55 protein-coding genes and 1 pseudogene (2 of these 56 only partly in view) are annotated in these 55,190 nt (G+C 72.9%); 25 read left to right on the top strand and 31 right to left on the bottom strand.

Features of this window, described 5'->3' with window-relative positions; translation table 11 throughout:
* From AB0C25_RS19360 to AB0C25_RS19340, 5 genes are all read left to right on the top strand, one after another.
* Positions 1-245, top strand: the 3' portion of a protein-coding gene (locus AB0C25_RS19360) for a hypothetical protein (RefSeq protein ID WP_357374904.1). The gene continues 136 nt to the left of window position 1, outside the view; 245 of the gene's 381 nt are visible here — the last part of the coding sequence; its start codon lies beyond the left edge, outside the window; the stop codon is at positions 243-245.
* A gap of 152 nt (positions 246-397) precedes the next feature.
* A complete protein-coding gene (locus AB0C25_RS19355) occupies positions 398-658 on the top strand; it encodes a hypothetical protein (protein WP_030504016.1) in 261 nt (86 codons plus the stop codon).
* Positions 659-664: 6 nt separating this feature from the next.
* Positions 665-1,774 (top strand): hypothetical protein, encoded by a 1,110-nt coding sequence (locus AB0C25_RS19350; protein ID WP_357374902.1) that lies wholly within the window; start codon positions 665-667, stop codon positions 1,772-1,774.
* On the top strand, positions 1,767-4,442 hold the full coding sequence (locus AB0C25_RS19345) for an FtsK/SpoIIIE domain-containing protein (protein ID WP_357374899.1): 2,676 nt from the start codon (positions 1,767-1,769) through the stop codon (positions 4,440-4,442). The genes AB0C25_RS19350 and AB0C25_RS19345 overlap by 8 nt, the downstream gene beginning before the upstream one ends.
* Positions 4,439-5,101 (top strand): hypothetical protein, encoded by a 663-nt coding sequence (locus tag AB0C25_RS19340; protein ID WP_357374897.1) that lies wholly within the window; start codon positions 4,439-4,441, stop codon positions 5,099-5,101. The genes AB0C25_RS19345 and AB0C25_RS19340 overlap by 4 nt, the downstream gene beginning before the upstream one ends.
* A gap of 426 nt (positions 5,102-5,527) precedes the next feature.
* On the opposite strand, the gene AB0C25_RS19335 is transcribed toward AB0C25_RS19340, so the two are convergent.
* Positions 5,528-6,802 (bottom strand): cupin domain-containing protein, encoded by a 1,275-nt coding sequence (locus tag AB0C25_RS19335; RefSeq protein WP_357374895.1) that lies wholly within the window; start codon positions 6,800-6,802, stop codon positions 5,528-5,530.
* 9 nt (positions 6,803-6,811) lie between these two features.
* Positions 6,812-7,117 (bottom strand): hypothetical protein, encoded by a 306-nt coding sequence (locus AB0C25_RS19330; RefSeq protein ID WP_334629546.1) that lies wholly within the window; start codon positions 7,115-7,117, stop codon positions 6,812-6,814.
* A 157-nt stretch (positions 7,118-7,274) separates the two neighbouring features.
* Between AB0C25_RS19330 and AB0C25_RS19325 the strand changes: the two genes are divergently transcribed.
* Entirely contained in the window at positions 7,275-8,054 is a 780-nt protein-coding gene (locus tag AB0C25_RS19325; RefSeq protein WP_357374893.1) for a DUF72 domain-containing protein, read from the top strand.
* Between the two features lie 44 nt (positions 8,055-8,098).
* On the opposite strand, the gene AB0C25_RS19320 is transcribed toward AB0C25_RS19325, so the two are convergent.
* The 9 genes and pseudogenes from AB0C25_RS19320 to AB0C25_RS19280 form a co-directional block, all read right to left on the bottom strand.
* Positions 8,099-8,527: a DUF2267 domain-containing protein gene (locus AB0C25_RS19320; RefSeq protein WP_357254119.1), complete on the bottom strand. Its 429-nt coding sequence runs from the start codon at positions 8,525-8,527 to the stop codon at positions 8,099-8,101.
* A complete protein-coding gene (locus AB0C25_RS19315; protein WP_357374891.1) occupies positions 8,520-8,705 on the bottom strand; it encodes a hypothetical protein in 186 nt (61 codons plus the stop codon). Before AB0C25_RS19315 ends, AB0C25_RS19320 begins: the two co-directional genes overlap by 8 nt.
* A 131-nt stretch (positions 8,706-8,836) precedes the next feature.
* Positions 8,837-9,709 (bottom strand): DUF72 domain-containing protein, encoded by an 873-nt coding sequence (locus AB0C25_RS19310; RefSeq protein WP_357374889.1) that lies wholly within the window; start codon positions 9,707-9,709, stop codon positions 8,837-8,839.
* Positions 9,710-9,757: 48 nt separating this feature from the next.
* A complete protein-coding gene (locus tag AB0C25_RS19305) occupies positions 9,758-10,156 on the bottom strand; it encodes a TraR/DksA C4-type zinc finger protein (RefSeq protein WP_357374887.1) in 399 nt (132 codons plus the stop codon).
* 169 nt (positions 10,157-10,325) lie between these two features.
* Positions 10,326-10,973: pseudogene (locus tag AB0C25_RS19300) on the bottom strand (uridine kinase); the annotation flags it as partial.
* Positions 10,974-11,014: 41 nt separating this feature from the next.
* On the bottom strand, positions 11,015-11,620 hold the full coding sequence (locus AB0C25_RS19295) for a winged helix-turn-helix domain-containing protein (RefSeq protein WP_357374885.1): 606 nt from the start codon (positions 11,618-11,620) through the stop codon (positions 11,015-11,017).
* 248 nt (positions 11,621-11,868) lie between these two features.
* Positions 11,869-12,417 carry a winged helix-turn-helix domain-containing protein gene (locus AB0C25_RS19290; RefSeq protein WP_357374883.1) on the bottom strand — a complete coding sequence of 183 codons (549 nt, stop codon included), beginning with the start codon at positions 12,415-12,417 and terminating at the stop codon, positions 11,869-11,871.
* Positions 12,418-12,467: 50 nt separating this feature from the next.
* Positions 12,468-12,956 carry a rhodanese-like domain-containing protein gene (locus tag AB0C25_RS19285; RefSeq protein WP_357374881.1) on the bottom strand — a complete coding sequence of 163 codons (489 nt, stop codon included), beginning with the start codon at positions 12,954-12,956 and terminating at the stop codon, positions 12,468-12,470.
* Between the two features lie 46 nt (positions 12,957-13,002).
* Positions 13,003-13,458, bottom strand: a complete 456-nt coding sequence (locus tag AB0C25_RS19280) for a cysteine dioxygenase family protein (protein ID WP_357374879.1) — start codon at positions 13,456-13,458, stop codon at positions 13,003-13,005.
* Between the two features lie 296 nt (positions 13,459-13,754).
* On the opposite strand from AB0C25_RS19280, the gene AB0C25_RS19275 reads away from it, so the two are divergent.
* Together AB0C25_RS19275 and AB0C25_RS19270 are read left to right on the top strand one after the other, a co-directional pair.
* Complete coding sequence (locus AB0C25_RS19275; protein ID WP_357374877.1) at positions 13,755-14,921, top strand: histidine kinase; 1,167 nt, start codon at positions 13,755-13,757, stop codon at positions 14,919-14,921.
* Positions 14,912-15,556, top strand: a complete 645-nt coding sequence (locus tag AB0C25_RS19270; RefSeq protein ID WP_357374875.1) for a response regulator transcription factor — start codon at positions 14,912-14,914, stop codon at positions 15,554-15,556. Before AB0C25_RS19275 ends, AB0C25_RS19270 begins: the two co-directional genes overlap by 10 nt.
* A 54-nt stretch (positions 15,557-15,610) precedes the next feature.
* On the opposite strand, the gene AB0C25_RS19265 is transcribed toward AB0C25_RS19270, so the two are convergent.
* A complete protein-coding gene (locus AB0C25_RS19265) occupies positions 15,611-15,988 on the bottom strand; it encodes a signal peptidase I (protein WP_357254095.1) in 378 nt (125 codons plus the stop codon).
* A gap of 63 nt (positions 15,989-16,051) precedes the next feature.
* Between AB0C25_RS19265 and AB0C25_RS19260 the strand changes: the two genes are divergently transcribed.
* Together AB0C25_RS19260 and AB0C25_RS19255 are read left to right on the top strand one after the other, a co-directional pair.
* A complete protein-coding gene (locus AB0C25_RS19260; protein WP_357374873.1) occupies positions 16,052-16,444 on the top strand; it encodes an ankyrin repeat domain-containing protein in 393 nt (130 codons plus the stop codon).
* 32 nt (positions 16,445-16,476) lie between these two features.
* The gene (locus tag AB0C25_RS19255) at positions 16,477-17,427 is read left to right on the top strand and encodes a DUF3500 domain-containing protein (RefSeq protein ID WP_357374871.1); all 951 of its coding nucleotides are present in this window, start codon (positions 16,477-16,479) and stop codon (positions 17,425-17,427) included.
* Between the two features lie 125 nt (positions 17,428-17,552).
* On the opposite strand, the gene AB0C25_RS19250 is transcribed toward AB0C25_RS19255, so the two are convergent.
* Positions 17,553-18,311 (bottom strand): class I SAM-dependent methyltransferase, encoded by a 759-nt coding sequence (locus AB0C25_RS19250; RefSeq protein ID WP_357374869.1) that lies wholly within the window; start codon positions 18,309-18,311, stop codon positions 17,553-17,555.
* A gap of 187 nt (positions 18,312-18,498) precedes the next feature.
* Here AB0C25_RS19250 and AB0C25_RS19245 point away from each other — a divergent pair, with 187 nt between their 5' ends.
* Positions 18,499-18,960, top strand: coding sequence for an SgcJ/EcaC family oxidoreductase (locus AB0C25_RS19245; protein WP_357374867.1), 462 nt, complete (start codon positions 18,499-18,501; stop codon positions 18,958-18,960).
* Between the two features lie 165 nt (positions 18,961-19,125).
* Here the strand turns inward: AB0C25_RS19245 and AB0C25_RS19240 are convergent, their stop codons facing one another.
* From AB0C25_RS19240 to AB0C25_RS19210, 7 genes are all read right to left on the bottom strand, one after another.
* A complete protein-coding gene (locus AB0C25_RS19240; protein ID WP_357374865.1) occupies positions 19,126-19,320 on the bottom strand; it encodes a helix-hairpin-helix domain-containing protein in 195 nt (64 codons plus the stop codon).
* A gap of 49 nt (positions 19,321-19,369) precedes the next feature.
* A complete protein-coding gene (locus AB0C25_RS19235; RefSeq protein WP_357374863.1) occupies positions 19,370-19,861 on the bottom strand; it encodes a DUF2231 domain-containing protein in 492 nt (163 codons plus the stop codon).
* 225 nt (positions 19,862-20,086) lie between these two features.
* On the bottom strand, positions 20,087-20,827 hold the full coding sequence (locus AB0C25_RS19230; protein ID WP_357374860.1) for a GAF and ANTAR domain-containing protein: 741 nt from the start codon (positions 20,825-20,827) through the stop codon (positions 20,087-20,089).
* Between the two features lie 178 nt (positions 20,828-21,005).
* Positions 21,006-23,297 carry an accessory Sec system translocase SecA2 gene (secA2, locus tag AB0C25_RS19225; protein WP_357374858.1) on the bottom strand — a complete coding sequence of 764 codons (2,292 nt, stop codon included), beginning with the start codon at positions 23,295-23,297 and terminating at the stop codon, positions 21,006-21,008.
* 74 nt (positions 23,298-23,371) lie between these two features.
* Entirely contained in the window at positions 23,372-25,150 is a 1,779-nt protein-coding gene (locus AB0C25_RS19220) for an ABC transporter ATP-binding protein (RefSeq protein ID WP_357374856.1), read from the bottom strand.
* A gap of 49 nt (positions 25,151-25,199) precedes the next feature.
* Positions 25,200-26,288: a zinc-binding alcohol dehydrogenase gene (locus AB0C25_RS19215; RefSeq protein WP_357374854.1), complete on the bottom strand. Its 1,089-nt coding sequence runs from the start codon at positions 26,286-26,288 to the stop codon at positions 25,200-25,202.
* On the bottom strand, positions 26,281-27,291 hold the full coding sequence (locus tag AB0C25_RS19210; RefSeq protein ID WP_357374852.1) for a Gfo/Idh/MocA family oxidoreductase: 1,011 nt from the start codon (positions 27,289-27,291) through the stop codon (positions 26,281-26,283). Before AB0C25_RS19210 ends, AB0C25_RS19215 begins: the two co-directional genes overlap by 8 nt.
* Before the next feature lie 226 nt (positions 27,292-27,517).
* On the opposite strand from AB0C25_RS19210, the gene AB0C25_RS19205 reads away from it, so the two are divergent.
* The 5 genes from AB0C25_RS19205 (at position 27,518) to ctaD (ending at position 33,323) form a co-directional block, all read left to right on the top strand.
* Positions 27,518-28,501 carry a glucosyl-3-phosphoglycerate synthase gene (locus tag AB0C25_RS19205; RefSeq protein WP_357254272.1) on the top strand — a complete coding sequence of 328 codons (984 nt, stop codon included), beginning with the start codon at positions 27,518-27,520 and terminating at the stop codon, positions 28,499-28,501.
* Between the two features lie 103 nt (positions 28,502-28,604).
* Positions 28,605-29,762 (top strand): glycosyltransferase, encoded by a 1,158-nt coding sequence (locus tag AB0C25_RS19200; protein ID WP_357374850.1) that lies wholly within the window; start codon positions 28,605-28,607, stop codon positions 29,760-29,762.
* A 159-nt stretch (positions 29,763-29,921) separates the two neighbouring features.
* Positions 29,922-30,368 carry a DUF4383 domain-containing protein gene (locus AB0C25_RS19195; RefSeq protein ID WP_357375045.1) on the top strand — a complete coding sequence of 149 codons (447 nt, stop codon included), beginning with the start codon at positions 29,922-29,924 and terminating at the stop codon, positions 30,366-30,368.
* Positions 30,369-30,478: 110 nt separating this feature from the next.
* A complete protein-coding gene (locus AB0C25_RS19190; protein ID WP_357374848.1) occupies positions 30,479-31,207 on the top strand; it encodes an STAS domain-containing protein in 729 nt (242 codons plus the stop codon).
* Positions 31,208-31,331: 124 nt separating this feature from the next.
* The gene (gene ctaD / locus AB0C25_RS19185) at positions 31,332-33,323 is read left to right on the top strand and encodes a cytochrome c oxidase subunit I (protein WP_357374846.1); all 1,992 of its coding nucleotides are present in this window, start codon (positions 31,332-31,334) and stop codon (positions 33,321-33,323) included.
* Positions 33,324-33,433: 110 nt separating this feature from the next.
* Here the strand turns inward: ctaD and AB0C25_RS19180 are convergent, their stop codons facing one another.
* Positions 33,434-34,576: a SigB/SigF/SigG family RNA polymerase sigma factor gene (locus AB0C25_RS19180; RefSeq protein WP_357374843.1), complete on the bottom strand. Its 1,143-nt coding sequence runs from the start codon at positions 34,574-34,576 to the stop codon at positions 33,434-33,436.
* Between the two features lie 222 nt (positions 34,577-34,798).
* Positions 34,799-36,241, bottom strand: coding sequence for a hypothetical protein (locus AB0C25_RS19175; RefSeq protein ID WP_357374841.1), 1,443 nt, complete (start codon positions 36,239-36,241; stop codon positions 34,799-34,801).
* 180 nt (positions 36,242-36,421) lie between these two features.
* Between AB0C25_RS19175 and AB0C25_RS19170 the strand changes: the two genes are divergently transcribed.
* Positions 36,422-36,652: a CDGSH iron-sulfur domain-containing protein gene (locus tag AB0C25_RS19170; RefSeq protein ID WP_357374839.1), complete on the top strand. Its 231-nt coding sequence runs from the start codon at positions 36,422-36,424 to the stop codon at positions 36,650-36,652.
* A 238-nt stretch (positions 36,653-36,890) separates the two neighbouring features.
* On the opposite strand, the gene AB0C25_RS19165 is transcribed toward AB0C25_RS19170, so the two are convergent.
* From AB0C25_RS19165 to AB0C25_RS19155, 3 genes are read right to left on the bottom strand one after another with little or no spacing between them, the layout of a single operon-like run.
* The gene (locus AB0C25_RS19165; protein ID WP_357374837.1) at positions 36,891-37,994 is read right to left on the bottom strand and encodes an iron-containing redox enzyme family protein; all 1,104 of its coding nucleotides are present in this window, start codon (positions 37,992-37,994) and stop codon (positions 36,891-36,893) included.
* Positions 37,995-38,043: 49 nt separating this feature from the next.
* A complete protein-coding gene (locus AB0C25_RS19160) occupies positions 38,044-39,798 on the bottom strand; it encodes a thiamine pyrophosphate-binding protein (protein ID WP_357374835.1) in 1,755 nt (584 codons plus the stop codon).
* Positions 39,791-40,915, bottom strand: coding sequence for a Vms1/Ankzf1 family peptidyl-tRNA hydrolase (locus AB0C25_RS19155; RefSeq protein ID WP_357374833.1), 1,125 nt, complete (start codon positions 40,913-40,915; stop codon positions 39,791-39,793). The genes AB0C25_RS19160 and AB0C25_RS19155 overlap by 8 nt, the downstream gene beginning before the upstream one ends.
* 142 nt (positions 40,916-41,057) lie before the next feature.
* Here AB0C25_RS19155 and AB0C25_RS19150 point away from each other — a divergent pair, with 142 nt between their 5' ends.
* A complete protein-coding gene (locus AB0C25_RS19150; RefSeq protein ID WP_357374831.1) occupies positions 41,058-41,606 on the top strand; it encodes a hypothetical protein in 549 nt (182 codons plus the stop codon).
* 44 nt (positions 41,607-41,650) lie between these two features.
* Here AB0C25_RS19150 and AB0C25_RS19145 read toward each other — a convergent pair whose 3' ends face one another.
* Positions 41,651-41,992: a DUF3817 domain-containing protein gene (locus AB0C25_RS19145; RefSeq protein WP_357375043.1), complete on the bottom strand. Its 342-nt coding sequence runs from the start codon at positions 41,990-41,992 to the stop codon at positions 41,651-41,653.
* Positions 41,993-42,175: 183 nt separating this feature from the next.
* Between AB0C25_RS19145 and AB0C25_RS19140 the strand changes: the two genes are divergently transcribed.
* Positions 42,176-43,654 (top strand): glutamate--cysteine ligase, encoded by a 1,479-nt coding sequence (locus tag AB0C25_RS19140; RefSeq protein ID WP_357374829.1) that lies wholly within the window; start codon positions 42,176-42,178, stop codon positions 43,652-43,654.
* A gap of 12 nt (positions 43,655-43,666) precedes the next feature.
* Here AB0C25_RS19140 and AB0C25_RS19135 read toward each other — a convergent pair whose 3' ends face one another.
* A complete protein-coding gene (locus AB0C25_RS19135) occupies positions 43,667-44,053 on the bottom strand; it encodes a DUF2267 domain-containing protein (protein ID WP_357254044.1) in 387 nt (128 codons plus the stop codon).
* Positions 44,054-44,431: 378 nt separating this feature from the next.
* Here AB0C25_RS19135 and AB0C25_RS19130 point away from each other — a divergent pair, with 378 nt between their 5' ends.
* Positions 44,432-45,448 (top strand): LD-carboxypeptidase, encoded by a 1,017-nt coding sequence (locus tag AB0C25_RS19130; protein WP_357374827.1) that lies wholly within the window; start codon positions 44,432-44,434, stop codon positions 45,446-45,448.
* On the opposite strand, the gene AB0C25_RS19125 is transcribed toward AB0C25_RS19130, so the two are convergent.
* The 3 genes from AB0C25_RS19125 to AB0C25_RS19115 all read right to left on the bottom strand — a co-directional run bounded on the left by AB0C25_RS19125 (position 45,445) and on the right by AB0C25_RS19115 (position 48,420).
* Positions 45,445-46,020: a GNAT family protein gene (locus AB0C25_RS19125; protein WP_357374825.1), complete on the bottom strand. Its 576-nt coding sequence runs from the start codon at positions 46,018-46,020 to the stop codon at positions 45,445-45,447. The genes AB0C25_RS19130 and AB0C25_RS19125 overlap by 4 nt on opposite strands.
* A gap of 251 nt (positions 46,021-46,271) precedes the next feature.
* Complete coding sequence (locus AB0C25_RS19120; RefSeq protein WP_357374823.1) at positions 46,272-47,444, bottom strand: zinc-dependent alcohol dehydrogenase; 1,173 nt, start codon at positions 47,442-47,444, stop codon at positions 46,272-46,274.
* A 25-nt stretch (positions 47,445-47,469) separates the two neighbouring features.
* Complete coding sequence (locus AB0C25_RS19115) at positions 47,470-48,420, bottom strand: SRPBCC family protein (protein WP_357374821.1); 951 nt, start codon at positions 48,418-48,420, stop codon at positions 47,470-47,472.
* A gap of 230 nt (positions 48,421-48,650) precedes the next feature.
* On the opposite strand from AB0C25_RS19115, the gene AB0C25_RS19110 reads away from it, so the two are divergent.
* The 3 genes from AB0C25_RS19110 to AB0C25_RS19100 all read left to right on the top strand — a co-directional run bounded on the left by AB0C25_RS19110 (position 48,651) and on the right by AB0C25_RS19100 (position 52,170).
* Complete coding sequence (locus tag AB0C25_RS19110) at positions 48,651-49,667, top strand: carboxypeptidase-like regulatory domain-containing protein (protein WP_357374819.1); 1,017 nt, start codon at positions 48,651-48,653, stop codon at positions 49,665-49,667.
* An 85-nt stretch (positions 49,668-49,752) separates the two neighbouring features.
* On the top strand, positions 49,753-50,115 hold the full coding sequence (locus AB0C25_RS19105) for an SCP2 sterol-binding domain-containing protein (protein WP_357374818.1): 363 nt from the start codon (positions 49,753-49,755) through the stop codon (positions 50,113-50,115).
* A 12-nt stretch (positions 50,116-50,127) separates the two neighbouring features.
* Positions 50,128-52,170 (top strand): glycogen debranching N-terminal domain-containing protein, encoded by a 2,043-nt coding sequence (locus AB0C25_RS19100; RefSeq protein WP_357375041.1) that lies wholly within the window; start codon positions 50,128-50,130, stop codon positions 52,168-52,170.
* Here the strand turns inward: AB0C25_RS19100 and AB0C25_RS19095 are convergent.
* Positions 52,167-53,108: a helix-turn-helix domain-containing protein gene (locus AB0C25_RS19095; protein ID WP_357374815.1), complete on the bottom strand. Its 942-nt coding sequence runs from the start codon at positions 53,106-53,108 to the stop codon at positions 52,167-52,169. The genes AB0C25_RS19100 and AB0C25_RS19095 overlap by 4 nt on opposite strands.
* A gap of 94 nt (positions 53,109-53,202) precedes the next feature.
* Here AB0C25_RS19095 and AB0C25_RS19090 point away from each other — a divergent pair, with 94 nt between their 5' ends.
* Positions 53,203-54,216 (top strand): saccharopine dehydrogenase NADP-binding domain-containing protein, encoded by a 1,014-nt coding sequence (locus AB0C25_RS19090; RefSeq protein ID WP_357374813.1) that lies wholly within the window; start codon positions 53,203-53,205, stop codon positions 54,214-54,216.
* Between the two features lie 290 nt (positions 54,217-54,506).
* Positions 54,507-55,190, top strand: partial view of a DUF1996 domain-containing protein gene (locus AB0C25_RS19085; RefSeq protein WP_357374811.1) — the 5' end (the start) only. Its footprint extends 825 nt past the window's final position; only the first 684 of its 1,509 coding nucleotides appear in the window; it begins with the start codon at positions 54,507-54,509; the stop codon falls past the right edge of the window.

Raw genomic sequence — 55,190 nt, 5'->3', positions numbered from 1 at the left:
CGGCCCGACTGCCGGCCCCGGTGGAGGTGGTGCTGGTGGTCGAGGGGGCCGCGCGGGACGTACCCGGGACCGACGGCGTCCGGGTGGTCTCCGCACCCGGTTCCGGCGACGACAGCGTCGTCGACCTGGTCGCGGGCGCACCGCTTCGACGTCGGTTGGTGGTCACCGCGGACCGGGAGCTGCGCGAGCGGGTCACGGCCCTGGGCGCGGAGGTGTACGGACCGCGCTGGCTCCGGGAGAACTGAGAAGTTCTCGCACTGGGACTCCCACAGAACGGACTCCCGGCACGTCCAGGTGCCTTCCGGACAGGTGGGCAGGAACACCGACAGGGCGGATGTTCTTTCGCGGCGGCCGATAGGCTCTAATGGAGATCTCCCCGCCCCCAGGAGGTTCCGCCGTGGCGAGCGTCGCCGAGCTGAAGGCTGCCATCGATGTCGCCCTCCAACAGATCGGTGACGGGCAGACAGCCGTGCAGGCGGCCGGCGAGAAACTGGCCGAGGCGCAGCAGACCCTGGCCGGCGCGCTGGAGGGCAGCGGGCACGAGACAGTGGAGGCGGCCCAGGCCTCGCTGACACAGGCCAGCCAGGAGCTGGAAGAGTGTCTCGCCGCGACACTTGTCGCGGTCGAGCAGGCGCAGCTCTACGTCGCGACCCTGTAGGCCGCCATGTCCATCATCGAGGACGTCGGTGGGCAGGTCCGCGCCGCCAGCGAGGAGTTCCCGCTGGCCCTGCTCGGGCAGGCGCTGGATAAGTTCGGTCTGGCCGCGGAGCGGCTGCGCTGGGTCCGCCAGGAGTCGGCCAACCCGATGGGGGTGCCGGAGTTGTCCGCCGCTACCGAGCACGCCGAGAGCGCCGGCTACGCGTTGCGGGTGGCGCAGGAGCAGCTCTCGGCGTATCTGGCGGCGATCGGGTTGGGTGCGGACGGCGCTCCGGCGCCCCGCCCTGAGCAACGCGCTCCCCGACACGACACGCCGCCGTCGGCCGGTCCCAGCGCGGTCGCGCCGGAGCCGACCGAGCAGGTCCGGATGCGCCGCTGGTGGTCGGTGCGGGTGGCCGAGCTGACCGGCGGGCGCGAGGGCGCCGACGACGAGCCCGACGAGCGGGTGGACGACTCCCGGGAACTGCTGCGCCGAGTGGTGGGTGGTGTCCGCTCCGGCGACCGGGACCGGCTCCGCACGGAGCTGCGGCGGGCACCGGCCGACGTGGGGCTCGGGATGGCGGCGCTGGCGCCACCGCTGCTGCGCGAGCTGGCCGGTGAGCTGCTGGGGCACCCGCCGCGCGCCGCCGACCTCGGCCGATTGCGCGGGGAGTTGGACGGGCGGGTCCGCGACCTGCTGCCCGGGCTGCCGCCGCCGGTGCTGGAGACGCTGCTGACCCGGGTGTGCCGAATGCCGCCGCCGCGCGCCTCCGGGGAGCCGCCGCACGCCGCCGACTCCGCGGTGACCGCCGGTGTGGCGACCGGGCTGCTGCTCGCCCGCCTCGGCCGGGACCTGCCCACCGGCGCGGGCCAACCAGCCGGCGCGGGCGACCAACGCGGCGCGGGCCCACCGGGCGGCGCGGGCCACCAACGCGGAGCGGGTCAGCCAGGCGGAGCGGGTCAGCCAGGCGGAGCGGGTCAGCCAGGCGGCGTGGGTCAACACGGCGGCGTGGGTGCGCGTCCCGGTGGTGCGGTCCGGCGGCCGGGGGACGCGGGTGGACAGCGTTCCGGTGGGCTGCCGCCACGTGCGGGCAGCCCGTGGCGGGACGCGCCGACTCGTCGGGGCTCCGATGGCTGACCGACGTGGCCAGCTTGCCGGGCGAATCCGGGACAACCTGGCCGAGGCGCTGGGAGCCACCCGTACCCGGCTGTCCGCCGCCCAGGCGGAACTGACCGCCGGGCGGGAACGGCTGGCCCGGGTCCAGCGGGCGGCAGCCGCCGTACCGGAGCGGGTGGGCGCCCAGCGGGACCGCCGCATCGCCGAGATCGACGCCCGCTACTCCGCCCGGATCGCCGAGCTGGCCCGACGCGCCGCCGACGCGGCCCGCCAGGAGGCGCCCGGCTGCGCGGGGGCCGACTGGGCGGGATGGGTGCCGACGCCGACCCGGCGCGCGGAGCCACCCGGCGCGCTGCGGGTCGGCACGGTCCGGATCGACGGCGTCGATCCGGTGCCCGCGCTGGTGCCGCTGCTCGACGCCGGCCACGTCCACCTCTCCGGAGACGATCGGGCCGGCTGCGACGCGGTGGTGTCCGCGTTGCTGCTGCGGGCCGCCGGCCGCGCCGACCCCGGGGCGGTACGGCTGGTCGGGTACGACCCTGAGCAGCTCGGCGGCGGCCTGGCCGGGTTCGCGCCGCTGGGCACGGCGGGCCTGCTCACCTTTGTCGGCCCCGGCGGGTTGGGCCCCCTGCTCGACGACCTGGTGGAGCAGATCCGCCGGATCAACGAGACGGTGCTCGCCGGCGAGTACGCCTCGCTGCGGGAACTGGCCGCGGCGACCGGCCGGCGACCCGAACCGTGGCGGGTGGCGGTGCTGCTCGGCGGCGACGAGCTCAACCGGCACGAGCGCGGCCAACTGGACCGGGTGGTCCGTGCCGGCGCGGCCTGCGGGGTGCACCTGGTGGTACACGGGGTGCCGGTGCCGGAGGACCCGACGGTGACCCGGGTGATCGCCGGGGTCTCCGGTGCGCGCATCGGCGGGTCGGCCGGGCTGCCGGTCCGGCTGGATCCGCCGCCACCGGCGACGCTCGTCACCGAGACGTGCCGGGAGATCGCCGTCCAGGTGAACGCCGGCCCGCCGCCGACCCCGTTCGCGGATCTCCTGCCCCCACCCGAGCTGATGTGGCGGGAGGATTCCGCCGACGGGTTGACCGCCCCGATCGGTGAGGGGCCGCAGGGTCGACCGGTACGGCTGTCGCTGGGCGACTACCCGCCGCACGCGCTGATCGGTGGGCCGTCCGGCACCGGCAAGACCAACCTGATCTTCGCCTGGATCGGCGCGCTCGCCGCCCGCTACTCCCCCGCCGAGCTGGAGTTCTATCTGCTGGACTTCAAGGAGGGGGTGTCCTTCGCGCGGTTCGCGCAGGGCCGCCGTGACCCGAGCTGGTTGCCGCACATGCGCCTGGTCGGCATCAACGTGAACACCGACCGGGAGTTCGGCCTGGCGCTGCTGCGGTTCCTCGCCGAGGAGCTGCGCCGACGCGCCGACGCGGCCAAGAAGCACGAGGTCACCAAGCTGGCCGAGCTGCGGGCGGTCGACCCGACCGGGCACTGGCCGCGGATCGTCGCGGTGGTCGACGAGTTCCAGATGCTGCTGGCCGGTCGGGACGTGGTCGCCCGGGAGGCGGCCGACCTGCTGGAGGACCTGGCCCGGCGCGGCCGGTCGCAGGGCATCCATCTGGTGCTCGCCTCGCAGGACGTGCGGGGCATCGAGGCGCTGTGGGGCCGCCCCGCACTTGTCGCCCAGTTCACCCTGCGTATCGCGCTGCCAAAGGCGCTGCGGATCCTCGCCGAACGCAACGACGCGGCGCAGTCGCTGCCCCGCTGGCACGCGGTGGTGAACGCCGAGTCGGGGATGGTGGAGGGCAACGAGGTCGCCCGGATCCCATCGGCCAGCGACTGGGAGACGTGGAGCGGATTGCAGCACCGGCTGTGGCGGATGCGCCCACCCGACGCGGCGCCGGCCCGACTCTTCGACGGCGACGCGATCCCCCGGCTGGCGGACGCCCCGGACTTCCGGGCGCTCGCCGCACCCCCGGACGGGAGCGTGCCGCGCAGCCCGGTGGCCCTGCTCGGCGAGATCATCGACGTGCAGTCCCGCTCGGCGGCGCTGCGCCTGCCGCGCGCCCCGGGGCGCAACCTCGCCGTGCTGGGCACCCGGGTGGACGAGGCGTGCGCGGTGCTGGACGCGGCGGCGCGATCACTGGCCCGCCAACATCCACCCGGCACCGCCCGGTTCTCCATCGCCTGCCTCGACGCGGACGCCGACCCGATGGCCCGCGCCCTCTACGACGACCTGGCCGACGACGCCGCCTGGTACGACGAGGAGACCGTGGGCGAGCTGATGGCCGAGACGGCCGACGGACTGACCGGGCCGGGCAGCCCGCACTACCTGCTGCTGTTCGCGGTCGACGCGGCGGCCGGCGCGCTGGCCGCCCGGGCGGGGCGGCGCACCGGCCTGGAGCAGCTACGCCGGATCCTGCACGACGGGCCGGAACGACGGACACACGTGCTGGCCTGGTGGCGGGGTGTGGCCCGGATGCGCGCCGACCTCGGTGGGCCGGCCGCCCGCACCGACCAGATCGGTGCCTGGGTGGCGCTGGACGCGCACGGTGGCGAGCTGGGTTCGTCGCTCTACCCGGGCACCGGCGGCCCGGACTGGTATCCCCGCCCGTGGCGCGGGCTCTTCTTCGACCGGGCGGTCCACCGCACCGGACAGGTGATCATCCCTTACGGACCGTCGCGGTGAACGAACCAGTGGCCAGCGAGACGTACGCGGCGCAGTTGCGGCGACTGGCCGAGCTGACCGCACGGGTGGGTGAGCAGCGCGCCGAGGCGCACACCTGGTACGAGCGGCAGTGCGCGGCTGCCGAGCGGGCCGTCGCCGACGCCGCCGAGCAGGTCCAGCACGCCGAGGTGGAACTCGTCGAGGCGCGCGAGCAGCAGGAACGGGTCGACGCCGAGGTGGCGCACCTGTGGCAGCAGGTGCGTACCCGCCTCGGTGCCCGTCGTCTCGGCGGCCCGCCCGCTCCGGCGAACAGCGGCGGGGCCACCGACGCGGTGGCGCTCCTCACCCGGGCCCGGGACCTGCTCGACCGGGCCGGACAGCCGGGTGAACTGCCGGGTTCGGTCAACCCCCTGCTGGCGCTCTGCGGGGTGGGCGGCGCGGTGTTCGCGTACGCGCTGGGGGTCGGGGCGCGGGCGTTGGGCGTCGGGTACGGCGGCGACCTGGCGGTCGGGATGCCGGTGCTGGCGCTGGTGGTGACCCTGTTCGGGCCGTTGGTCGGCCTGGCGCCGGCGCGGGTGCTGGCCGACCGGCGGCACGCGGTGCTCGGACCGCGGCCGATCATCGTGGTGCTCGGCGCGGGGTTGGTCACGACCGCTTTGCTGCTGGCGCTCGGCCGCTGAGCGCGGTCGTCCAGCGGGGGTCCGCCGTCCCAGCGGGGTCCGCCGTCCCAGCGGGGTCCGCCGTCCAGCGGGGATCCGCCGTCCAGCGGGGATCCGCCGTCCAGCGGGGGTGCGCGGCCGTCGCCGCGGTCTTCCACCGGGGCGCCGCGGCCGGCGATGATCGACTCGGCTCCTGAAAACCGGGCCATCCCCGCCCAAGATCCACTCGCCTTCCTGAAAACCGCGCCATCCCCGCCGCCCGGATCCCGCGACTTCAAGAAAGCCGAGTCGATCACCCGCCGCGCGACACCGGACCAGGCCGCGCCACACCAGGCCGCACCGGACCAGGCCGCGCCACACCAGGCCGCGCCACACCAGGCCACGCCACACCAGGCCGCACCGGACCAGGCCACGCCGCACCGGTCCGGCTACAGCGGGCCGGGCTCGTCAGGCCGGGACCAGGACGGCCTCGCGGAGCAGGCGGCGGGTCAGGGTGACCCGGTCGGCGTCGTCGGGCAGACCGGGCAGGTCACCGACGCGGGTGACCGCGCCGCTGAGCAGGACACGAGCCGCCGCCTCGCACTCGGCGGGCAGGGTGATGGTGCGGTCGAACAGCCGCAACGCCACCGTGTCCGACCCGTGCGGCACCAACTGCCAGCGCAGGCCGGGTCGCAGGGTGACCCGAGCGTCGGCGTCCAGCGCGGCCACCGCGTCGGCCTGGGCGAGCGGTCGGATCGGTGCCGGGCGGGCAGCAGGCCAGGCCCGCTGGCGCAGCCGCGCGGCGACCGCGCCCGGGTCGGCGCGCAGCAGCCAGTCCCGCAGCGCCTCCACCGTCTCGGTCAGCTCCGGCTCGATGGCGTCCGGGTCGGCGACGTCGGTGCCGAACGGCAGGGTGGCCCGCAGCCGCTGGTCCTCGGCGGCCAGCGCGAGCAACTCCTCGACCAGGGCGTACCGGGTGAGCGCCCGAATGCCCACGGTCAGGTGCAGCGAGCTGGCGTCCTGCGCCTGCGCGCTGTGCAGCCAACCCCGGGGCAGGTAGAGGGCGTCGCCGGGGGCGAGCACCACGTCCAGCGCGGCGGGGCCCTGCGCGGTCGCGCCGACCTCGTCGGCCCGGCCACCCCACGGCTGCTTCTCCAGCGGGTCGGGCAGCACCGGCGGGTGGATCCGCCAGTGCTTGCGGCCGTCGACCTGGAGGACGAACACGTCGTGCGTGTCGTAGTGGGTGGCGAATCCCTGACTGCCGGCCGGCGTCAGGTAGGCGTTGATCTGCAACGGCTGGTTGAGCGCGAGGCCCAGGTCGCGGGCGAAGTCGACGAGCGGCGGCCAGATCCGGTGCAGACCCTGCAACACCAGCGTGGCGCCGGCGGCGTACTGCTCCAGGACCCGCTCGTCGAGCACCTGGTCGCCGATCTCGGCGCCGGCACCGCCGCCGCCGGTCCAGCGCGCCGCCGACACCAACTGGCCGTCCCTGGCGACCCGCAGAAACGGGGTACGCAGACCGCGCCGGCTCAGCAGCTCGTCGGCGTCGGCGGGGCTGAGCAGGTCGGTGAAGCCGGCCGGGTCGGGCAGCTCGGCGGCGCGGGACAGCAGCGGGGTGTGTCCCCAGTGCGCGGCGGCGAACTTGGCCGGTTCGACCGAGACGCAACGAGCCAGCGCCGCGGCGGCGGATGCGGACGGAACCGCCGGGCGGCCGTGGCCGCCCGGCGGGTCGAGATGCGTCATGGTGTGCCGCTACCGCGCGCTGCCGTCGGCGCCGCCGTCCTGGTGACCCGGCGTCGCACCGCCGTCGGCGGGACCCTCCGCGCCACCATCGGCGCCGCCGTCCTGGTGACCGGGGGTCGCGCCACCGTCGGCCGGGCCCTCCGCGCCACCGTCCGCGCCGCCGTCCTGGTGACCGGGGGTCGCGCCACCGTCGGCCGGGCCCTCCGCGCCACCGTCCGCGCCACCGTCCTGGTGACCGGGGGTCGCGCCACCGTCGGCCGGGCCTTCCAGGCCGCCGCCGCCCGTGGTCTGCATGTCGTCGTCGTTGAGTGCCATCGGTACTCCCTCGGGTGTGCCGCCCCGCCGTACGCCGGGGTCCGTCGTGCTGCGGGTGGTACCCCACGCGCGATCTTCTCTAACCCTCACCGTAGACGTCGAAGCGGGACGACACGGGCGGTTCGCGAGCCGTGGCGGAGAGTGTCACGATGGGACGGTGATCCTGGTGGGTACGTCCGGCTGGCAGTATCGGGACTGGCGGGGCCGTTTCTATCCGCAGCAGTTGCCGCAGCGGCTCTGGCTGGAGCACTTCGCCGGGGGTTTCGCCACGGTGGAGGTCAACAACGCCTTCTACCGGCTGCCGGAGCGGGACACCTTCGCCGCCTGGCGGGCACGGACCCCGGCGGACTTCTGCGTGGCGGTGAAGATGAGCCGCTATCTCACCCACATCAAGCGGCTGCGTGACCCGGCCGAGCCGGTGGCCCGGTTCCTCGGCCGCGCCACCGCCCTCGGCGACCGGCTCGGCCCGGTGCTGCTGCAACTACCACCGAACCTGCGGGTGGACGTGGCCGCGCTCGACGCCACCCTGCGGCTGTTCCCCGCGGACGTGCGGGTCGCGGTGGAGCCCCGGCACCCCTCCTGGTGGACCGACGCCACCCGGGCGGTGCTGGAACGGCATCGGGCGGCCCTGGTCTGGGCGGACCGGCTCGGACGACCGGTCGCCCCGCTCTGGCGCACCACCGACTTCGGCTACCTTCGGCTGCACGAGGGCCGGGCCCGGCCCTGGCCCCGGTACGGTCGCGCGGCGCTGCGGTCCTGGGCGCTCCGGCTGGCCGACACGTTCGACGCGGACGAGCCGGCGTACGTGTACTTCAACAACGACCCGGGCGGCGCCGCGATCGTGGACGCCGTCGCGTTCGCGGCGTTGGCCCGTCGGGCCGGACATCCGGTGTCCCGGGTGCCGACCGCCGCCGAGGCGGACCCCTCCGGCGACTGAGCCCGCCCGACAGGTCGTCGGGCGGGCTCTGGCACGTCAGGTCGTCACGGCATCATCACGGCCAGGTCGGCCGGCATGGTGTCCTTCACGTCCTGCCACTCGCCCTGGGTGACGTGTCGGCGCAGGGTGTCCAGCACCACCTGCGTCACCCGCTCCGCGCCGCCCTCCGCGTCGTACGGGAAGCCCTGGCGGACCTCGTAGAGGAAGTCGTCCCGGTTGAGCTTGATCGGCACGTCCGACGGGACCCACCCGTCGAAGTAGATGCCCCGCACCAGCACCGGCAACTGCTGGGCGAACTCCACGCTCTCGTCCACCGGCAGCCGGTCGCGCAACAGGTGCAACACCGTGCGCAGCGCCGCGTACGACTGGTTGCGCCGATCCTTCGGCCAGCCGTAGGCGTTCTCGATGTCCTTCAGGATCAGGTTCGTCTTGTCCAGCGAGGATTCGAACGCTGAGATCATCGCGTCAGCCATTGGTGGCCCCCCGTTCCGTGTTGTCCCACCGTCGGTCGTCGGTACGACGTGGCGGCCCCGCCGGGCCGCGTCGGGCCCGCACCGGGCTGCCCTGCGGGGCGCTCCGGGCGTTGTCGGGCGTGCCGACCACGTGCAGGACGGCTCCCCGCCGTCGATCCGTCACCACTCGAACCGTCATCCCCCGTCACCTCCGTGTCGTCTCCGGCGTCGGCCACCCTGCGGGCGCCCGGCACCACCGTGTCCACCCTGCCGGCGGTGCGGGTGAGCCGGCACCACCCCGATCGGGTGAACCGCGACGCGGCGCACCTGTCAGTCGGTGCCGAGGAGCCCGGCCAGGGTCGTGGCGTTGGTCTGCGCGTAGTCGCGGTAGCAGTTGTTCATCAAAACGTGGGTCTGCCCGGCCTGGTCGGCCAACTCGCGCAGCTTCGGCGCCCAGTCGGCCAGCTCCCGCTTGGAGTAGTGGTAGCCGAACTTCTCGTGGATGTCCTTGCTCGTCCACTTGTCGCTGTGCCCGTGGAAGCGCACGACCGCGAGGTCCGCGGTGGCGGCCAGCACCGGGGGCAGCGACGAGCGGTGGCCCTGCGGCATGTCCACGCAGACGTACGGCAGGTCGTGCTCGCGCAGGAAGGAGAGGGTCTCGTCGGCGTTGTCGCCGTCGAACCAGGAGGCGTGCCGGAACTCGTACGCCGGACGCAGCGGCGCGCACCGCTTCGCCACCTCCAGCAGGTACTCCTTGTTGGCCCGCTTGATGGTGAACCAGGGCGGGAACTGGAACAGCAGCGCGCCCAGTTTGCCCGCCTCGACGAGCGGGTCCAGCGCGGACAGGAACCGCGTCCAGACCTCCTCGTACGCCTGCGCGGGCAGGTCGTCGGGGTAGACGTTCTTCTTCTCGGTCTCCGGCCGCAGGTCCTTGTAGAGCGCGCTGACCCGGGTGGGATGCCCGGTCAGCAGGCTGAACGCCTTGATGTTGAAGGTGAAGCCGTCCGGGGTGCGTTCGGCCCACAGCCTCGCGGTCGCCTCGGCGGGCGGGGAGTAGTAGGTGGCGTCCACTTCGACGAGCGGAAACTTCCGGGCGTAGTAGGCCAGCCGCTTCTCCGGGGTGTCCGCGGTCTGCGGATACCAGCCCGAGTCCAGCAAGGTGCGGTCGGTCCAGGACGCGGTGCCCACCAGGATGTCACCCATGGCTCAAGTCCATCGCGTCGTGGGCCGACCGGCAACCGCTGGCGTCGCTCAGGCCGCCCGCCGTTCACGGGTCTGCTTACAGGTCACACAGGTGGTGGCGGCCGGGAAGATCTCCAGCCGCTCCACCGGGATCGCCGCCGCGCACCCCTCGCACCAGCCGTAGGTGCCCTCCTCGAGCCGGCCGAGGGCGTGCTCGTACTGGGCGCGGCGGTCGAGGATGGTGCGCAACAGCGACTGCGCGGTGTCCCGCTCGGCCGTCTTGGTCCCGCTGTCGGCCTGGTCGTCGCCCGCGGTGTCGCCGACCTCCACCAGGCGCAGCACCTGGCTCTGGAGCACGGCCTGGTCGTACTCGGCGGTCAGCTCGTCGTAGCGCGCCTGGAGGGAGAGCCGGATCTGGTCGATCTCCGCCTGGGGGCGGCTCGTACCGACCGTGTCGTCGACGAGCATCGCTGCCTGCCTTTCCTGGGCCTGAGGCTCACGGTGAACCGGATGCCGGCGGCATCGCGCCCCGGGTCACGGTCGCATTCGGTACGCGGGCGGTCACCCGCGCTCTGTGAGCCGGGCGAGTACCCGCCGTACACGCCAAGCAAACCGACGATTTTCCGGTGTCGCCGTCGGCCTCCACGAGCGCCGGGTGGCGGGGGTCGTCGGCGCGCACCACGACGTCGGCGAAGCTCGCCGGGGCGACCTCCTCGGCGTACCTGTCGAAGGCCGGCAGCGCCCACACCTGTCCGGCTTCGGTACGTCGGCGCAGCGCCGCCGAGGACACCTGAAGGTGGACGGTGACGTCGAAGGGCAGGCCACCGCCGAGCAGCAGCGGGCCGCTGACCAGGACAACGCCTCCGGGTGGCAGGTGCACGTAACGGGCGCGGCTGGCCCGGTCGGCGTCGGCGTCCCAGAGCGACGGGAGCAGCCGCCCGGTGCCGCCCGGACCGGCCGGGTCGAGCACCTCGCGACGCAGCCCGGCCTCGTCGACCCAGTTCTCGTAGAAGGAGTCCGGGTTGGTGCGGCCCAGCTCGAAGCGCAGGGAGGCGGGGCGGAGGAAGTCGGAGGCGCGGACGTGCAGCACCGGACGACCCCGGGCGCGCAGCGGGTCGACGAGTGCGGCGGCCAGGTCGTCGACGCCCGCGGCGGGAGCGCCGTCCACGGCCACGCGCAACCGCCCGGGTCCGGCGCCGTCGGCCGCGGCGCGTGTCGCGGCGTCGGACAGCCGGCCGGTCAGCTCGTCGACGAGCAGGTCGGGCGAGATGGGGCGGATGCGCACCGGACCATCCTGCCCCGCCGCGGACGGGCTGGTGACGCCGGTCAGCCGGAGCGGTCGATGGTGACCCGGGCGTCGTCGGCCAACCGGTAACCCACGCCGTAGACGGTGGTGACCAGGGGTACGTCCACACCGACCTTGCCGCGCAGCCGACGCACGTGCACGTCGACGGTGCGGACGCCGGCGTGCTCGTAGCCCCAGACGGCGTTGAGCAGTTGCAGCCTGGTGAACACCCGGCGCGGGTGGGCGACCAGGTGCAGCAGCAGGTCGAACTCCAGCCGGGTCAGCGGCAGCGGCTCGTCGTCGCGCAGCACCGAGCGGGACGACGCGAGGATGTGCAGGGCCGGGATGGTCGGGCTGAGCGCCCGCGTCGGCGACCGGTTGGTGGAGGCCTGGTCGGGGCGGCGCTCGGCCGGCACGGTCCCGATGATCACGCCCTCGCCCCGCTCCAGCATCTCGCGGGCGGCGTCGAGCAGCCGACATGCCGCCGGGGTCAGCGACTCCTCAGAGGCCAGCGGGATGGACAGCGTCACGGTGAGCACGGGCGCGGCGGTGTTGGCCGGGCGACGCTGGCCACCGGGCGGTCGACCGGGCACCGGAGGTTGGGACGTATGCCAACCGGCGCGCGACGAGGCAGGGCTGACCGACATGGTCCTCCTTGGGCTGATCCGGGTATCTCCCCACGGCCCGGGACGCCGCTTCATCGATGTTTCCCGGCGCTTGGGCGAGGGTCAAGAGGCGGCCGCGTTGCATGACTGTGACAATTGACTTACACATCGGAGCCAGGCGCTCGCTCTGCGTGTGAAGTCAGATGATTACAGCAGAGCCCACGCGATGCCCCGATACGGGGGTCCCCGTCCTGTTCAGCGGGACGATCGCCGGGTCGCCGCAGCGGGGCTCAGCGGCTGTGGTCCACGCTGATCCCCGCCTCGTCGGCCAGCCGGTAGCCGACCCCGTAGACGGTGGTGATCAGCTCCGCTCCGGGCAGCTTGGCGCGCAGCCGGCGGACGTGCACGTCCACGGTCCGGGCCACCGCGTGCTCGTAACCCCAGACGCTCGACAACAGTTGCAGGCGGGTGAAGACCCGGCGCGGCCGCTCGGCCAGGAACAGCAGCAGCTCGTACTCGATGCGGGTCAGCGGGACGACCCGGCCGCCGCGGCGGACCAGGCGCGAGCCGGCCAGGATGTCCACGTGGTCCGCGTCGGCGGGCGGCTCGGCGATGGCCGGGCTCGGGGCCGATCGCGGCACCGCCGCGACATTTTCGACGGTACGCAGCTGACCCTCACCCGACTCGGCCAGCTCACCGAGCAACTGCACCAGCCGGGCCAGCCGCGGGCTCAGTGGCCCGGGGACGAGGTCGAGGGTGATGGTCAGGGTCGGTGCGGTGCGCGGCCGCGCGGGGCGCAGCCCGGGGTGACGGCGCGTGGGGATGGCGACGACGGACATGGTGCCTCCTGAGTGGCGGTACGCCCGCCACGCCGGGTACGGCGTGACGGTCAGTGGCGCGCTCGCCCGGTGTTGACCGGGGACGCGTGCGGGGTGGTGCGATGCAGCGGGGTCGGGCCGAGGGCCGGCAGACCGGCGATCCGCCAGGCGGCGAACCCACCCGCCACGTCGGTGGCCCGGTGCAGGCCGATGTCCTGTAGGGCGGCGGCGGCCAGCGACGAGGTGTAGCCCTCCTGGCAGAGGATCACCACCGGCACGTCGTAGTCGACCGCCTGCGGCAGGCGTGCCGGACAGCGCGGATCGAAGCGCCACTCCAGCACGTTGCGCTCGACCACGAGCGAGCCCGGCACCATGCCGTGCGCGGCCCGCTGCGCCGCCGGCCGGATGTCGACAAGCAGCGCTCCGGTCCGGTACGCCAGGTGCGCCCGTTCCGGGTCCAGCCGGTCGAGGCGGGCGCGCGCGGCGCCGAGGATCTCGTCGATGCCCCGAGAGCCCGGCGGCGGCACGGGGGCCGGGCGGTGCTCGGCGGTCAGCTGCATTATGGGTTCCTTCCGGTGACGGGTATGAATCGTTGCTGGCCGGCGCTCACCAGGACCGGCCAGCCTCGGCGACCTCGGCGGCCCGCAGCCGTCCGTCGACGAGGTGATAGCGGGTCATCCGCAGCAGCGCCGGCCGGTAGACGTGCACGCTGACCGCCGGCACCGAGCCCTGGTTGGTCACCTGGTGCACGTGTCGGGGGCCGAAGCGACGACCGGCGCCGGCGGGCAGCAGCCGTGGACGTAGCCGACCGAGACTGACCGTCTCCTCGGTGAGCGCCCCGTCGACGACCCGGAACGCTCCGGCGGAGCCGCCGTGGTCGTGCAGGTCGGTGCCCTGCCCGGGCAGCCAGCTCAGGGCCCACACCTCGTGGTCGTCGCCGACGTCGAGGCGCGCGTACCAGCGCTCGGCAGGGTCGAAGCGCAACGCGACCGGCCAGCCGGCCGGGTCGGCCCACCGGGCGGCGACGGTGAGCAGGTCGGGCTCCGGGCGGCGGTGCGTCATGGCGGTTCCTCGCGGGTCGTTCGGCGGGGTGCCCTCGTACTCTAGACGGTAAAGCCTATAGGTTTAGTAGGTAATACCGCCTGGTGGGACGGCGGCGAACTGGTGGGCCACACGATTCCTGACCCGCCGCCGTGGGATCGCTGGCACACCCCGCGACGGTGCCGTCGACACACAGGTCATCATGGCGAGCATGGACCGGTAGCCCGGTTGGGTGGCGGCCGGGGCTCGTGACCGGCCGCCACCAACCCCGGACGACCTGGACCCGAGACGACCTGAGCCATGGGGGGGACAGCCGGATGGCAGAGCGCGCGGCGCACGGTCGGCGATCGTGGATAGCCGCCGTGGCCCGCCCGATCACGGGCGTGGTGCTCGGCGTCCTCACCGCGGTGGCCGAGGTCCTGTTCCTGCTCCTCGCCGGGCTGGCCGTGGTCGCGGTCTCGCCGGCGCCGACGGTCCGCCGCCGCACGGGCACCAGCACCATCCGGTACGCCAGACGTATCGCCGAGTGGGAGCGGCACCGGTTGGCCGTCAGCGCCTCGCAGCCACCCCCGCCACCGATCCAGGCGAGCGGACCGCGCGTGCTCGGCTACCTCGCCGCCCGCCTCCTGCCTGCGGCGCTCGGCCTGCTCACCGCCGGCCTGCTCGTGGTCGGCGCCGCACTCGCCGCCATCGTGGTGCGCTCCTTCGTCGCGGGCAGCATGTCCGCGGCCGCCTTCCTGCTACAGGGGCTCGTCGGGGCGGCTCTGCTACTGGTGAACCTGCAGGCGATCGCCAGCGTCGCCAGGCTGGACCGGTGGCTGGCCCACGGCCTGCTCGAATCCCACACCCGAGCGGCGTTGCACCAGCGGATCAGCGACCTGACCGTCAGCCGAGCCCGCGTCCTCAGCGCGGTCGACGCGGAACGCCAGCGCATCGAACGCGATCTCCACGACGGGTTGCAGCAACACCTCGTCGCGCTCGGCATGCTGCTGGGGCGGGCGCGACGCAGCCGCGACCCGGACAAGGCGAGCGCACTTCTCGGACAGGCGCACGAGGACGTGCAACGCGCCATCGACGAGCTGCGGGACGTGGCCTGGCGGGTCTACCCTTCCGCACTCGACCACACCACCCTGGACGAGGTGCTGACCATGGTGGCGCAACGATCCGCCACCCCTGTCAGGATCAGCTACGACGTGCCCGTCCGGCCCACCCGACCGATCGAGACCGTGCTCTACTTCGTCGCCTGCGAAGCGATCACCAACACCACCAAACACGCCCGAGCCACCCTGATCACCATCGAGATCGAGAAACGGGACGCGAGAATCGAGATGCGCGTACGCGACGACGGCGCCGGCGGCGCCGACCCGCACGGCAACGGCCTACAGGGGCTCGCCCGCCGGGTCACCGCTCTGGACGGGCAGTTCGACCTGCACAGCCCACCCGGCGGCCCGACGACGATCCGGGCGGTGCTGCCGTGCGCATAGTTCTCGCCGAAGATTCCACCCTGCTCCGCGAAGGGCTGGCCCGCCTCCTCGCCGACGAGGAACACCAGGTGGTCGCCGCCGTCGCGGACGCCGACCAGCTCGTCACCGCCGTCGAGCAGCACCGCCCCGACGTCGTCGTCACCGACGTCCGCATGCCACCCACCAACACCGACGACGGGCTACGGGCCGCGCTGGAGATCCGCCGCCGCTGGCCCGACATCGCCGTACTCGTCCTCTCCCAGTACGTCGAGAAGCGCTACGCCGCGAAGCTCCTCGCCGACCGGTCCGAAGGCGTCGGCTACGTCCTGAAGGACCGGGTCGCCCAGGTCGAGGACTTCCTCGACGCGCTCGACCGCGTCGCCGCCGGCTCCACCGCCCTCGACCCCGAGGTGGTCCGGCAGCTCATCTCCGCGACCCGACACACCGACCCGCTCAACCGTCTCACCCCGCGCGAGCGCGACGTGCTGCACCACATGGCTCAGGGGCACACCAACGCCGCCGTCGCCGCGCGCCTGCACGTCTCACAGAGCGCCGTCGAGAAACACGTCAACGCCATCTTCGACAAGCTCGACCTCACCCACGCCACCGGATACAGCCGCCGCATCCTCGCAATCCTGCGGTACCTCGGCTCCTAGCTGTTCGCCCCACCTGGCGGCACCGTGGGCGCAGCGGGGCAGTCGATGAGCCGATCAGCGCAGCACCGGCGGATCCACCCGGTAGCCGGGCAGGGAGGGCCACCGCACGGTCAGCACCACCGACGCGCGCTCGGCGAACCAGGAGTGGTCCACCCCCCGGCCCCACACCACGTAGTCGCCCGGCGCGGCCAGCCGTACCGTCCGGTCCGGCAACTCCACCCGGAAACACCCCTCGACGAGGACCAGCAGGGTGGTACGCCGCTCTCCGGTGGCCCACCGCGACCGGGCCTGCCCGGGCGGATGCACGCCCCACTTCACCTCGACCTCGGTGCTGTGCCGGACCTCCCCCGGCGGCACGAAATGCCCCAGCAGCCAACCGGCGTCGGCGGCACCGTCGACACCCGCGTTACCCACGTACACCGTCTCCGCCATCGGCCCCTCCCCCAGCGTGCCGGCCGAGCAACCTATCAGGACCGGGGCGACTAACCTGGACCGGTGACCGACCACCTCGACGCCGAGACGCTGGCGTTCGCGCACCGGATGTTCGACCTGGCCCGGGCCGGCTCCACCGAGGAACTGGCCGCGCAACTCGACGCCGGCCTGCCCGTCAACCTCACCAACGACAAGGGCGACACGCTGTTGATCCTGGCCGCGTACCACGCCCACCCGGACACGGTGGCCGCCCTGCTCGATCGCGGCGCCGACCACTGCCGGGCCAACGACCGCGGTCAGACCGCGTTGGCCGCCGCGGTCTTCCGCAGCAGCACCGAGGCGGTCCGCGCGCTCCTCGCCGCCGGCGCCGATCCGGCCCACGGTAACCCGTCGGCCCTGGACACCGCGGCGTTCTTCGACCTGCCGGAGATGACGCAGTTGCTGCGCGCCAGCTGACAGCGACGCCGACCGGCCGGTATACAGGGTCGGTGGAAGATCCTCTAGCCGAGCAGATGCGCGCGGCCGGCACCGCGCTGCTGGCCGCGCTCGACCCCGCCGCCCAGGACAGCGCCGTGCACCCGTTCGACGACGAGTCGGCCCGACGGTGGCTGGAATACCGGCCGCGACCCCGACCCGGCGTCTGCCTCGCCGCGCTCGACGTCGCCGGCCGCAAGGCCGCGCACCGGCTGCTGGCCACCGCGCTCAGCCCCTCGGCGTACGCGCAGGCGATGGCGATCTTCTCGCTGGAGGAGGTGCTGGACCGGGCCGAGGACTGGCAGCGCGGGCGGCACAGCGCTGACTACTGGGTGGCCGTCTTCGGCGATCCGGCGCGCGACGACCGGTGGGCGTGGCGGCTGGAAGGACACCACCTGTCGGTCACCATGACAGTGGTGGACGACCAGGTCTCCCCCGCGCCGATCTTCTTCGGCGCCAACCCGGCCACGGTCCGGTACGCCGGCCGCCCGGTCTCCCGGCCACTGGGCGTCGAGGAGGACCTGGCCCGCGCCCTGCTCGACGCCCTGGGGCCGGCCGAGCGGGGCGCCGCGATCATCGCCGACGAGGCGCCGGCGGACATCATCAGCGCCACCCGCGGACGGGTCGACGGACCCCTCGAACCGCTCGGTGTGCCGGCGGACCGGCTGGGGCCGACCGGCCGCGCGTTGCTCGACCAGATCGTCGCGCTCTACCTGGATCGGCTGCCACCCGAGCTGGCCGTCCGGGAGGCGGCGCGCGTGCACGGCGGTCAGCTGCACTTCGCCTGGGCCGGCCCGACGAGGCCCGGCCAGCGGCACTACTACCGGGTGCAGGGCGACGACCTGCTGATCGAGTACGACAACACGAGCGCCGACGGCAACCACGCGCACACCGTGCTCCGCCGCCCCGCCAGTGACTTCGGCGCCGACATCCTGGCCACCCACCACGGGTCCCACCCGCACTGACACCCACCGCGACGCATCGGCGCCCGCCCTGCCCTCCGTCGATCGCGCAGTTTCGGTGGATGACGTGCCGTGGTACGTGGCGTTTGCGAGCACCGAAACTGCACGATCGCCGCGTGCGGGGTGGGTCAGGGACGGGTGGCTTCGATGAGGAAGCGCTGGGAGTGGGCCAGGAAGGGGCCCTCCTGGGCGATGCGGTGATGTAGGGCGCGCAGTTGGTCGCGGTAGCGGTCGACGGTAAACCCGGGCACCGTCCAGATCACCTTACGCAGAAACCACACCACCGCCCCGATGTCGGAGAACGCTGCGCGCAGCGTGGCCCGACGCAGGTCGGCCACCCGCAGGCCAGCGGCCTCGGCAGCGGCAATCGCCTGTTCGGGGTGCCGCTGGCTCGGCGGCGGCAGCGGGCCGAGGATCGCCTCGCTCAACTCCCGCATGGTGCCCGGCCCGATCTGCTGCGACAGGTACGTCCCACCCGGGCGCAGCACCCGGGCGGTCTCGGCCCAGTCGGTGCGTACCGGGTGGCGACTGACCACCAGGTCGAAGGCGTTGTCGCGGAACGGCAACGCCGAGTCGGGGGCGACCGCCACCACCGTCGCGCCGAGCGGGCGCAGGGTCCGCCGGGCGACCTCGACGTTCGGCGGCCAGCCCTCGGTGGCCGTCAGCACCTTCGGCGGGTGCGGGACCTCGGCGAGCACCTCGCCGCCCCCGGTGTCCACGTCCAGCGCCGCGTCGGCGCGCGCCATCCGGTCTGCGACCAGCTTGGCGTACCCCCAGGGTGGGCGTTCCTCGGTGGCCCGGCCGGCCAACCAATCGAAGCCCCAGCCGTCGACCGGCGCGGCGGCCGCCTCCGCGATCAGTTCCTCGACGTCACGTTCGGCGCTCATGACGGCCAGCCTTGCCGTCCAGCCACGAGGCCGGCAACCCATTTGCCGCGGGGTCCGCAGGCCGCGTCGCCCGCCTCCGTCGACCGGCACTGATGGAATCGCCGGACACCGCTTCGCCGGCGCTCGCCAGGCGTGCGGCGTGGCGCTGGCCAGTGCGCCGTCACTCCCGCGTGGCAGGATGCGAGGCATGGCTGAGGAAGATGCCGCGATACGGCGGCTTTACGAGGAGTTGCTGAGCGCGTGGAACGACCGCGACGCGCGCCGGTACGCCTCCTTGTTCACCGACGACGCCTCGCTCATCGGCTTCGACGGCAGCCAAGTCGACGCGTCGGAGCTGGAGAAACACCTGGCCCCGATCTTCACGGACCACCCGACCGCCTCCTACGTGTGGAGAGTGCAGGAGGTACGTCCACTCGGTCCGGCGGTCGCGCTGCTGCGAGCGCGGGTCGGGATGGTCCCGCCGGGCCACACCGACGTGAACCCGGCGGTGAACGCGGTGCAGTCGCTGATCGCGGTGCAGCACAACGGCACGTGGCGTGTCGCGTTGTTCCACAACACCCCGGCGCAGTACCACGGCCGGTCGGACCTCGCCGAGCAACACACGGCCGACATGCGTGCCGCCATGGTCGAGGCCAGCAGTCGCTCCTGAGCGCAACCACACCGACGATGGCAGCTGTCCGCCTGTCCGGCCCGACGCAGGCGAACGCATCCGCTCCCACGTCGGCAATCCCAGGACGACCGCAGGGGGGCCGGAGGAAGCGCCGCTCGGTCGTGGAGTGCGGGCGGTACGGGTGGTGGCTCCCAGCGACGGGCCTCAGCCGAGCTCCAGGTTGTGCTCTTCGAGGGCGGCCTGGAGGATGCCGAGCGCCTTCGGCCCCATGCCGTGCAGCTTGGCCAGGTCCGACCGGGGGACGCCGGCGAGTTGACGCAGGGTGGTGTAGCCGGCGTTGTGCAGGGCACGCGTCGCGGGCGCACCGATCTTCGGGAGTGTGTCCAGCGGCGAGGTCATGCGGGGATGATAGGGAGCTGCTCCGACACGGCCGGTTCGGCGCGGCCGATCAGGGGCGCGGGCGGGACATCTCGACCGGGGAGCCGGCGAGCGTTTCCAGGCCGCCGGCCTCGGCGCGGCCGGTGTCGAACTGGCGCATCAGCCGGGCGCCCAGGTGCACGCCGACCCCACCGACAGCCAGCGCGACCAGCTCGGTGACCAGGATCGCGGCGGAGGCGCCACGTTCTGGGGAGTGCGACCGGATCAGGCAGGTGAGGAGGAACATGGCGGCCATCACGGTGTTCACCAGGTTGAAGGCGACAGCCGTGCGGCGGGTGCGGTCACCCGGCACGTCCCACAGGTCGACCATGCCGGCCACCGCGGTCAGCGCGGCGGCGACGAGGGCGGCGACGGTCGTCCAGTAGCCGACCTCACCCAGGAACGCCGGCCCGCCGAGGATATCGGTGAGGTCGAAGACGGCGGCGCTCACGAAGAGCCCGAGCGGGAACGTCACGAGCATCGGTTGGATCGGGTGGCCCTGCACCCGCAGCCGGCTCTGCATGGATCCTCCCCCGGGTCGGCGCAGCGCACCTGACCCAGGGTGCTACCCGAGACCACTCACCGTGAAACGATGCCGCCCGACTCCCCGCCAGCAGGGAGAACGGGCACCATCGGCGCCAGGCCAGGTGATCGACTCGGCTTCCAGGAAACCGGGCCATCCACGAATCCCGGACACCCCGACTTCAGGAAACCCGAGTCGATCAGCCGAAAGGCGGGCGGCAGGTGCTCAGGTGTCGCGCTGACGGGAGACCGTCCGGACCAGTCGCTCGGCCACCTCGCGGAGCGGGATGTCCAACGACGACGCGGCGGTGCGCAGCACCTCCAGGGCCTCGACCGGTGGGCACCCGCGCTGAGTCATGATCACGCCGATGGCCTGGCCCACGACCCCGTCCTGCAGCAGCGCGGCGTCCCGTTCCCCGGCGAGGGCGGACTGTCGGCTGCGGTCGCGGACGGCGGCCAGCAGCAGGCCGGCATGTTCGGCGAGCAGCATCGCGGTCAACTGGTGTGGTGGAGTGAGCACGTCGGGTGAACCGGCGTAGAGATTGATCGCCCCGATCACCTGGTCGTCGATGTCGACCGGAGCCGAGATCACCCCGTGTACGCCGAGGTCGCGGGCGCGCGCCGTCCAGACCGGCCAGCGCGGCTCACCGGCCAGGTCGGCGGCGAGGATCATCTCCCGGCGGCGGATCGCGCTCATCGCCGGCGAGTCCGGCCCGTGCCGCAGGTCGTCCAGGCCGGCCAGCCGCTCGTCGGAGGCGGCCACGCCTGCCGGTTCGCCGGCGCGCAGGGCGGTGAACCCGCACCAGCGCACCCCGGCCACCGCGTCGCGGGTGACCCGGACCAGCGCCAGCAACGCCTCATCGAAATCGGTCAGCGCGATCAGGCCGGCGGTCAGTTCCCGCAACAGTGCGGCGGTTTCCAGGACGCCGAGACTCTGCACCACCGGTTCCCGCGTGTCGAGGTTCACCGGTTCGCAGCCTCCGTACACCCTCGCGCCTGCCCAGCGGGCATCGTCACCTGTGTCATCGTCTGCTCTCTCCCGACTCAACCGAACAGTGCTACTACCCGCGATACCAGGGCCGAAACGGCGCAAATCGGAGCCCCTGCCACCCGGACGCGCGGTGACAGGGGCCCGACTGCGTGTATCAGCGCGAGGCGCCGCTGAGTCGTCGACCGATGGAGGCGATGAGCCGGTCGAGTTCCGAACCGAACGGGTTGTCGTGCACCAGGTACGTCCAGGTGGCGGTGGGCCGGACCAGGGTGCCGTCGTCGGGCTGCCAGTCCTCATCGAATTCGGTCTCGTCGAAGGTGGCGATGGTGCGGGCCTCGATCTCCGGGACGAGGTCGTTGAACGCCGGCACGGCGGCCCGGTGGAACTCGTCCAGCGGGTCGAGCCGACCCAGCGCGCGCAGGTGCACGCCCTCACGGACCTCCGACAACTCGGCCAGGTGCTCGGCCCAGAGCCGGTCCAGGTGGAAGAGCGCGATCGACCGGGCCACCCGGGCGAGCAGGTCCTCGTCCATCTCGCTGGCCTTCTCCGGCGCCTTCTCCAGCAGCATCACCGCGGCCACGTCGCTGGTCAGCAGCCGCTCCCGGCGCGCGGCGAGAGCCTTGCGCTGCTGCTCGATCACCACGCTGTAGCGCCAGGTGTTGCGGTGGATCTCGTGGTTGACGCCCTCGGCGACCCGCTGGGCGTGCTCCACCGCGTAGTCCACCTGCTCGTCGGTGACCAGGCCGTCGGCGTTCATCCGGGGCGACGGCGGCACCGCGTCGGCGGCGTGCCGGACGACCAGGTCGTCCTCCAGGCTGACGAGGAAGACGGACCCTCCCGGGTCGCCCTGCCGGCCCGCCCGACCGCGCAGCTGGTCGTCCACCCGGCGGCTGTCGTGCCGGCCGCTGCCGATCACGTAGAGCCCGCCCAGCTCGGTGACCCGCTCCTGGTCGCTCTGGTCGCTGCCGCCGAGCCGGATGTCGACGCCCCGGCCGGCCATCTGGGTGGAGACCGTCACCGCGCCGTACGCGCCGGCCTCGGCGATGATCGCCGCTTCCTCGTCGTCGTTCTTGGCGTTCAGCACCACGCAGGGCACCCCGGCCGCGTTGAGCCCGGCGGCGAGCCCCTCGGACTCCTTGACGTCGAGCGTGCCGATCAGCATCGGCCGCCCCTTGGCGTGCCAGCGCTGGATCTCGTCGATCAGAGCCTCGTCCCGCTCGGCCCGGGTGGCGTAGATGCGGTCCGGCTCGTCCTCCCGGATGCACGGGGTGTTCGGCGGGATCACCGCGACCTCGAGGTCGAAGAACTCCCGCAACTGGTCGCCGACCAGCACCGCCGTGGCGGTCATCCCGCAGACCTTGGGATAGAGCGCGATGTACGCCTGCATGGCGATGGTGCCGAGCACCTCGCCCTCGGCGGTGGCGTCCAGGCCCTCCTTGGCCTCGACCGCCGCCTGGAGCCCGTCCGGCCAGCGGCGGCGCTGGGCCACCCGGCCGCGCATCTCGTCGACCAGCTCGACCGAACCGTCCCGGACGATGTAATCCACGTCACGGTTGAGCAGGGCGTGCGCGTGCAGCGCCACGTGGACCGCGGAGAGCTGGGTGACGTGCTCCTCGTCGTACAGGTCGATGCCGAGCTTGGCCTCGACGGCGGCCAGGCCGGCGGCGGTGAACGCCACGCTGCGCCCGTCCTCGGCGACGGTGTAGTGCTTGCCCTTGCGCAGCCCCCGGACCAGCGCCGCGGCGGCGTGCACCGGGTCCTGCTCGCCCGGCACCGCGCCGGCGAGGACCATCGGCACCCGGGCCTCGTCGATCATGATCGAGTCGGCCTCGTCGACGATCGCGGTGCTCAGCGGCGGCTGCACCCGGTCGTCGACGTCGGTGACGAGCTGGTCGCGCAGATAGTCGAAGCCAGCCTCGCTGACCGAGACGTAGGTGACGTCGCAGGCGTACGCGTCGCGCCGCTCCTGCGGGGTGGAAGCCTCGTTGACCCAGCCCACGGTGAGGCCGAGCAGGGTGTAGACGGGCTCCATCCACTGGGCGTCGCGACGGGCCAGGTAGTCGTTGATGGTGAGCACGTGCACCGGCCCGTTGCCGAGCCGGACGTGCCCGTACGCGGCGATCGTGGCGGTCAGCGTCTTGCCCTCACCGGTGGCCATCTCGGCGACCTTGCCGGAGAGCAGCGACATCGCGCCGAGCAGCTGCACGTCGTACGGCCGCTGGTCGAGGCCCCGGCGGGCGGCCTCGCGGCCGACCGCGCAGATCTCCTCGTAGCCGACGGCGGCACCCGCGGCCTCGGTCAACTCGGCGTCGTCGAGCGCGGCCAGCTCGTCCGCACGCGCCTCGATCGCCGGCAGCAGCTTCTCCAGCGGAGCGAGATCCACGGTCGAACCGGGTCGCTGGAGGAACCGCCGGAACTTGCTCTTGAACCGTTGCGACACACCCATGAGCGGCAACGGTACGCGATTCGAAGCGGCTTGCGCGGCCCGGCCGCCGGCAAGTTGAACCCGATCCGCCGGACTCAGCCGACCAGCAGCTGATGGGCGGCGAGTTCCCGGTAGAGCGGGTCGGTGGCGGTCAGCTCGGCGTGGGTGCCGACGGCCACCACCCGACCGCCGTCGAGGACGACGATCTGGTCGGCGTCGACGACGGTGGCGAGCCGGTGCGCCACGATCAACAGGGTGCGGCGGACGGCCACCGCGTCGATGGCACGGCGCAGCGCGACCTCGTTGCGCGAGTCGAGGTTGCTCGTCGGCTCGTCGAGCAGCAGCACCGGCGGGCTGGCGAGCAACGCGCGGGCGATGGCCAGCCGCTGCCGCTCACCCCCGGAGAGCAGCACCCCACCCTCGCCCACCTGGACGTTCAGCCCCTGGGCGGTGCGGTCGGCCAGGTGGCTCAGGTTGACCTCGTCGAGGACGCCGCGCAACCGGTCGTCGGTGGCGTTCGGGGTGGTGATCAGGAGGTTCTCCCGCAGGGTGCCGGCCAGCACGGGGGCCTCCTGCTCCACGTAGCCGAGCCGGGCGCGCAGCGCGTCGCGGGGCAGGTCCCGCACGTCGCTGCCGTCGATCCGGACCGCCCCGGCGCTCACCTCGTAGAAGCGCTCGACGAGCGCGAGCAGCGTCGATTTCCCGGCGCCCGAGGGTCCGACCAGCGCGGTACGGGTGCCGGCGGGCACCGCGAAGCTGACCTCGCGCAGCACCGGCTCGCCGCCCGGGTAGCCGAACCCCACCCGGTCGAACTCGATCATCGGGGCGGGGTCGCGCGGGGTCGCCGTCGCGCCGGCCGGCGCCGGCCGGTCCGCCGCGCCCTCCGCCGGCACGGCCAGGATCTCCTCGATCCGCTGCAGGGCGCCCAGGCCGGACTGCAACTGGGTGTACGCCCGCAGCACCTGGGCCAGCGGCAGGGCCAGGAAGAACAGGTACATGACGAAGGCGACCAGGTCGCCCACGGTGATCGCCCCGGCGGCCACCCGGGCGCCGCCGATGGCGAGGACCAGCAGGAAGGCGCCCTGCACGGTGAGCGAGCCGATCGGCCCGACCACCGCCTGCACCCGGGCCACCCGCAGCCCCGCCGCGTACGCCTCCCGGGCGCTGCCGGTGACGGTCTCCGTCTCCCGGGCCTCGGCCCGGCTGGCCCGGATGGTGCGGGCCGCCGAGATGGCCCGCTCCACCGCCGAGGTCATCTCGCCGATCCGCTCCTGGGCGGTGCGGGCCAACGCCCGGACCCGCCGGGCGAAGGTGGCCGCGAACCCCAACCCCAGCGCCACCCCGAGCAGGGTGACGCCGAACAGCAGCGGGTCGAGCAGCACCATGGCGGTGCCGGCGCCGACCACCATCACCGTCCCGGTGACCGTCTCGAAGAGCCCGGCGGTGACGACCGCCCGCAACAGGGTGGTGTCCGAGCCGACCCGGGAGAGCAGGTCGCCGGTGCGCCGCCGGTCGTACTCGGCGATGGGCAACCGCAGCAGGTGCCCGGCCAGCCGCGCCCGGGTGCCCAGCACCAACCCCTCGGCGGTGCGTTGCAGGAGATAGTCGCGCAGCCCCCCGATCGCCGCGGCGAGCACCACGAGGGCCACCAGCACCGCCACCAGGTCCGAGACCTGCCGGTCGGCGCTGATCCGGTCGAGCACCGACCGGGTGAGCAGCGGTTGGGCCAGCGACGCCGCCGCGCCGACGAGCGACAACACGCCCACCACGACCAGGGTGCCGCGGTGCTCCCGCAGGTACGGCAGCAGTGCGCTCAGACCGACCGGCCAGCCGTGCGACGTGTCGCCGTCCGGCCGGTCTCGCGAGGTGCTCATTCCGCGAACGGTAGCCGGCCCGGTCACCCGGTGGGTCCGCTCCGGCACCTCAGGCGGACAGCACCACCTGTAGCTCCTGGCGGCGACGCTCGGCCAGGTCGGTGAGCAGGGCCGGCGCCTGGTCGAACGGCACCACGGCGGAGACGAGGTGCTTGCGGACCACGTCTCCGTAGGTCCGGAGCAGGTCGACGGTCTCGGCGGAGAGCCGCTCCCGGTCCCAGGTGGGGGCGAGTCCGCGCGGCACCCGGCCGATCTGCGCGCAGCGCAGCGACAGGCCGTTGTGGTGGAACTCCTCGCCGAGCCGGACCGCGTCCGCCCCGCCCTGGTAGAAGGCGAGGTCGATGACGGTGCCCTGGGGCCGCAGCAGCCGCAGGGCGAGCTGCAACGCCCACGCCTGCCCCCGGCACTGGAACACCACGTCGGCGCCGCGGTCACCGGCGGTGTGCGCCCACCGGGTCTTGAGCACGACCGCCGGGTCGTCCGCGTCCGGGTCGAGGGTTTCCAGACCGAGCGCCTCGGCGACCTGCCGGCGGTGCGGGGTGGGATCGAGCACCACCACCGAGGCGGCGCCGTTTCGTCGGGCGAACAGCGCCGTCAGCAGCGCCACCACGCCCGCGCCGACCACGGCGACCCGTCGGCCGCGTACCCCGTCGCCGAGCGAGCGGACATCGGCGCCGTGCAGGTCGGCGGCGGCGTGCAGCAGACCGTTGGCGCAGATCGGACCCATGTGCGCGACGTAGACGCCGAGCAGGGGGTCCAGGTCGTCGGGCAGCGCCACGAACCGCTCGGCGACCGGGTCGGCGAGCCAGCCGGTGCGGTGCCCGTACGTCATCGCGCCGACCGTGCCCACCGCGACCGCGGGGGTCTCGCTCTCCACCACCCGGCCGACCTGCATGTAACCCAGCCGGGTCACCGGGTACGGCGTGCTCGCCGCTCCCGGTTGGAACAGCCCCAGGTCGGCGTTCCAGGTGACGTTCAGGTAGGGGTTGGTGCCCTTGACGTAGCTCAGCTCGGTGCCGGCCGAGACGCCGCTGAACAGCGTCTCGACCCGGAACGTGCCGGGGCGCAGCGGGGCGGCTTCTTGCTCCACCAGCTCCACGCGGCCCGGACCGCTGACCACCACGACCGTGTCACGCATCGGCGGTCACCCCCGTGTCGAGGACCGCCGGCAGGCCCGGGGTGGTGAGCCGCACGGTCGCGCCGGTGCGGGCCGAGTCGGCCACCGCGAGGGCCAGCCGTTGGGTCGCGAGGGCCTCGGCGTACGGGACGCGCACGTCGTCGCCGATGCCCCGCACGGCGTCGACGAAGGCGCGGTCCACCGCCACCCGGGCGGCGTCCGGGTCGGCCGGGACGTGTCGTTCCCCGTCGGCGTCGCGGATCGTCAGGCCGTCCTCGCTCAGCGCGAGGGCCAGCCCGTCGGCGAGGATCTCCAACCCGGCGCGGTGCTTCCAGCCCAGCACGCAGGCGGCGCTGAGCGTGCCGACCGCGCCGTCGGCGAAGCGCAGGGCGGCGGTGGTCACCGAGTCGATGTCGGCGCCGTCGACAGGCGGCGGCGTGCCGTTGCCGTACGCGGTGACCTCGGTCACCTCGCCGGCCAGCACACGGATCAGGTCGAGCACGTGTGCGGCCTGCTCGACCACCGGGCCACCGGAACGATCCCGCCGCGACCACCACGCCACCGGGGGCACCTTGTCCAGCCAGGCGCCGCTGACCAGGCGCACCGGACGGTCGGCGAGCAACGCGCGGGCCTCGTCGAGCACCGTCAGGTAACGCCAGTGGTGGCCGACCGCGGTGCGCAGCCCGCTACGGGCCACCAGGTCGGCGATCCGCTCGGCGGTACCCAGGTCGGCCGATACGGGTTTCTCCACGAACATCGGCACGCCGGCCTCGATCACGGCTTCCTCCGCCGGACCGTGCGCGAACGGCGGCACACAGATGTAGACCGCGTCCGGGCCGGTGGCCAGCAGCTCGGCGACGTCGGCGCAGGCCCGCCCCCCGTGCTGCCCGACCAGCGCGGACGCCGCGTCCGGTGTGACGTCGGTGACCGCGACAAGCTCCACGTCGTCGAATCCGGTCAGCACCCGCGCGTGACGTTGTGCCACTCCGCCGGCTCCGACCAGACCCACCCGGCATACACGCATTCGACATCCCTTCGAAGACCTTTCATGTGCGGTGGGAGCAGTCCCCTGGGGTGTGCGCAATCAAACGTTCATCCCCTGGGAACGCGTTCATGTCACCGTTGTGATCAAGCTGTTGCCGGAAAAGCGGTTAGAGCGTGCTGGCGATTGGGAACAACCAATTTTGGTTTTTCCACGCACGAACGGAGGGGTGCCCGTGCGGGATACGACAACAAGCGTGTCACCGGTGGTGGAGGCGTGGGCCACGTATCGGACGACGTCGGCGGCGGACTGGCCGGCACGTCGGCTGCTGCGTGCCAAGGGAACGACCCGGGTCAGCGTGGTGCTGCCGGCCCGCAACGAGGAGGCCACCGTCGGCGCGATCGTGTCGACCATCCGGGAACACCTGATGGATCGGGTCGCCCTGGTCGACGAGCTGATCGTGGTGGATTCCCGGTCCACCGACCGGACCGCGCAGGTGGCCCGCGCCGCCGGCGCCGAGGTGGTCAGCCAGGACGCGATGACCCGAGGTCTGCCCCGACTCACCGGCAAGGGCGACGCGCTCTGGGCCGGGTTGGCCGCCGCCGAAGGTGACGTGGTGGCATTCATCGACGCCGACCTGCGGGAGTTTCGCCCGCACTTCGTCAGCGGGCTGCTCGGCCCGCTGCTGACCGACCCGTCGGTCGATTTCGTGAAGGGCTTCTATCACCGCCCGCTGGTGGGCGCCGCAAACGTGGAGCAGGACGGCGGCGGCCGCGTGACCGAGCTGATGGCCCGGCCGCTGCTCAACCTGTTCTGGCCCGAGTTGGCCGGCTTCGTGCAGCCGCTCGCCGGCGAGTACGCGGGCCGCCGGGACGTACTGTCCCAGGTGCCGTTCGTCTCCGGGTACGGGGTGGAGACGGCCATGATGATCGACCTGCTCGACCTGGTGGGCCTGGACGCGATGGCGCAGGTCGACCTCGGTGAGCGTAAGCACCGACACCAGGACACGGCGGCCCTCGGCCGGATGTCCGCCCAGATCATGTTGACCGCCTGGTCCCGGTTGCAGCGGCGCGGCTGGGCGACTCCCGGGCTGGTGCCGGAGTCGTTGCTGACCCAGTTCCGTCGCGGTGGCTCCGACACGCTGCCCAACCTCGACCGCGAGATCGTGGTCAGCGACGTGTCCATCGAGGAGCGCCCCCCACTGGCCGAGCTACGCCACCGGGTGCCCCGCCGCCGGGTGGCCGCCGCGTGAGCGCGAGGAGCGAGCCGATCTTGCGAGCCCCGCAGTCGCTGGCCGGAGGCACCGTGAGCGCGAGGAGCGAGCCGATCCCGCGAGCCAGGAAGGGACGGGCACGATGAGCCTGACCGTGTTGATGAACGCCGGCCCGTGGCTGTCCGTGCCCCCACCCGGTTACGGCGGCATCGAGAACGTGATCGCCACGCTGGTGCCGGAGCTGCGGCGACTCGGCGTACGGGTGGTGCTCGCCTCGGTGGGCAGCAGCACCCTGCCGGTGGACGAACAGCTGTCGGTCTTCGCCGAGGGGCAGTTCGCCGCGTTGCAGCGGCCGTACAACCAGGTCTGCGGGATCGCCCAGGCGCACCTGGCCGGGGTGGTGCGGGAGCTGCACTCCCGCGACGACATCGACCTGGTGCACGACCACGTCGAGGCGGTCGGGCTGGCCACTCTCGCCGCGATGGGCCCGGCCGGCCCGCCGACCCTGCACACCCTGCACTGGGACCTGGCCAAGCATCCGGCGCTCTACGGCGGTCTGGACGGCGGCGACCGGGTCCGGGTCAACGGCGTCTCCGCGTCGCAGCTGGCCCGCGCTCCCCTGGCGTTGCGGGAGCACTCGGTGGGGCACGTGCACCTGTCCACCCCACTCGCCGTCGACGCCGACCGGCGGCCCCGACCCGAGAAGGGCGAGCACCTGCTCATCCTGGGCCGGATCAACCCGGGCAAGGGGCAGGACGTGGGTGCCCGGCTCGCGCACCGGATCGGCGTTCCGCTGGTGCTGGCTGGTCCCGTCGGCCCGTACCATCGGCCGGCCGACCTGGCCGCGGCCGGCGACGAGGCCCGGCAGAACCCCGACGTGCGGTTCTTCCTCGACGAGGTCGCGCCCCACGTCGACGGTGACCTGGTCCGCTGGGTCGGCACCGTGGCCGGTCAGGAGCGCGACGACCTGCTCGCCAGCGCCCGCGCGTCGCTGTTCCCGCTGCGCTGGGAGGAGCCGGGCGGCACGGCGGTCGTCGAGTCCCTCGCCCTGGGCACGCCGGTGGTGGCCACCTCCCGGGGCTGCCTGCCGGAGCTGATCGAGCACGGCCGCACCGGTCTGCTCACCACCGACGAGGAGGAACTGGACGACCTCGTACTCTCCGCCGAGCTGCTCGACCCCGACGAGTGCCGGCGGGTCGCCGCGCAGCGGTTCACCCCCGCGGTGATGGCGCAGCGCTACGTCGAGCTGTACGAGCGGGTCCGCCAGCTGGCCAGCGCGCCGAGGCTGCTCCCCGCCTGACGGCGACACGGCCCGGACCGGCGACACGGCCCGGACCGGTGGCGCGGCCCGGAGCGGTGGCGCGGCCCGGAGCGGTGGCGCGGTTTGGCGGTGGCGGCAGCGGGTAGCCCGGCAGCCTCATGCCCGCGGCGCAGCGAGGAGCCGGTGATGGTCGGACCAATGGCGCACTCCCGGGCGCGCCCCAACCCGGCTGACGGCAAGCCGCCGGTACGTCGCGCGGCAGCATCGGTGGGGGTGCTGTTCCTGCTGGTCGGCGCGCTCGGCTTCGTGCCGGGGATCACCAGCGGCATGGACGCCCTGCGCTTCGCCGGCCACGACTCGGGGGCGTACCTGTTCGGCGTCTTCCAGGTGTCGGTGCTGCACAACCTGGTGCATGTGGCGTTCGGGGTGGCGGGTCTGGTGCTGTCCCGGACGGTCACCGGCGCCCGGGCGTTCCTGATCGGGGGCGGCGCCGTCTACCTGGTGCTCTGGCTGTACGGGCTGGCGGTGGACCACGACACCGGGGCGAACGTCCTGCCGGTCAACGACGCCGACGGCTGGCTGCACCTGGGACTCGGCGCCGGCATGCTCGCGCTGGGCGTCGGCACTGCTCGACACCGGTCGTGACCTGCCCCTCTCGGTACGTGACCTGGCTCGCCTCGTCGCCGATCCCGTTTGGCGCGGCGAGGCCTCGGGTAGTTGGCAGATCACGACCCAGCAGCGAATGGAGGGCGCCGATGTCCAGCCGGATCACCTGCGACGTGCGCACCACGGCACCGGTGGCGGTCGTCCGGCTCAGCGGCGCACTGGACCTGGGCACCATGCGCTCGGTGCACCAGGCGCTCAACGGAGCACTCGTCGAGGAGACGGAGGCGCTGGTGGTCGACATGGCCGAGGTCGACGTTCGCGACCGGCTGGCGCTGTCGGTCTTCGTCGCGACCGCCCGCCGCGCTCAGGAGTGGCCGTCCGTGCCGGTCGTGCTCTGCTCCCCGAGGCCGGTGGCCGCACGGTGGCTGGCCGAGTCGACCACCTGCCGGGTGGTGCCGACGTCGCCGGACTGTGCCGAGGCGACCCGGGTGGCCGGCACGACGTCCACGTTGCGGATGCGGGCCCGGCTGGAGCCGGTGGCCGGGGCCTGCCGGCGGGCTCGGGACCTGGTCACCGACGCGTGCGCGCGGTGGAACCTGCCCGACGCGTCCGGCCCGGCCTCGCTGGTGCTCAGCGAACTGGTCGGCAACGTGGTCCGGCACGCCGGCACGCCGATGCAGGTGACGGTGACCCTGCGCCGGCCGTACCTGCACCTCGCCGTGGTGGACGGCAGCAGCGCCCAGGCCCGTCCGGGCGGAACGGATCTGCACGCCGAGGGTGGGCGTGGCCTGCTGCTGGTGCGGGAGCTGACCCAGCGCTGGGGCAGCGTGCCGGCCGGTCCGGGCAAGGCCGTCTGGGCGATGCTTCCGGCGACCTGAGCGTTCGAGGCGCTCGCGCCGGTACTGGCGATCTGACCGAAATTACCGCTTCGGGCTGGTTACATGGTGCAAGGGTCGGGTAGGCACGCCCGTCCTTTCTGCCGTCACGACGGGGTGAGCAGCCATGCCCAAGCGGGTAACCACGGAACCCGGTCGCGATCGGGGCCCGGCGATCCTGGCACCGGCCCGCTTCGGGGGGTTCCCCGGAGCGGTACGAGCACCGGTTCCCGGCGGCTCGTTGATCAAATTTCTCGCGACCACCGACCACAAACAGATCGGTCTGCTGTACCTGCTGACGTCCTTCGGGTTCTTCCTGCTGGCCGGGCTCCAGGCGATGCTGATGCGCGCCGAGCTGGCCCGTCCGGGGATGCAGTTCCTCTCCTCCGAGCAGTACAACCAGCTCTTCACCTCGCACGGCGCGGTGATGCTGCTGCTGTTCGCCACGCCCGCGGCGTTCGGGTTCGCCAACTTCATCGTGCCGATCCAGATCGGCGCACCGGACGTGTCGTTCCCCCGCCTCAACGCGCTGGCCTACTGGCTGTACCTGTTCGGTGGGCTGATGGTGGTCGGCGGGTTCCTCGCTCCGGGTGGCTCGGCGGACTTCGGGTGGACCGCGTACAGCCCGCTCAGCGACGTGGAGAACAGCCCCGGGGTGGGCGCGAACATGTGGGTGCTCGGCCTGGTCGTCTCCGGGCTCGGCACCATCCTCGGCGCGGTCAACCTGATCACCACGATCCTCACCCTGCGCGCCCCCGGAATGACCATGTTCCGGATGCCGATCTTCACCTGGAACATGCTGTTCACCAGCGTGCTGGTGATCCTCGTCTTCCCGCTGCTGGCCGCCGCGCTGCTGGCGCTGTCCGCCGACCGGCTGCTCAACGCCCACGTGTACGACGCGGCCACCGGCGGCCCGATGCTCTGGCAGCACCTGTTCTGGTTCTTCGGTCACCCCGAGGTGTACATCATCGCGCTGCCGTTCTTCGGCATCATCACCGAGATCATCCCGGTCTTCTCCCGCAAGCCGCTCTTCGGCTACACCGGGATCGTGCTGGCCACCATCGCGATCACCGTGCTGTCCATGACGGTGTGGGCGCACCACATGTTCGCCACCGGCCAGGTGCTGCTGCCGTTCTTCAGCATCCTGAGTTACCTGATCGCCGTGCCCACCGGTGTGAAGTTCTTCAACTGGATCGGCACCATGTGGAAGGGGCAGCTGACCTTCGAGACGCCGATGCTGTTCGCCATCGGCTTCCTGGTCACGTTCCTGCTCGGTGGCCTCACCGGGGTGCTGCTGGCCAGCCCTCCGGTCGACTGGCACACCCACGACAGCTACTTCGTGGTGGCGCACTTCCACTACGTGGTCTTCGGCACCGTGGTCTTCGCCCTCTTCGGCGGCTACTACTTCTGGTGGCCGAAGATGACCGGGCGGCTGCTCGACGAGCGGCTCGGCAAGGCGCACTTCTGGACCATGTTCATCGGCTTCCACGGCACCTTCCTGGTGCACCACTGGCTGGGCAGCGAGGGCATGCCCCGCCGGTACGCCGACTACCTGCCCAGCGACGGCTTCACCACGCTGAACACGATTTCCAGCATCTTCGCGTTCATCCTCGGCCTGTCCACGTTGTTCTTCATCTACAACGCGTGGAAGTCCTGGCGGTACGGGGCAATGGTGACGGTCGACGACCCGTGGGGCTTCGGCAACTCCCTCGAATGGGCCACCAGCTGCCCGCCGCCGCTGCGCAACTTCGACCGGATGCCCCGGATCCGCTCCGAGCGCCCCGCCTTCGACCTGAAGTACGGCCCGCTCGTCGCCGATCTGGGCCGGGACCTGCCGCAGCGCACCACGAAGCCGCCGCAGCACTTCGCCGAGGAACTGCGGATGGAGCACCACACGCCGGAGTCACCGGCCGCCGAGGGCGCGCACGGCGCCCGGGACGCGACCGACTTCCAGCCGGCGCCGCGTTCCGGCGCCCGGCCGGTGGACGTGCCGGAGCCCGAGGGCGTCCGCCGGCCGAGCTTCGAGCAGAGCGACGCGCCGAAGGACGCCGACGACGCGCCGAAGCCGCACGAACGCTGGCGGCACCCGCACAGTGACGGCAACCCAGAGCAGCACTGACCGACGTACGCGCGCAGGGCCGGCACCCGGTGGTGTCGGCCCTCGTCGCGTCGGTCGGTGTGTGCGTGCCGCCCGCATTTCGCGGGACGGGAGGGAGCCAGCGCGGTGGCTCAGTCCCGCACGGCTGCCAGGCCGGCGGCGGTGAGCGAGCGGCGTACCGCGGGTTGGACCCGGGTCAGCCGCAGCGGTACGCCGGTCCGCTCCGCGGCCTCGTGCCCGGCCATCAGCGCGGCGATCCCCCCGGCGTCGAACCCACCCGCGCCGACCAGGTCGACGACCACCTCGCTGGGCTGGCCGGTGACCGCCTCCAACATGGCCCGGCGCAACTGGTCCGCGCCGTCGCGGTCGATCTCGCCGCCGACCTCGACCACCACGCGGTCGCCGTTCTGCTTCACCGAGATCCGGGTCTTGCCCGGGTCGGGTTCGGCGGCGCCGTTCTGCCACGGCGGCGGCGCGTCGGCGAGCATCGCCTGACGCAGCCAGGTCAGCGCCCGCGACAGCAGCCGGGACACGTGCATCTGCGAGATGCCGAACCGGGCGGCGATCTCGGCCTGGGTCTGGTTGCCGTAGAAGCGCATCGCCAGGATCCGCCGCTCGCGCCAGGGCAGTCGGTGCAGCAGTCCGCTCACCGTGACCCGGTCGTCGACGGACTCCAGGGCGTTGTCCGACTCGCCGACCAGGTCGCCGAACTCCGCGGAGCTCTCACCACCCACCGGGGCGTTGAGCGAGGCCGGACTGTAGCCGGCCGCCGACTCCAACGCGGCGAGGATCTCCTCCTGCGGGGTCTCCAGTCGGGCCGACAGTTCGGCCACCGACGGCGCCCGGGACAGTTCGCTGGTCAGTGCGGCGGTGGCCTGTCCGACCTCGAGGATCAGGTCACGCAGTCGGCGGGGCACGTGGACGCCCCAGGTGCGGTCCCGGAAATGCCGTTTGATCTCGCCCACGATGGTGATCGCGGCGTACGCCGTGAACGAGCCCCGTTCCGGGTCATACCGGTCGACGGCGTTGACCAGCCCCAGCCGGGCGACCTGCTCCAGGTCCTCCAGTGGCTCCCCACGCCCCCGGTACCGGCGGGCCAGCCGCCCGGCGAACGGCAGCGCGAAGCGCACCAGGTCGTCGCGGGCCTCCCCCCGCCGCTCCGGCGGAAGCCCGGCGATCCGGGCCGCGTACGCCAGTGCCGCCGCGTCGAGGTCTTCCAGACCCCGCTCGGTGGGTGGTGGTGTGGTCGTGGTCGTGCTCGTCTGTCCGAACATCCGCGCCTCCCTCAGGAAGGTCCCCCGCCCGGATCGGGAAACCGGTCGTGCGCGTGGCCGAGCCACGCACCGGGCCGGAAAAGTGGGTCAGTGACTGGGATGCCAGCGGGCGACATCGCTTCTACGCAGCGCAATCAGGCCGTCGCAGCCAGCGATGTTCCCGCTCCGTAGGTACTCAATCACGGGACCCCGGGTTCGCGAGGAAGTTTCGGCGTGTCCGCCTCAGGAGACGAGTAACCCCTGGTGGCCGCCACTGTCGCGGAGCACGGCCAGTGCCTCTGCGACCCCCAGCGGGGGCGGCAGGGGCAGGTCGTACGGCTGGGCCCGCAGCACCTCGGTGGCCCGACGGGTCGGCACCGAGGTGACCGGGTAGCCCCGGGCGGTGGTCCGGTCCAACGCCCGACGGCGCCGTCCGAAACCGGCCACCGCCAGCCACTGGGGCAGCCCGGCCAGCGCCGGTGAGCGCATCCCGGGCGGCTCGGGCAGCACGTCCACCGAGCTGAACGCCTCGCTGCCGGCCAACCACCACTCGGCCTCGTCGACGCTGCGCCGGGTGGCGTTCTCACACCAGTACGGCACCAGCCCCGCCCGCACCACCTGCCACGGGTCGAGCAGCCGGCCACACTCCACCACCAACCGGTCGCCGGTCTTGCCGGCACCGCGCAACCACCGCCGGTACAGGTCGGCCACGCCCGCGCTCAGTGCCGCCGGGCGGGGCACCAGCATCCGGTGCAGCGGGTGCCGGTGCCGGACGGACCAGTCCCGGACGGCCGGTTCGAAGCCCGGGTCGACGTCCTGCTCGGCGTGACCCGACGGGACGGAGACCGCCGGTGGGTCCCAGCGGGCCGCGTCGCCGCCGACGGAGCGCAGCACCTGCCGCAGCGCGTGGCTGTCCGGGTGGAAGTCGACCGGGTCCAGCCCGCTGGCCGGACAGCCGACCTGGAAGCTGTGCCCGGAACCGCGCTCCAGCACCGGCCAGGTGCGCGCGTCACGGACCAGCAGCACCGGGGCGCCCGGGAGTAGCCGGTCGGCCAGAAACTGCGCGTACGCGGCCGGCAGGGCCCGCCACGCGGCGGTCAGCGACACCGTGGCCCCGGTCAGCGGGCCTCGACTGGCCGGGCAGTGCACCTGGCGCAGGTGCAGGTCGGCGTTGCCGGCGAGCAGCCGGGCGGCGAGTGCCGCGCCGTGCTCCAGCGCGTCCGCGGGACGGTCCACCGCGCCGTCGGACCAGTGCACGGTCATCTCGAAACCGGCCGGCAGCCACGGCACGCCGAGGGCCACCGCGAGGTGTGCCGCCCCGCCGTGCGGCGAGCCGACCAGCACCCCGGGATAGCGCCGGCGGGGATACTGGTCGACGAACCAGCGCGCCACCCGGGCGGCGTCCACCTCGTCGACCTGGGCCACGGTGAGCGCGACCCGACCGGCGGCGCGGGTGACCGCGGCGCGGCGTACCGGCTCCGGGGCGCCCGGGAAGCGCGACGTCGGTCCGGTGTGCCCGAGGTCGGCGCAGTCCTCCCCGCGCAGCGCCCGGGCGGTGGCGGCGACCAACACCCGGGCGGCGCTGCCCGCGGCCACGACCCGGTCGCCGGCGAGACCGGCGCCATCGGCCGTGAGCCCCTTGTGCACCTTGTGCACCGGCCCCACCTTGCCTCGTTCGCTCACCACGCGGCCCGGCTTCCCGTACCGATGGGGTTCAAACGGGGCATCACCCACCCGGCAGCACATTCCGCTGGTCAGCGGGGTGCGCCGGTCATCACCGCCGTTCGGCGACGATCCGCCGGAGTCGCCTCTTCGACGGCGGTCGGCACGGGTTTCGGTAGGGTCAGGGCGGGCACTCCCGGGGCCATGCGCACCGACGACACCAGCGAGCCAGCCGCCGCCACCATCACCCCGTACGAGGACGGACCGCTACTGGTCCGCGGCGACTTCGCACTTGTCACGCCGGACGGCGAGCACATCGACGCGCGCCGGGGCACGGTGGCGTTGTGCCGGTGCGGCAAGTCGGCGCTCAAGCCGTTCTGCGACGGCACCCACAAGGCGATCAACTTCCGCGCCGGCACCGGTCGGCAGTCCTGACGCGCCGGCGCCGCGCCTCGTGACGAAGGAGCGACGACGAGAGGCTGTCCCCGGGCCGCGCGTCCTTTGCTCTGCTTCAACCGACGCGACACTTTCCGGCCGTACCGTTGCGCGGGTTGACGCAGAGCAAAGGACGCGCGCAGGGGTCGGCGGGGGCCGCGTCGAGCGTGGCGCGGCGGTTCAGACGACGACGGGCCGCGCCGGTCGGCGGGGGCCGCGTCGAGCGTGGCGCGGCGGTTCAGACGACGACGGGCCGGGCCGGCGGGGCGACCGCGGCCGACGCCATCGCGGTGAGCGAGACGATCGGCGGCACGGTGGGCGGTGCCGGCGACCGCAGTGAGCTACGGCCGGCGGCCCAGTTGTCCAGCAGGTGCCCGGCGAACAGCCGGTCCACCGCGAGCCCGGCCGCCGCGCCGAAGAGCACGTCGGGGGCGAGAGCCGGCTCGACGCGGACCAGGCCACCGCACATGTCGTGGGCGGCGATCTGCTCGTGCACCGCGTCGGCCTCGACGTGCTCGTCGTAGAAGCGGGTGGCCACCTCGTCGAGGCCGAGCCGGCGCAGCCCGTTGCCGTAGCGGCGGTTCGGCAGCGAGGACGTCATCTCGAACGCGGCCAGGTGCCCGAGCAGCGCGCCGCGCCAGCGCCGGTGCAGCCCGAACAGCGACATCAGGTTGTTGGTCGCCAGGGTCACCGCGGGTGCCGCGTCCAGGTGGGCGCCGTACGCCGTGTCCAACCCCAGCCGTTCGAGGGTGCGCCGGAACAGCTCGGCGTGCATCCGGTCCAGCCGGCCGTTGCCGTACTCGTCGGTCTGGATCTCCACCAGGGCGGCCTTGGCCGGCCCACCGAGGCGGGGCAGCGCCCAGCTGTGCGGGTCCGCCTCGCGCAGGTGGTAGACGGAGCGGTGGGTGACGAACTCGCGGAACTGGGTGAGGTCGGCACGTCGTTGCAGCGTCGCGGCCAGCGGCGGGCCGTTGTCGGCCGCGACCAGCTCGGCCAGGCCGGCCGCCACCCCGGCGGCCGGCACCGACGGTGCGCCGACCAGCCGGCGCAGGGCCGCCTCGAAGGGCCGTTCGGCTTCGGCGCGCAGCGCGAGCAGCGTCGGCTGCCACTCCCACGCCTCGTCCACCCCGCACCAACCCCGGTAGTGCAGCTCGTAGCAGAGGAACAGGGTGAGCTGAAGGTCCTCGTCCCTGATCGGGTCGGTGGGGTCGAGGTCGGCGCCGAGCCCCGCCGGCAGGTCGTGCGGCGGGCGTCGGAGGGCGTCGAGCACCGCGGCGGAGACCGGGCCGCGTGACTGCGGCAGGGCCGCCGGACCATAGCGGCGGTCAGCGGGCTCGGACATGGAACCTCCAGCGTCGTCGGGCCGCTTCTGATGCCCTGGCCGAGGGCGGCTAAACGAGGTCTTCGGCGTTCGCGGTGACCTCCACCTGCTCCCGGACCTTCCGGGCCGGAGCGCCGTCGGCGTACAGGCCGCGCAGGTCGGCGAACGCCGGCTCCGGCGGCGCCAGCGACACCGCCGGGTCGACAACCGCCTCCAGTACGCAGGGACGGTCCGCGGCGAGGGCTTCGTCCCAGGCCGCGCCGACCAGCTCCGGGCGGTCCACCCGCACACCGTGCAGCCCCAGCAGGCGGGCCCAACCGGCGTACGGCACGTCGGGGCGGCGGTTGGCCGGGTCGGACGACGGCTGCCGCCCGCCACCCATGCCGTTCTGGTCCCGGTTGTTGAGCACCAGCACCACCAACCGTGGGTCACGCCAGCTCTGCCAGTGCTGCGACACGGTGATCAGCTCGGCGAGGCCGTTGAGCTGCATCGCCCCGTCGCCGACCAGCGCGATCACCGGCCGGTCGGGGGCGGCGAGCTTGGCGGCCACCGCGTACGGCAGCGCACAGCCCATCGAGCCCAGGGTGCCGCAGAGCTGCGCGTTCACCCCGGGTGGCAGGGTGAGGTGCCGGGCGTACCAGTAGAGGACCGAGCCGACGTCGACCGCGACCGCTCCGGTGCTCGGCAGACGGGCCGACAACTCCTGGAGGACGAGCTGCGGGTTGACCGGCTCGGCGGGCGTGGCCGCCCGCTCGGCGGCAACCTCCCGCCACCGGTCCACCGAACTCTCCACGGTGGCGCGCCACTGCTGTTCGGGTCGACCACGCAGTCGGGTCAGCAACGCCCGCAACGTCTCGGCGGCGTCGCCGACCAGCGGCACGTCGGCCGGGTAGCGGGTGCCGATCCGGCGGCCGTCGATGTCGATCTGCACCGTACGGGCCTGCTCGGGCATCGGGAAGTAGTCGGTCCACGGGTCGTTGGTGCCGACCATCAGCAGCGTGTCGCAGCCACCCATCAGCTCGGCGGCGGCCGGGGTGCCGACCTCGCCGAGCACCCCGGTGTGGAACGGCAGCCGCTCGTCGAGCACCGGCTTGCCCAGCAGTGAACTGGCCACCCCGGCGCCGAGCCGGTCGGCCACCTCGATGATCTCCCTGGCCGCGTCCCGCCCGCCCTGGCCCACCAGGATCGCGACCCGCTGGCCGCCACCGAGCAGTTGCGCGGCGGCGTCGAGGTCCGCCTCGTGCGGCAGCACCCGGGCCAGCGGCTCACCGGGGGTGGCCGAGACCACCCCGACGGCGGACGTCTGCACGTCGGGCACCAGGGTTTCCTGCAACTCCCGGGGCAGCACGACACAGGTCGGGCTGCGGGTCGCCGCCGCCGTACGGAACGCCTGGTCCAGCAGCGCGGCCACGTCCTCGGGGTTGCGGCCGTAGCGGACGAACTGGTTGCACACGTCGCCGAAGAGCCGACTCAACCCGATCTCCTGGTGCGCGCCGCCGAGCGGCCCGGAGATGTCCTCCCCCACGATCGCCACCACCGGCTTGCTGTCCAGCTTGGCGTCGTAGAGGCCGTTGAGCAGTTGCACGGCGCTGGGTCCCTGGGTGGCGAGGCAGACCCCGATGCCGCCGGTGAACTTGGCGTGCCCGGTGGCCATGAACGAGGCGGTCTCCTCGTGCCGGGCCGGGATGAACGCCGGTTCGCCGCCGGTGCGGTCCAACGCCTCGACCAGCGGGGCGATCGCCGCGCCCGGGTAGCCGAAGGCGCGGGGCACCCGCCAGGCCAGGAGCCGCTCCACCACGAGGTCTGCCACCCGGCGCTCAGCCATTGCCGCGCCCCGGTGTGCTGGGGTCGACGTAGCGCAGCACCGCGCCGACGCCGTCGGTGAGCTCGGGAGCCTCCTCCGGCCCCAGCACGGTCAGGGCCGCGTCGGTGCCGACCAGTGCGCGGACCAGCGCGGCGTCCGCGCGTACCCGCTGCGGTTCGGCCACCGACATCGCGGCCAACTGCCCCGCGTCGACGGCGATCTCGGTGGGCTCCGAGCCGATCCACAGCTCGCCGTCGGCCGACGGATCGTCCACGATGATCATGGTGTCGACCTGGTTGCGTTGCAGGGCCGAGACGACCGCGTCGAGGCCGGCGCCCACGTCCTCCTGCACGCCGAACCGGTCCAGCGCGGCGCTGATCCGCTGGTCGGCAACCTCCGCGATGGTCTGCACGGTGAGGTCGTCGAGCATCGTCTGGTCGGCGCCACCGGCCCGCGACCCGGCATCGGTACGGACCACCAGGTCCTGCCAGCGCTCCGGCATCTGGGCGGCGATCATTCCGGTGGCCCGGACGTCGCCGGCGACCACCACCACGTCCGCGCCGACCCGGTCCGCCAGCTCCACCGTGGCGGCGGTGACGTCACCGGCGTTCTGGTGCCAGGCCTCCATGGCAGCCCTCTGGTAGCGCGACTGGGACCAGCCGCCGGGCTTCGCCCGTCGCAGCGGGTACGCGTCGCGCCCGGCGACGTGCGCCCGCCGGGGCACCCCGCCGGCGCTGACCGCCATCGCGTCGGCGCCCAGTCGGTCGGCGATCACCCGTACCCAGGCCACCTGTTCGCCGCGCTGGGCGAGCAGCGGCATCACGTGCGGCAGCGGCGCGAAACTGGCCAGGTCACGCAGTGGTGGCGCGGACAGGTACTCGGAGAGCACCACCCGCCCGTGACTGGCGAAGACCGCGAGGCCGTAGTCCCCGACCATCGGGTCGTGGCCACGGATCACCCGGTCCAACGCGGCGATGCTCGCCTCGTCGGCCCCCTGTTCCATGAGCCGACGCTCCAGGGCACGCCAGCGCAGGTCCAGCGCGGGTTTGGCGTCCTCCGTGTCGGCGGAGGCGTCCAGATACACCGAGCACCACGGCCCGGGACGGTCGTAGAGCGGGCGCAGGAAGGACAGCTGCATGCTCGACCCCTTTCCAGCTCGGCCCCCCGCTTACCCGGGTCGCCCGGGATGTCACCTCGCAGCCGTGAGCCCGTGACCAGGTTTCATTCACGTCGTTCAACTCAGGACGTCGATACGATCTGTGCACCCAAGCGGACTCTCGGTGGTGGGAATGGACAGCGGACTCGAAAGCCGACGGATCGTGCACCCGACGGAGAGGATCGTCACCGGGCGGTTGGTCCGCCTGCTCGACGGTTACACCCGCGAGGTCCGCGTCGGTCAGCCGGTGCTGGTGGCGGTGCTCGCCGCGGCGGCGATCGCCCGGTTGCCCGCCCTGCTGCTGCGCTCGCTGTTCTCCTTCGGCGGTGGCGGCACCCGCCGACGCTGGAAGGAACTCAAGCAGGGTCCGGAGTACCTGGTCGTCCCGGTGCGCCTGCGCAACACCGCCGGCCAGCTCTGCGAGGTGGAGCTGCACGGGCACCTGCCGCAGAGCGCCCTGCACCCGGCGGACCAGGTGCAGCTCACCCTGCGCCCGCAGCGCGACCCGGAGCTGCCGCCGCGCATCGAGCGGATCGTCAACCTCACCACCGGGCAGTTGCTCACCCCGCGCACCGCGACGCTCTGGTCACACCTCGGGCCGCCGCTGTTGTTGCAGGCGTTCCTGGGCGCTCTGCTGGTCGCCGGCATCACGGCCTGCTCCGCGCTGACCTGACCGCCCCGGGCTCGCGGCTCAACCGATCGGGGCGGGAACGCGGACTAACCGACCGGGGCGGGCTCGCGGGTCGGCCGGCCGGCGGCGGTGCCGAGCATGCCCCGGCGGCGGGCCCAGCGCTCGAAGATCAGGGTGGCGAACGGCGGCACGGCGCAGGCCAGCGCCACGACGGTGGCCGGCAGGCTCCACCGGCGCAGGCGGGCCACCGCGAGCACCAGCAGGACGTACGCGACGAACAGGCCGCCGTGGATCGGCCCGAAGATCTTGACACCCAGTTCGTTCTCCGGCGGGCCGTACTTGACCAGCATGCCGACCAGCAGGCCCAGCCAGGAGCAGGCCTCCGCGATCGCCGCCGCAACGTACAGCCGGGTCACCTTGTCGCGCATCGCCACGCCACCACCTCTCGGGCGGCAATGCTAGCGGTGCGGGGTGCGCCGCCACCTGTCGGACCTCGTGAACGGGACAGGGGTCACCGGGCGCGTCACTGGGTAGGAAAGAAGCCTCAGGTATTCCCCTGCCCGACGAGGACGTGCGAGGTTAGGGGAACCAGCGGTGACAGGGTGGTGACGATGGGCGAGGACGTCGGCGTACGAACCTTCAGTCGAGAAGATCGGGCCAGCTACCGCGACAAGGTCCGCCGCTGCCTGGACGTCTTCGCGGAGATGTTGCGCGAGTCGCGCTTCGACGTGGACCGTCCGATGACCGGCGTGGAGATCGAGCTGAACCTGGTCGACGAGGCGTCGAACCCGGCGATGCGCAACGCCGACGTGCTGGCGGCCATTTCCGACCCGAGCTTCCAGACCGAGTTGGGCCAGTTCAACGTCGAGATCAACGTGCCGCCGCGACGGCTGACCGGCACCGGCACCGCGGACTTCGAGGAGTACGTCCGGGCCAGCCTGAACGCCGCCGAGGTGAAGGCGCGGGCGATCGGCGCGCACATGGTCATGATCGGGATCCTGCCGACGCTGCGCCCCGAGCACCTGACCGCCGAGACGCTCTCCGCCAATCCCCGCTACAAGCTGCTCAACGAGCAGATCTTCGCCGCGCGCGGTGAGGATCTGCCGATCGCCATCAGCGGCGTGGAACGCCTGGCGGTCACCGCCGACACGATCACCCCGGAGGCGGCCTGCACCAGCACCCAGTTCCACCTGCAGGTCAGCCCGCCCCAGTTCGCCGACTACTGGAACGCCGCCCAGGCGGTCGCCGGCGTCCAGGTGGCCGTCGGTGCGAACTCGCCGCTGTTCTTCGGCCGGGAGCTGTGGCGCGAGACCCGCATTCCGCTGTTCCAGCAGGCCACCGACACCCGGTCGGAAGAGATCAAGGCCCAGGGGGTACGCCCCCGGGTCTGGTTCGGCGAACGCTGGATCACCAGCGTGTTCGACCTGTTCGAGGAGAACGTGCGCTACTTCCCGGCGTTGCTGCCGGTCTGCGACCCGGAGGACCCGGCGCAGGCCCTCGCGGCCGGCGAGGTGCCCAATCTCGCCGAGTTGCGCCTGCACAACGGCACGATCTACCGGTGGAACCGCCCGGTGTACGACGTGTCCCGCGGCCGACCGCATCTGCGGGTGGAAAATCGGGTGCTGCCCGCCGGGCCGACCGTGCTGGACACCATCGCCAACGGCGCCTTCTACTTCGGGCTGGTCCGTGCCCTGGCCGAATCCGACCGGCCACTGTGGTCACAGATGTCGTTCAGCGCCGCTGAGGAGAACTTCACCAACTGCGCCCGGCACGGCATCGACGCGCAGGTCTTCTGGCCCGGCCTGGGTTACCTGCCCGTCACCGAGTTGGTGCTGCGCCGGTTGCTGCCGTTGGCACACCACGGCCTGGACCGGTGGGGGCTCGACCCCGGTGAGCGCGACCGGCTGCTCGGCATCATCGAGCAGCGCTGCCTGACCAGCCGCAACGGCGCGACCTGGCAGGTGGAGACGCTGCACCGGTTGGAGTCCGCCGACCACCTGGACCGGCCGGAGGCGCTCCGGGAGGTGGTCCGCCACTACATCGACCTGATGCACAGCAACCGCCCGGTGCACGAGTGGCCGATCCCGTAGGCGCCCCGGGGCTCAGCCTCGCGGGGTGGGCACACCGAAGAGGTCGGTGATGCCGCCGGGCAGCTGGGCGAGCAGGTCGTGTCGCTGGTCGTCATCGAGCGCCTCGGCGACGGTCCGCAACACCGCCTGGGCGTGCTGACGCACGTGGTCCGCGTTCGCGACCTGCTCGCGGTCCCCGACGGCCTTCAGGAACTCGCCGACATCCCAGCGGCGGCCCTGCGGATTGCGCGTGACGGACCCGTTCAACCGCTCCGGCAGCTGTGCCGCCAGGTGGTCGGCCTCCTGCCCGGCGAGCCGTTCCCCGAGCACCGACAGGACGGCCTCTACGGACCGCACGGCCTCGTTCTCGCCGAGGCCAGCGCGCTGTCGTACCGTGGCGATCATCTGCTCGTACTCCATGCTCCGCTCCTTCGGTTTGCTCGACATGCCGTCCGGCCTGCCTGCGGACGAACGGGGCGAGTTCCCCGACTCCCCGGCCACAAACGGGCCGCGCGCGGACCCGGACTTCCCGCCATCGGCGGGCGGGGCCGGACAAACCCGCCAGTCACGTCACTCGGGTTGCCAGCTGAGCCAGGTCGGGCCGTGCGGTGAGCCGAGGGCAGCGCCCGTCCACTGGGGATGCTGTCCCTTGTGGACCCCGCCTGGCGTTGATGGATGTCGTACGCTGCGGTGGCTCGTACATCGTCTGATCACGATGAGGGGACGCCGGTGGCCACGTCTGGAACAGACCCAGCTTCGACCCGGGGGCCCGCGCGGGTCCCCCTGTCCCGTCGACACATGCTGCGGATGGGGGCGGCGGCCGGTGGCGCGGTGCTCGCCGGCGGGGTGCAGACCGGGACCGCGCAGGCCGCGCCGGGTGGTGCGAAGCGCGTGCTGCGGGCACCGGCGCTGGCGCCCGGCGATCGGGTCCGGGTCGTGTCGCCGGGCAGCACTCCCGACCCCACGAACATGGCTCGCGGCATCGAGATCCTGCGCAGTTGGGGCCTGGTGGTCGAGTTGGGCCAGCACGTCTTCGCCAGGTACGGCTATCTGGCCGGCACCGACGCGCAGCGGCTGGCCGACCTCAACGCCGCGCTCAACGATCCGGGGATCCGTGCGGTCTTCGCCGCCCGGGGCGGTTACGGCACCCAGCGGATCGTCGACGAAATCGACGTTTCCGGTCTGCGCCGGGATCCACGGGTGGTCGTCGGTTTCAGCGACATCACCAGCATCCACGGCAAGCTCTGGCGCGACCTTGGCCTGGTCACCTTCTACGGCCCCATGGTCAACTGGAGTGACAGCCGCACCGGCCCCGAGTCGGCCGAGGCCCTGCGCCAGGCGGTGATGACCACCGCGCCCGTCACGATCGTCCGGGATCCGGCCGAGACGGCCGCTCCCGTGCTGGTGCCCGGGCGGGCTTCGGGGCCACTGCTCGGCGGCTGCCTCACCCTGCTCTCCACCTCGCTCGGCGCCAGTGACGCCCCGAAGTTCAACGACGCGATCCTGTTCTTCGAGGACGTGGACGAGGCCCCGTACAGCATCGACATGATGCTGACCGAACTTCGCCGGGTGGGCGTCCTGTCCCGGGTCGCCGGGGTGGTCATCGGCCAGATCACCAACAGCGTCGGCGAACCCGGCGAGTGGGACGCGGCGGCGGTCCTCAAGGACCGCCTGTACGACCTCGGCGTGCCGGTCCTGGGTGGGCTCCGGCTGGGGCATGGCAACGGGCAGCTCACCGTGCCGCTCGGCGCGCGGGCCACGATCGACGCCGAGGCGGGGACCCTGACGGTGGAGTCCGGGGTCCGGGCGCGTTAGCCGGTGGTCCCCGCGTCCCAGGGTGACGGGTCGTCGCGCAACCGACTGTAGAGGTATGCGTCGCGCCACTGGCCGGCCCGAAACTCGCTGGCCCGCACGACGCCCTCCAACTGGAAGCCGGCCTTCTCCAGCGCCCGCTGCTCGGCGATGTTCTCCGGGTGGGTGCCGGCCTGGATGCGTTGCGCCGGCGTGTGGTGGAACAGGTAGTCGCAGAGCAGTGCCTGCGCCCGCCAACCGATGCCCCGCCCGCGCCAGGGCGGCAGCAGGACGATCCCGATCTCCCAGTACGACGCCCGCCCGGCGTAACGCCCGGAGGTGTAGCTGACGAGCCCGGCGGCCGTCTGCTCCTGCTCCACCTCGACGATGAGCCGCCCGTCGTCCTCGCCGAGGTAGCCGTCGAGCGCGAACCGCCGAGCCGGCGCCTCCGCGTCCTGGAAGCCGGCCCAGTCCAGCCCGATCAGCCCCGGTTCGACACGGAACCGGCGAAACATCGCCAGGTCGGGTTGGGTAACCGGTCGCAGCCGAATGGCCAGCTCGGCCGTCACCGGCACCGATACGCCAATACGCTCCATTGCCGACACGCTAGCCGCCAAGCCGCTTTGCCGCTTTGCCGCCTTGCCGCCTTGCCGCCTTGCCGCCTGCCGCCTGCCGCCTTGCCGCGCGGGTCGGGCTCCGGCGTCGCGCCGGCCCTGATCATCACGGGTTCGTTGATGTCGGGGCATCCTCGTTGACCGGACGCCCCGACATCAGGGAAACCGAGTTGATCAAGCGGTCGTCCCGGCAGGAGAGACTCGTCGCCCGGATGGTGGGAGGCAGGCGTCGGTCAGACCGAGAGCAGCACCTTCGTACAGTCGTCCTGCTTCTTCTGGAAGATCTTGTAGCCCTTCGGGGCGTCGCGCAGCGGCAGCCGGTGGCTGACGATGAAGCTCGGATCGATCTCGCCACGCTGGATCCGTTCCAGCAGCGGCCGGGTGTAGCGCTGGACGTGGCACTGACCGGTCCGCATGACGAGCGACCGGTTCATGAACGCGCCCATGGGGAACTTGTCGACGAACCCGCCGTACGCGCCGACGACCGAGACCACCCCTCCCGAGCGGCAGGCGAGGATCGCCTGACGCAGCGCGAACGGCCGCTCCGTCTCGACCCGGGCGGCCTGCTTCACCCGGTCGTACGCGTACATGGCGGCGTTGCCGTGGTGGCCCTCCAGGCCGACCGCGTCGATGCACGCGTCGGGTCCTCGGCCGGCGGTCAGCTCGTTGAGGGTGTCCAGCACGTCCAGCTCTTCGTAGTTGATCGTCTCGGCGCCGATGTGCTCCTCGGCGAGCCGCAGCCGGTACGGGTACCGGTCGATGACGATCACCCGTTCCGCGCCGAGCAGCCGGGCGCTGGCCGCGGCGAACAGGCCGACCGGCCCGGCGCCCCAGACGGCGATCACCTGCCCGGGTTTGATGTCGCACATCTCGGCGCCCATGTAGCCGGTGGGGAACACGTCGGCGAGCATGACCGCCTGGTCGTCGCGGACGTCGTCGGGCACCTTGAGCGGGCCGACGTCGGCGAACGGCACCCGGGCGTACTCGGCCTGACCGCCGGCGTACCCGCCGAGCAGGTGGGAGTAGCCGAAGATGCCGGCCGGCGAGTGGCCCATGATCTTCTCGGCGATGCCGGCGTTCGGGTTGGAGTTCTCGCAGACCGAGTAGAGGCCGCGTTGGCACGACGAGCAGTGCCCGCAGGCGATCGGGAAGGGCACGACCACCCGGTCGCCGGGTTTGAGGTTGCGCACCTGCGGGCCGACCTCGACCACCTCACCCATGAACTCGTGGCCGAGGATGTCGCCCTTGCGCATGGCGGGGATGTAACCGTGGTACAGGTGCAGGTCGGAACCGCAGATCGCGGTGGTGCTGATCCGGACGATCGCGTCCCGGGCGTTCATGATCTTCGGGTCCGGTACGTCGATGACCTTGACCTTGTCGGTGCCCATCCAGGCGGTGGCCTTCATCGTCGGTCCCTTTCGGAGCGGGCGGTCATCGGCGCGACGACGGCAGGGGCTGGGCGGGCCGTTGCATGGCCTGTTGGCGTACGGAGATGCCGTTGGGGCTGCCCTCCGAGCGGACCACCTCGCCGGTCTCCAGCACCTGCTTGAACCGGCGCAGGTCGTCACGGACCTGCTGCTCGGGTTCCTCGCCGAAGAGTTTCGCCACCGCCCGGCCGAGCGCGCCGGCCGGCGGCGCGTAGCGCAACTCCACCCGGACCTCGGTGCCCCGGTCGCCGGGTGCGGGCACGAAGCGGACCCGGCCGGCGTTGGGCACCCCGCTCCCCGCCATCGAACGCCAGGTGATGGACGTGTTCGGCTGGTCGTGGATGATCTCGGCGTCCCACTCGACACGGTGACCGGCCGGGCCGCGAGCGACCCAGTGCGAGCGGCGCAGGTCGTCGGCGCGCACCGACTCCAGGTGCGACATGAACCGGGGCAGGTTCTCCAGGTCGCGCCAGAACCGGTACGCCTCGGCGGGTGACCGGTTGACGGTCACCGCGATCTCCATCCGGATCATCCGCGCCCGTGCCCGTCGGGCTCGGCTGATCCGGACGGCGGAGAGCACGTCGACGGCCGCGATGCCGGCGATCGCGAGGGTGGTCAGGGCAACCCGGCGGCGGCGTTCACCGCTGCGGTCGGCGAGGGCGCGGCCGAGCAGGGTCAGGTCCATGGCGTCGCCGGCCACCCGGCTCCAGGCCCAGCCCGCCGGGCGACGACCGCCGAGCAGGCCGGCGGCGCTGCCCAACTCCCGCACCCCGACGGCTGGGAGCACCGCGCGCGCGGCCGGGGAGTCGTCCACCCCGGCCAGTCGCGCGAGGGGGCCGGGAGCGACCAGGGCGCCGACGCCCAGGGCCAGGCTCAGCAGGCCGAGCGCGCTCGGCAGCGTCGCCGGCACGGGTCCGTCCAGCTCCGGCAGGAGCACACTGTCGACGCGGTCCATCTCCGGTCCCCCTCCGGTCGGCGTGGCCGGCGGCGGACCGGCGCAGCGGCGCAGCCGCCGCCCTGACGCTATGTCCTGAACGCGGCTCCCGCGCCTGGTTCGCGGCAGAAGGTCCGTTCCGGGCGGGCGCGCGTCCCGCAACAGTCAACATGGCGACATTGACCGATTTGGATCAATGGTGGGCCGATACCGTCAGTCCAATCGTCGCGCCGCCGAGAGGACGACCCCCCATGCGCCGCTCGCTCCCGCGCCACCTGACCGCCGCCGCCGCCGTCGCACTGCTCGTCGTCGGGGCCGCCGAACCGGCCGCCGCGCGTACCCCCGGCTCCGCGTCGCCCGCGCCTGGCAGTGTCCACACCGTGGTCCGCGACGCCGCCACGGGCGCTCCGGTGCCGCGGGCCTGCGCAGTGCTCGTGCCGGTGGACGCCGCGGCGTTGGCGGCGGTCATGCTCGGCGAGGACCAGTTGGGCCGGCACGGAGGCTGCGCCGACGAGCAGGGCACGCTGGTCGCCGACAACGTGACGCCCGGAGACTACCGGCTGCTCGTCGGCCCCTACGACGCGACCACGCACGGTTGGCAGTGGGTGGGTCGGCACGGCGGCACGGGTGAGCGTGAGCGCGCCCGGGTGGTCCGGGTCCGGGCTGGCGCGGTGACCGGCGTGCCGGCCATCCGGCTCGATCCGCCGGGCAGCATCGCCGGCGTGGTGACCGACGCGGCGACGGGTGCTCCGGTCTATCGGGCGCTGGCGATGGTGGTGCCGTACGTGCCGCATCCGAAGTACGGCGATCACGGCCCGACCACCGACGAGGACGGCCGCTACACGATCACCGGCCTCGGGCCGTACCACTGGCCCGTGCAGTTCGCCGCGAACGGCCTCGCGACCGTGTGGTCCGGTGGGGTCGGCAGTCGAGAGCAGGCGCGGACGGTGCGGGTGCGCGCCCACCAGACGGTGACCCTGGACCAGGCGCTGCCCGCCGGCACCCTGGTCAGCGGCACGGTTCGGGTCGACGAGCTGCTCACGTACGGCCAGGTGCTCGCGTTCGACTCGGCCACCGGGGACCTGGCCGGCGTCGCGGACGTGGGCAGCGGCTACACCCTGCGCCTGCTCCCCGGGCAGCGGGTGAAGCTGCGCTGCGACTGCGCGTACGCCCCGCCGGTGTGGCACCGCGACGCGGCCAGCTTCGATGCCGCGACCCCGGTGCGGGTCCGGAGAGCGCCGACGGTGGTGGACTTCGACCTGGGATGACCCGAACGAGGCAGGCCGCCGGAGTTAACGGCGAGCCGCACCGGGTAGCCGGCATCCGCTTCTACCAGCACGACGGGGAGATGGGATGACGGCGACCAGTGCCTTTTTCGAGCGGTTGACGGTCGCCGGTCAGGATCCGCGGTTCAACAAGGTGTGCGGGAGCGTGCGGTTCGACATCGGGGACGGCGGCAACCTGGAGCAGTGGCTTCTGGAGATCGACCACGGCCGGATGCGGGTGACGCGCAGCGCCGACCCCGCCACCACTGTGATCAGGGTGTCCGCGCCGGTCGCGGAGGCGATGGCGCGCGGTGAGGTGAACGGTCTGGCGGCGATCACCCGCGGCGAGATCATGGTCGACGGTGACCTCGGCCTGGCGTTGCGGCTCGGACGGCTGTTTCCGCGTGAGCCGGGGCCGTTGCAGAGGGGCGGCCCGGCCAGTGGAACGTAGCCGATGAGGGACATCCCGGGCACCGTGTCGTGTATCGACGGGAACACCTTCATGGTGTCCGACGCCAGTGGTGACGTGGAGTCGTCCCCCGCCACGCCGGTCGGGCTGTTCGCCGCCGACACCCGCTTCCTGTCCCGCTGGATGCTCTTCGTCAACGGCGAGTGCATGACCGCGCTGTCGGTGGACGACAGCCAGTACTACGAGGTCACGTTCTTCGTGGTGCCGGGCGAGGCGGTCGACTACGTGCAGGCCGACGTGTCGGCCATCCGGCGCAGGCGCATCGGCCCGGACCTGACCGAATCGCTGACGATCTTCAACTACGGCGACCAGGACCGGGATCTCGACATCCGGCTGGAGGTGGCTGCCGACTTCGCCGACATCTTCGAGATCAAGTTCGACGTCGGTGCGAAGACCGGCACGCACTACACCCACGTGGGTCCGGACGAGTTGCGCCTGGGCTACCGGCGCGGCACCTACCGGCGTGAGGTCGTCGTGTCGGCGAGTGAACCCGCCGAGTTCGACCCGGACGGCATCCGCTTCACGGTCCGGCTGCGCCCCGGCGAGCAGTGGTCGACGCGGTTGCAGGTCGCCATGCTGGCGCTACGTCCGGACGGCGTCGACCTGCGCTCCGCGCTGCGGGCTCAGCGGCCCGACGACTCCACCCTGCCCACCAGCCTGCGGGCCTGGATCGCGGCGGCGCCGACCCTGGACACCGAGAGCGCCGCGCTGCAACAGGTGTACCACCGCAGCCTGGTGGACCTGGCGGCGCTGCGCTTCGCCCCGCTCTCGCTCAGCGGCGCGGCCGTGCCCGCCGCCGGGCTGCCCTGGTTCATGACCCTGTTCGGCCGCGACAGCCTGCTGACCTGCCTGCAGACGCTGCCCGTCACCCCGTCGCTGACCCCGCCGACGCTACGGATCCTCGGCTCGTTGCAGGGCGTCCGCACCGACGACGTGCTGGAGGAGGATCCCGGCCGGATCCTGCACGAGCTGCGCTACGGGGAGTCGGCCGCGTTCGAGGAACAGCCGCACTCCCCCTACTACGGCACCGTGGACGCCTCACCGCTGTTCGTGGTGCTGCTCGACGAGTACGAACGGTGGAGTGGCGACGTCGCGCTGGTGCGGGAGTTGGAGCAGGAGGCTCGCGCGGCCCTGGCGTGGATCGACGACTACGCGGACCTGACGTCCACCGGTTACATCTGGTACGAGCGACGCAACCGCGCCACCGGCCTGGAGAACCAGTGCTGGAAGGACTCCTGGGACAGCATCTCCTACGCCGACGGACGGCTGCCGGGCTTCCCGAGGGCCACCTGCGAAACCCAGGGGTACGCCTACGACGCGAAGATCCGCGGGGCTCGGCTGGCCCGTACCGTCTGGGGTGACCCTGCCTACGCCGAGCGGCTGGAGCGCGACGCGGCAGCGCTGTACGACCGGTTCAACCGGGACTTCTGGCTGGCCGACCGCGGCTACTACGCCCTGGCGCTGGACCACGACGGCACTCCCGTCGACAGCCTGTCGTCGAACATCGGGCATCTGTTGTGGAGCGGCATCGTGCCGCCGGAGCGTGCCCCGCAGGTCGTCGAACACCTGATGGGTCGGGCGCTCTTCTCCGGTTGGGGGGTGCGAACCCTCGCCGAGGGGCAGCGCCGCTACAACCCTCTCGGCTACCACAACGGCACGGTCTGGCCGTTCGACAACTCGTTCATCGCGTGGGGTCTGCGCCGTTACGGGTTCACCAGCGAGGCGGGCCGCATCGCGGAGAGCATCCTGTCCGCCGCCACCTTCTTCGAGGGGCGGCTGCCCGAGGCCTTCGGCGGGTTCGACCGCAACACCACCCGCTACCCGGTCCGGTATCCCACCGCCGGCAGCCCGCAGGCGTGGTCCAGCGGAGCCTCCGTGCTGCTCCTGCGCACCATGCTCGGCCTCAACCCGCACGAGGACCACCTGGCCGTGGACCCCGCGCTGCCGTCGGCCTTCGGGCGGGTCGCGCTGCTGGACATCCCCGGCCGCTGGGGCAAGGCCGACGCCTTCGCCCGGCACCGCCCCGACCAACGCTAGCGGGTGGCCCGGAAGGTGCGACGGTACGCGTCCGGCGGCACGCCGACGGTGCGGTGGAAGTGCCGACGCAACGTGGTGGCGGTGCCCAGGCCGGCCGCCGCGGCGATGACGTCGATGCTGTCGTCGGTGTTCTCCAACAGCTCCTGCGCCCGCCGGATCCGCTGCGTCGACAGCCACAGCAACGGGGTGGTGCCGGTTGCCGACCGGAAGTGCCGAGCCAGGGTGCGCGAGCTCACGTTCGCCTGCCGGGCCAGGTCCTCGACGGTCAGTGGTCGGTCCAGTCGTCGCAGCACCCAGGGCAACAGGGCGGCGAGCGGGTGGTCGTCGCGGGCGGGCACCGGTGTGGTGACGTACTGGGCCTGTCCGCCGGCCCGGTGTGGCGGCACCACCAGGCGGCGGGCGACGGCGTTGGCGACCGTGGAGCCGTGGTCGCGGCGGATCAGGTGCAGGCACAGGTCGATGGCGGCGGCCTTGCCGGCGGAGGCGAGCACGGTGCCGTTGTCGACGTAGAGCACGTCCGGGTCGACCCGGACCCGGGGATGGCGGGCGGCCAGCGCCTCGGTGTGCGCCCAGTGCGTGGTGGCGCGCAGCCCGTCGAGCACCCCGGCGGCAGCCAGCACGAACGCGCCGGTGCACAGCGAGACCATTCGGGCGCCCGCCACGTGGGCGGCGCGCACGGCGTCGAGCAGCTCGGGCGGTACGTCCGCGTCGACGTCCTCCACCGCGGGGATGATCACGGTGTCGGCGCGAGCGAGCCGCTCCAGCCCGTCGTCGGGCTCCAGCTGGAATCGGCCGACGCGGACCGGCCCGGCGCCGCAGACCACCACGTCGTACCACGGGTCCGCCTGGCCGGTCGGGTCCCGGGCGAAGACCTCGCAGGCCATCCCCAGCTCGAAGTGCAGCATCCCGTCGGTGGCGGCGATCGCGACAGAGGTCATGTCCGAAACTGTACGGGTCATGGCGTTCCCGACACTGGTCGGTCACCCGCCGCTGCTGGAGGCTGTACCCAGTCGATCTTTACAGGGGGCAGCGATGGGTCAGCGCGTGGCGGTGTTCGGGGCGTACGGGCACACCGGACGGTTCGTGGTGACGGAGTTGCGCGAGCGCGGGTTCGTACCGCTGCTGCTCGGCCGCGACGAGAGCAGGCTGGCGGCGTCCGGGCTCGCCTACCGGGTGGCGTCGGCCGACGACCCGGTCTCGCTCGACCAGGCGCTGACCGGCGTGGACGCGGTCGTCAACTGCGCCGGCCCGTTCGCCTCGACCGCCGCGCCGGTGATCGAGGCCGCGCTGCGCGCCGGGATCCCGTACGTGGACGTGGCGGCCGAGATCGAGGCCAACGTCGACACGTTCGCGCACTTCAGCGAGCCCGCCCGTGCGGCCGGCGTCGCGGTGGTCCCGGCGATGGCGTTCTTCGGCGGGCTCGGCGACCTGCTGGTCACCACGGCGATGGGCGACTGGACGTCGGCCGACGAGGCACACGTCGCGTACGGACTGAGCAGCTGGCACCCGACGGCCGGGACCCTCGCCGCCGGGGTCGTCTCCCGCGAGCGGCGTGACGGCCGCCGGGTCCGCTACACCGGCGGACGGTTGGAGTACCACGTCGGCGAGCACGACCTGCCGAGCCTGGACTGGGATTTTCCCCCGCCGCTGGGCCGGCGCCGGGTGCTCGGTGAGTTCACCATGGCCGACGTCGTCACCGTCCCGAGCCACCTGGCCATCCCCGAGGTCCGCACCTACATGGCCGCCGACGCCGCCACCGACCTGGCCGCCGCGCAGGCACCGGTCGCTGCCGACGGGTCGGGGCGCTCGGCGCAGATGTTCACCGTCGACGTCGTGGTGCGGCGCGGCGACACGCGACGGCGCGTCGTCGCCACCGGCCGGGACATCTACGCGGTCAGCGCGCCCCTGGCCGTCGAGGCGGTCCGCCGCATCCTCGCCGGTCAGACGAGGACGAGCGGTGTCGCCTCCGCCGGTGAGATCTTCGACGCGGCCGACTTTCTCCGCTCGCTGTCGTCAAGCATCTCGGTCGAGTTGGTCGACGGCTGAATCGTCGGCGACGGGCGCCCCACCCGCCACGCCGGGAGACCGCAACAAATAACCTCAGAAAAGTGTAATCATCTAAGCGCCAGGGAGACGCACCCCAGCATTCAAACACTTAAAGAAGACTTAAGACTGCACGGCCATAAAACTGTTATCCCGAACGGAGACGACGGTGACCAGCAGTTTTACCAACCACCGTTCTTAATTCTTCATCCGCGAGTTGTTGCCGACTCGCGGCGCGCCCATACTTCCTTTCGTCAAGAGTTTTGTCACCGACGCAAAGGACAACACTGGTAATGCGGACTCCCCCCGCGCATGTCGCACCGGCGGACCGGGCGCGACAGCGTCGCCGCCGCACCCGTATCTCGCTCGCCGCCGCCGTCGTGGCCGCACTGGGCGCCAGCGGCATCTACATCGCCGGCGCCCAGGCCGAAGAGGTCGCCGTGCCCGGCCGGGTCCAGGCCGAGGCCTTCGCGGCACAGTCCGGGGCGCAGACCGAGGGCACCGGCGATGCCGACGGCGGTCGGAACGTCGGCTGGCTGGCCAGCGGCGACTGGCTGCGCTACGACGGCGTGTCGATCACCGGCGCCAACCTCACGGCCCGGGTCTCCGCGCACAACGCCACCGGCGGCGCGGTCGAGCTGCGCCTCGGCGCGCCGGACGGGCAGGCGCTGGCCACCTTCCCGATCGCGCAGACCGGCGGCTGGCAGAAGTGGACGACAGTCACGGCGAAGGCATCCAGCGTGCCGGCCGGCCCGCAGACCGTCTTCGCGGTCATGAAGAGCACCTCGACGTCGGACTTCGTGAACCTGAACTGGTTCACGTTCGGCCCTGCGGCGGGCTCGTCGCCGAGCGTGCCGGCGAGCGCCTCGGCGACGCCCTCCGCCTCGTCCGCGCCGAGTCCCACCCCGTCGGCGTCCGCCTCCACGTCCGTCCCGCCGAGCGCACCGGCCGCCGGCTGGGTCCCGGTCGACCAGGCC

This window comes from Micromonospora sp. NPDC048839, assembly GCF_040649915.1.
Classification (GTDB): Bacteria; Actinomycetota; Actinomycetes; order Mycobacteriales; family Micromonosporaceae; genus Micromonospora.
This window is presented reverse-complemented; position numbering and strand designations above follow the sequence as displayed.

Coding starts and splice junctions, on each gene's coding strand:
- AB0C25_RS19315 (WP_357374891.1), bottom strand. CDS start 8,705: ATGACGGTTCGAGTGGTGACGGATCGACGGCGGGGAGCCGTCCTGCAC.
- AB0C25_RS19350 (WP_357374902.1), top strand. CDS start 665: ATGTCCATCATCGAGGACGTCGGTGGGCAGGTCCGCGCCGCCAGCGAG.
- AB0C25_RS19220 (WP_357374856.1), bottom strand. CDS start 25,150: ATGAGCACCTCGCGAGACCGGCCGGACGGCGACACGTCGCACGGCTGG.
- AB0C25_RS19250 (WP_357374869.1), bottom strand. CDS start 18,311: ATGAGCGCCGAACGTGACGTCGAGGAACTGATCGCGGAGGCGGCCGCC.
- AB0C25_RS19115 (WP_357374821.1), bottom strand. CDS start 48,420: ATGGACCGCGTCGACAGTGTGCTCCTGCCGGAGCTGGACGGACCCGTG.
- AB0C25_RS19265 (WP_357254095.1), bottom strand. CDS start 15,988: ATGGCGGAGACGGTGTACGTGGGTAACGCGGGTGTCGACGGTGCCGCC.
- AB0C25_RS19330 (WP_334629546.1), bottom strand. CDS start 7,117: ATGGCACTCAACGACGACGACATGCAGACCACGGGCGGCGGCGGCCTG.
- AB0C25_RS19320 (WP_357254119.1), bottom strand. CDS start 8,527: ATGGCTGACGCGATGATCTCAGCGTTCGAATCCTCGCTGGACAAGACG.
- AB0C25_RS19145 (WP_357375043.1), bottom strand. CDS start 41,992: ATGCGCGACAAGGTGACCCGGCTGTACGTTGCGGCGGCGATCGCGGAG.
- AB0C25_RS19235 (WP_357374863.1), bottom strand. CDS start 19,861: ATGCAGAGCCGGCTGCGGGTGCAGGGCCACCCGATCCAACCGATGCTC.
- AB0C25_RS19195 (WP_357375045.1), top strand. CDS start 29,922: ATGGCGCACTCCCGGGCGCGCCCCAACCCGGCTGACGGCAAGCCGCCG.
- AB0C25_RS19210 (WP_357374852.1), bottom strand. CDS start 27,291: ATGCGTGTATGCCGGGTGGGTCTGGTCGGAGCCGGCGGAGTGGCACAA.
- secA2 (WP_357374858.1), bottom strand. CDS start 23,297: ATGGGTGTGTCGCAACGGTTCAAGAGCAAGTTCCGGCGGTTCCTCCAG.
- AB0C25_RS19180 (WP_357374843.1), bottom strand. CDS start 34,576: ATGTTCGGACAGACGAGCACGACCACGACCACACCACCACCCACCGAG.
- AB0C25_RS19170 (WP_357374839.1), top strand. CDS start 36,422: ATGCGCACCGACGACACCAGCGAGCCAGCCGCCGCCACCATCACCCCG.
- AB0C25_RS19110 (WP_357374819.1), top strand. CDS start 48,651: ATGCGCCGCTCGCTCCCGCGCCACCTGACCGCCGCCGCCGCCGTCGCA.
- AB0C25_RS19190 (WP_357374848.1), top strand. CDS start 30,479: ATGTCCAGCCGGATCACCTGCGACGTGCGCACCACGGCACCGGTGGCG.
- AB0C25_RS19245 (WP_357374867.1), top strand. CDS start 18,499: ATGGCTGAGGAAGATGCCGCGATACGGCGGCTTTACGAGGAGTTGCTG.
- AB0C25_RS19310 (WP_357374889.1), bottom strand. CDS start 9,709: ATGGGTGACATCCTGGTGGGCACCGCGTCCTGGACCGACCGCACCTTG.
- AB0C25_RS19160 (WP_357374835.1), bottom strand. CDS start 39,798: ATGGCTGAGCGCCGGGTGGCAGACCTCGTGGTGGAGCGGCTCCTGGCC.
- AB0C25_RS19140 (WP_357374829.1), top strand. CDS start 42,176: ATGGGCGAGGACGTCGGCGTACGAACCTTCAGTCGAGAAGATCGGGCC.
- AB0C25_RS19290 (WP_357374883.1), bottom strand. CDS start 12,417: ATGTCCGTCGTCGCCATCCCCACGCGCCGTCACCCCGGGCTGCGCCCC.
- AB0C25_RS19165 (WP_357374837.1), bottom strand. CDS start 37,994: ATGTCCGAGCCCGCTGACCGCCGCTATGGTCCGGCGGCCCTGCCGCAG.
- AB0C25_RS19285 (WP_357374881.1), bottom strand. CDS start 12,956: ATGCAGCTGACCGCCGAGCACCGCCCGGCCCCCGTGCCGCCGCCGGGC.
- AB0C25_RS19125 (WP_357374825.1), bottom strand. CDS start 46,020: ATGGAGCGTATTGGCGTATCGGTGCCGGTGACGGCCGAGCTGGCCATT.
- AB0C25_RS19120 (WP_357374823.1), bottom strand. CDS start 47,444: ATGAAGGCCACCGCCTGGATGGGCACCGACAAGGTCAAGGTCATCGAC.
- AB0C25_RS19280 (WP_357374879.1), bottom strand. CDS start 13,458: ATGACGCACCGCCGCCCGGAGCCCGACCTGCTCACCGTCGCCGCCCGG.
- AB0C25_RS19240 (WP_357374865.1), bottom strand. CDS start 19,320: ATGACCTCGCCGCTGGACACACTCCCGAAGATCGGTGCGCCCGCGACG.
- AB0C25_RS19345 (WP_357374899.1), top strand. CDS start 1,767: ATGGCTGACCGACGTGGCCAGCTTGCCGGGCGAATCCGGGACAACCTG.
- AB0C25_RS19130 (WP_357374827.1), top strand. CDS start 44,432: ATGCTGCGGATGGGGGCGGCGGCCGGTGGCGCGGTGCTCGCCGGCGGG.
- ctaD (WP_357374846.1), top strand. CDS start 31,332: ATGCCCAAGCGGGTAACCACGGAACCCGGTCGCGATCGGGGCCCGGCG.
- AB0C25_RS19105 (WP_357374818.1), top strand. CDS start 49,753: ATGACGGCGACCAGTGCCTTTTTCGAGCGGTTGACGGTCGCCGGTCAG.
- AB0C25_RS19295 (WP_357374885.1), bottom strand. CDS start 11,620: ATGTCGGTCAGCCCTGCCTCGTCGCGCGCCGGTTGGCATACGTCCCAA.
- AB0C25_RS19335 (WP_357374895.1), bottom strand. CDS start 6,802: ATGACGCATCTCGACCCGCCGGGCGGCCACGGCCGCCCGGCGGTTCCG.
- AB0C25_RS19275 (WP_357374877.1), top strand. CDS start 13,755: ATGGCAGAGCGCGCGGCGCACGGTCGGCGATCGTGGATAGCCGCCGTG.
- AB0C25_RS19200 (WP_357374850.1), top strand. CDS start 28,605: ATGAGCCTGACCGTGTTGATGAACGCCGGCCCGTGGCTGTCCGTGCCC.
- AB0C25_RS19155 (WP_357374833.1), bottom strand. CDS start 40,915: ATGCAGCTGTCCTTCCTGCGCCCGCTCTACGACCGTCCCGGGCCGTGG.
- AB0C25_RS19305 (WP_357374887.1), bottom strand. CDS start 10,156: ATGCTCGTCGACGACACGGTCGGTACGAGCCGCCCCCAGGCGGAGATC.
- AB0C25_RS19095 (WP_357374815.1), bottom strand. CDS start 53,108: ATGACCTCTGTCGCGATCGCCGCCACCGACGGGATGCTGCACTTCGAG.
- AB0C25_RS19215 (WP_357374854.1), bottom strand. CDS start 26,288: ATGCGTGACACGGTCGTGGTGGTCAGCGGTCCGGGCCGCGTGGAGCTG.
- AB0C25_RS19090 (WP_357374813.1), top strand. CDS start 53,203: ATGGGTCAGCGCGTGGCGGTGTTCGGGGCGTACGGGCACACCGGACGG.
- AB0C25_RS19135 (WP_357254044.1), bottom strand. CDS start 44,053: ATGGAGTACGAGCAGATGATCGCCACGGTACGACAGCGCGCTGGCCTC.